General features: G+C 73.6%; 50 protein-coding genes (2 of these 50 cut by a window edge). 32 read left to right on the forward strand and 18 right to left on the reverse strand.

Going from position 1 to position 57671, the window contains the following annotated elements:
- Positions 1–1593, forward strand: the 3' portion of a protein-coding gene (locus tag PATMI_RS37995) for a hypothetical protein (protein WP_026911957.1). The gene continues 9 nt to the left of window position 1, outside the view; only the last 1593 of its 1602 coding nucleotides appear in the window; its start codon lies beyond the left edge, outside the window; it ends in the stop codon at positions 1591–1593.
- A 66-nt stretch (positions 1594–1659) separates the two neighbouring features.
- Here the strand turns inward: PATMI_RS37995 and recD2 are convergent, their stop codons facing one another.
- Positions 1660–3888 (reverse strand): SF1B family DNA helicase RecD2, encoded by a 2229-nt coding sequence (gene recD2, locus PATMI_RS31455; RefSeq protein WP_036726099.1) that lies wholly within the window; start codon positions 3886–3888, stop codon positions 1660–1662.
- 129 nt (positions 3889–4017) lie between these two features.
- Here recD2 and dapA point away from each other — a divergent pair, with 129 nt between their 5' ends.
- On the forward strand, positions 4018–4872 hold the full coding sequence (gene dapA / locus PATMI_RS0118510) for a 4-hydroxy-tetrahydrodipicolinate synthase (RefSeq protein ID WP_026911958.1): 855 nt from the start codon (positions 4018–4020) through the stop codon (positions 4870–4872).
- A gap of 245 nt (positions 4873–5117) precedes the next feature.
- The gene (locus PATMI_RS0118515; protein WP_026911959.1) at positions 5118–6803 is read left to right on the forward strand and encodes a ribonuclease J; all 1686 of its coding nucleotides are present in this window, start codon (positions 5118–5120) and stop codon (positions 6801–6803) included.
- Between the two features lie 23 nt (positions 6804–6826).
- Here the strand turns inward: PATMI_RS0118515 and PATMI_RS35025 are convergent, their stop codons facing one another.
- Together PATMI_RS35025 and PATMI_RS0118525 are read right to left on the reverse strand one after the other, a co-directional pair.
- The gene (locus PATMI_RS35025; protein WP_157260848.1) at positions 6827–8599 is read right to left on the reverse strand and encodes a sensor histidine kinase; all 1773 of its coding nucleotides are present in this window, start codon (positions 8597–8599) and stop codon (positions 6827–6829) included.
- A gap of 144 nt (positions 8600–8743) precedes the next feature.
- Positions 8744–9436 (reverse strand): response regulator transcription factor, encoded by a 693-nt coding sequence (locus tag PATMI_RS0118525; RefSeq protein WP_026911960.1) that lies wholly within the window; start codon positions 9434–9436, stop codon positions 8744–8746.
- Between the two features lie 207 nt (positions 9437–9643).
- On the opposite strand from PATMI_RS0118525, the gene PATMI_RS31465 reads away from it, so the two are divergent.
- From PATMI_RS31465 to rhaD, 13 genes are all read left to right on the forward strand, one after another.
- Positions 9644–10426, forward strand: a complete 783-nt coding sequence (locus PATMI_RS31465; RefSeq protein WP_051472013.1) for a (Fe-S)-binding protein — start codon at positions 9644–9646, stop codon at positions 10424–10426.
- On the forward strand, positions 10423–11946 hold the full coding sequence (locus PATMI_RS31470) for a lactate utilization protein B (protein WP_084270067.1): 1524 nt from the start codon (positions 10423–10425) through the stop codon (positions 11944–11946). The genes PATMI_RS31465 and PATMI_RS31470 overlap by 4 nt, the downstream gene beginning before the upstream one ends.
- Complete coding sequence (locus tag PATMI_RS0118540) at positions 11943–12620, forward strand: LutC/YkgG family protein (protein ID WP_026911961.1); 678 nt, start codon at positions 11943–11945, stop codon at positions 12618–12620. The genes PATMI_RS31470 and PATMI_RS0118540 overlap by 4 nt, the downstream gene beginning before the upstream one ends.
- Before the next feature lie 295 nt (positions 12621–12915).
- Entirely contained in the window at positions 12916–13767 is an 852-nt protein-coding gene (locus tag PATMI_RS31475; RefSeq protein WP_051472014.1) for a DeoR/GlpR family DNA-binding transcription regulator, read from the forward strand.
- Complete coding sequence (locus tag PATMI_RS0118550) at positions 13764–15287, forward strand: sugar ABC transporter ATP-binding protein (RefSeq protein WP_026911962.1); 1524 nt, start codon at positions 13764–13766, stop codon at positions 15285–15287. Before PATMI_RS31475 ends, PATMI_RS0118550 begins: the two co-directional genes overlap by 4 nt.
- Positions 15284–16387 carry an ABC transporter permease gene (locus tag PATMI_RS0118555; RefSeq protein WP_084270068.1) on the forward strand — a complete coding sequence of 368 codons (1104 nt, stop codon included), beginning with the start codon at positions 15284–15286 and terminating at the stop codon, positions 16385–16387. The genes PATMI_RS0118550 and PATMI_RS0118555 overlap by 4 nt, the downstream gene beginning before the upstream one ends.
- Entirely contained in the window at positions 16384–17502 is a 1119-nt protein-coding gene (locus PATMI_RS31480; protein ID WP_084270069.1) for an ABC transporter permease, read from the forward strand. The genes PATMI_RS0118555 and PATMI_RS31480 overlap by 4 nt, the downstream gene beginning before the upstream one ends.
- On the forward strand, positions 17495–18580 hold the full coding sequence (gene rhaS, locus PATMI_RS0118565) for a rhamnose ABC transporter substrate-binding protein (protein WP_211241750.1): 1086 nt from the start codon (positions 17495–17497) through the stop codon (positions 18578–18580). Before PATMI_RS31480 ends, rhaS begins: the two co-directional genes overlap by 8 nt.
- 149 nt (positions 18581–18729) lie before the next feature.
- Positions 18730–20307 carry an L-fucose/L-arabinose isomerase family protein gene (locus PATMI_RS31485; RefSeq protein WP_084270070.1) on the forward strand — a complete coding sequence of 526 codons (1578 nt, stop codon included), beginning with the start codon at positions 18730–18732 and terminating at the stop codon, positions 20305–20307.
- A complete protein-coding gene (locus tag PATMI_RS0118575) occupies positions 20307–20627 on the forward strand; it encodes an L-rhamnose mutarotase (RefSeq protein WP_026911965.1) in 321 nt (106 codons plus the stop codon). The genes PATMI_RS31485 and PATMI_RS0118575 overlap by 1 nt, the downstream gene beginning before the upstream one ends.
- A complete protein-coding gene (locus PATMI_RS0118580; RefSeq protein ID WP_026911966.1) occupies positions 20620–22104 on the forward strand; it encodes a rhamnulokinase in 1485 nt (494 codons plus the stop codon). The genes PATMI_RS0118575 and PATMI_RS0118580 overlap by 8 nt, the downstream gene beginning before the upstream one ends.
- Positions 22105–22133: 29 nt before the next feature.
- Positions 22134–23360 carry an apurinic/apyrimidinic endonuclease family protein gene (locus tag PATMI_RS0118585; protein ID WP_051472015.1) on the forward strand — a complete coding sequence of 409 codons (1227 nt, stop codon included), beginning with the start codon at positions 22134–22136 and terminating at the stop codon, positions 23358–23360.
- Between the two features lie 124 nt (positions 23361–23484).
- Complete coding sequence (rhaD, locus tag PATMI_RS0118590; protein ID WP_051472016.1) at positions 23485–25602, forward strand: bifunctional rhamnulose-1-phosphate aldolase/short-chain dehydrogenase; 2118 nt, start codon at positions 23485–23487, stop codon at positions 25600–25602.
- 36 nt (positions 25603–25638) lie between these two features.
- Here rhaD and PATMI_RS37660 read toward each other — a convergent pair whose 3' ends face one another.
- The 3 genes from PATMI_RS37660 to PATMI_RS0118605 form a co-directional block, all read right to left on the reverse strand.
- Complete coding sequence (locus PATMI_RS37660; RefSeq protein WP_084270071.1) at positions 25639–25926, reverse strand: hypothetical protein; 288 nt, start codon at positions 25924–25926, stop codon at positions 25639–25641.
- A 146-nt stretch (positions 25927–26072) separates the two neighbouring features.
- On the reverse strand, positions 26073–26603 hold the full coding sequence (locus PATMI_RS0118600; protein WP_036726103.1) for an SRPBCC domain-containing protein: 531 nt from the start codon (positions 26601–26603) through the stop codon (positions 26073–26075).
- Positions 26600–26902: an ArsR/SmtB family transcription factor gene (locus tag PATMI_RS0118605; RefSeq protein ID WP_026911970.1), complete on the reverse strand. Its 303-nt coding sequence runs from the start codon at positions 26900–26902 to the stop codon at positions 26600–26602. Before PATMI_RS0118605 ends, PATMI_RS0118600 begins: the two co-directional genes overlap by 4 nt.
- A gap of 136 nt (positions 26903–27038) precedes the next feature.
- Between PATMI_RS0118605 and PATMI_RS31495 the strand changes: the two genes are divergently transcribed.
- From PATMI_RS31495 to PATMI_RS0118635, 6 genes are all read left to right on the forward strand, one after another.
- A complete protein-coding gene (locus PATMI_RS31495) occupies positions 27039–30035 on the forward strand; it encodes a DNA translocase FtsK (protein ID WP_036726106.1) in 2997 nt (998 codons plus the stop codon).
- Between the two features lie 104 nt (positions 30036–30139).
- On the forward strand, positions 30140–30946 hold the full coding sequence (locus PATMI_RS35030; protein ID WP_026911971.1) for a helix-turn-helix domain-containing protein: 807 nt from the start codon (positions 30140–30142) through the stop codon (positions 30944–30946).
- On the forward strand, positions 30943–32253 hold the full coding sequence (locus PATMI_RS0118620; protein WP_026911972.1) for a competence/damage-inducible protein A: 1311 nt from the start codon (positions 30943–30945) through the stop codon (positions 32251–32253). Before PATMI_RS35030 ends, PATMI_RS0118620 begins: the two co-directional genes overlap by 4 nt.
- Positions 32254–32436: 183 nt before the next feature.
- Complete coding sequence (recA, locus tag PATMI_RS0118625) at positions 32437–33558, forward strand: recombinase RecA (protein WP_051472017.1); 1122 nt, start codon at positions 32437–32439, stop codon at positions 33556–33558.
- Positions 33559–33617: 59 nt separating this feature from the next.
- Positions 33618–34739, forward strand: coding sequence for a regulatory protein RecX (locus PATMI_RS35035; protein ID WP_157260849.1), 1122 nt, complete (start codon positions 33618–33620; stop codon positions 34737–34739).
- A gap of 26 nt (positions 34740–34765) precedes the next feature.
- Entirely contained in the window at positions 34766–36226 is a 1461-nt protein-coding gene (locus PATMI_RS0118635; RefSeq protein ID WP_026911974.1) for a MiaB/RimO family radical SAM methylthiotransferase, read from the forward strand.
- Here the strand turns inward: PATMI_RS0118635 and PATMI_RS0118640 are convergent.
- Both PATMI_RS0118640 and PATMI_RS31510 read right to left on the reverse strand, forming a co-directional pair.
- Positions 36216–37007: an SDR family NAD(P)-dependent oxidoreductase gene (locus tag PATMI_RS0118640; RefSeq protein ID WP_026911975.1), complete on the reverse strand. Its 792-nt coding sequence runs from the start codon at positions 37005–37007 to the stop codon at positions 36216–36218. The two genes, PATMI_RS0118635 and PATMI_RS0118640, sit on opposite strands and share 11 nt — an antisense overlap.
- A gap of 35 nt (positions 37008–37042) precedes the next feature.
- A complete protein-coding gene (locus PATMI_RS31510) occupies positions 37043–38209 on the reverse strand; it encodes an FIST signal transduction protein (RefSeq protein ID WP_051472019.1) in 1167 nt (388 codons plus the stop codon).
- A gap of 21 nt (positions 38210–38230) precedes the next feature.
- On the opposite strand from PATMI_RS31510, the gene miaA reads away from it, so the two are divergent.
- Positions 38231–39145 (forward strand): tRNA (adenosine(37)-N6)-dimethylallyltransferase MiaA, encoded by a 915-nt coding sequence (gene miaA, locus PATMI_RS0118650; RefSeq protein ID WP_157260850.1) that lies wholly within the window; start codon positions 38231–38233, stop codon positions 39143–39145.
- An 84-nt stretch (positions 39146–39229) separates the two neighbouring features.
- Positions 39230–40135 carry a diaminopimelate epimerase gene (gene dapF / locus PATMI_RS0118655; protein ID WP_026911977.1) on the forward strand — a complete coding sequence of 302 codons (906 nt, stop codon included), beginning with the start codon at positions 39230–39232 and terminating at the stop codon, positions 40133–40135.
- Between the two features lie 96 nt (positions 40136–40231).
- Here the strand turns inward: dapF and dapD are convergent, their stop codons facing one another.
- From dapD to dapE, 4 genes are all read right to left on the reverse strand, one after another.
- Positions 40232–41245: a 2,3,4,5-tetrahydropyridine-2,6-dicarboxylate N-succinyltransferase gene (gene dapD, locus PATMI_RS0118660; protein WP_026911978.1), complete on the reverse strand. Its 1014-nt coding sequence runs from the start codon at positions 41243–41245 to the stop codon at positions 40232–40234.
- A 45-nt stretch (positions 41246–41290) separates the two neighbouring features.
- The gene (locus tag PATMI_RS0118665; protein WP_026911979.1) at positions 41291–42121 is read right to left on the reverse strand and encodes a helix-turn-helix domain-containing protein; all 831 of its coding nucleotides are present in this window, start codon (positions 42119–42121) and stop codon (positions 41291–41293) included.
- Between the two features lie 243 nt (positions 42122–42364).
- On the reverse strand, positions 42365–43660 hold the full coding sequence (locus tag PATMI_RS31515; RefSeq protein ID WP_051472020.1) for a pyridoxal phosphate-dependent aminotransferase: 1296 nt from the start codon (positions 43658–43660) through the stop codon (positions 42365–42367).
- 67 nt (positions 43661–43727) lie between these two features.
- Positions 43728–44813, reverse strand: a complete 1086-nt coding sequence (gene dapE / locus PATMI_RS0118675; RefSeq protein ID WP_026911980.1) for a succinyl-diaminopimelate desuccinylase — start codon at positions 44811–44813, stop codon at positions 43728–43730.
- Positions 44814–45006: 193 nt separating this feature from the next.
- On the opposite strand from dapE, the gene hflX reads away from it, so the two are divergent.
- The 7 genes from hflX to PATMI_RS38005 all read left to right on the forward strand — a co-directional run bounded on the left by hflX (position 45007) and on the right by PATMI_RS38005 (position 51708).
- A complete protein-coding gene (gene hflX, locus PATMI_RS31520; protein WP_051472021.1) occupies positions 45007–46359 on the forward strand; it encodes a GTPase HflX in 1353 nt (450 codons plus the stop codon).
- Positions 46356–46823: a dUTP diphosphatase gene (gene dut, locus PATMI_RS31525; RefSeq protein ID WP_036726108.1), complete on the forward strand. Its 468-nt coding sequence runs from the start codon at positions 46356–46358 to the stop codon at positions 46821–46823. The genes hflX and dut overlap by 4 nt, the downstream gene beginning before the upstream one ends.
- A gap of 198 nt (positions 46824–47021) precedes the next feature.
- Entirely contained in the window at positions 47022–48125 is a 1104-nt protein-coding gene (locus tag PATMI_RS0118690) for an ABC transporter ATP-binding protein (RefSeq protein WP_026911981.1), read from the forward strand.
- A 32-nt stretch (positions 48126–48157) separates the two neighbouring features.
- Positions 48158–48820 (forward strand): ABC transporter permease, encoded by a 663-nt coding sequence (locus tag PATMI_RS0118695; protein ID WP_026911982.1) that lies wholly within the window; start codon positions 48158–48160, stop codon positions 48818–48820.
- A complete protein-coding gene (locus tag PATMI_RS31530; protein WP_036726109.1) occupies positions 48817–49578 on the forward strand; it encodes an ABC transporter permease in 762 nt (253 codons plus the stop codon). Before PATMI_RS0118695 ends, PATMI_RS31530 begins: the two co-directional genes overlap by 4 nt.
- 75 nt (positions 49579–49653) lie before the next feature.
- Complete coding sequence (locus PATMI_RS38000) at positions 49654–50613, forward strand: glycine betaine ABC transporter substrate-binding protein (RefSeq protein WP_051472022.1); 960 nt, start codon at positions 49654–49656, stop codon at positions 50611–50613.
- A 141-nt stretch (positions 50614–50754) separates the two neighbouring features.
- Positions 50755–51708 (forward strand): glycine betaine ABC transporter substrate-binding protein, encoded by a 954-nt coding sequence (locus PATMI_RS38005; RefSeq protein WP_051472023.1) that lies wholly within the window; start codon positions 50755–50757, stop codon positions 51706–51708.
- 49 nt (positions 51709–51757) lie between these two features.
- Here PATMI_RS38005 and PATMI_RS31550 read toward each other — a convergent pair whose 3' ends face one another.
- Genes PATMI_RS31550 through PATMI_RS31560 form a run of 4 tightly spaced genes read right to left on the reverse strand, consistent with a single transcriptional unit; the run spans position 51758 to position 55743 of the window.
- Entirely contained in the window at positions 51758–52480 is a 723-nt protein-coding gene (locus PATMI_RS31550) for a type 1 glutamine amidotransferase (RefSeq protein WP_245604196.1), read from the reverse strand.
- Positions 52473–53279, reverse strand: coding sequence for a class I SAM-dependent methyltransferase (locus tag PATMI_RS35050; protein WP_026911983.1), 807 nt, complete (start codon positions 53277–53279; stop codon positions 52473–52475). The genes PATMI_RS31550 and PATMI_RS35050 overlap by 8 nt, the downstream gene beginning before the upstream one ends.
- Entirely contained in the window at positions 53276–54712 is a 1437-nt protein-coding gene (locus tag PATMI_RS0118735; protein ID WP_245604197.1) for a MurT ligase domain-containing protein, read from the reverse strand. The genes PATMI_RS35050 and PATMI_RS0118735 overlap by 4 nt, the downstream gene beginning before the upstream one ends.
- A complete protein-coding gene (locus tag PATMI_RS31560) occupies positions 54709–55743 on the reverse strand; it encodes a diacylglycerol/lipid kinase family protein (protein WP_051472024.1) in 1035 nt (344 codons plus the stop codon). The genes PATMI_RS0118735 and PATMI_RS31560 overlap by 4 nt, the downstream gene beginning before the upstream one ends.
- 114 nt (positions 55744–55857) lie before the next feature.
- On the opposite strand from PATMI_RS31560, the gene PATMI_RS37665 reads away from it, so the two are divergent.
- Positions 55858–56613: a peptidylprolyl isomerase gene (locus PATMI_RS37665; protein WP_051472025.1), complete on the forward strand. Its 756-nt coding sequence runs from the start codon at positions 55858–55860 to the stop codon at positions 56611–56613.
- A gap of 24 nt (positions 56614–56637) precedes the next feature.
- On the opposite strand, the gene PATMI_RS35060 is transcribed toward PATMI_RS37665, so the two are convergent.
- Together PATMI_RS35060 and PATMI_RS0118755 are read right to left on the reverse strand one after the other, a co-directional pair.
- The gene (locus PATMI_RS35060; protein WP_051472026.1) at positions 56638–57207 is read right to left on the reverse strand and encodes a GNAT family N-acetyltransferase; all 570 of its coding nucleotides are present in this window, start codon (positions 57205–57207) and stop codon (positions 56638–56640) included.
- A gap of 109 nt (positions 57208–57316) precedes the next feature.
- Positions 57317–57671, reverse strand: the 3' portion of a protein-coding gene (locus PATMI_RS0118755) for a hypothetical protein (RefSeq protein WP_026911985.1). The gene runs 302 nt beyond the window's last position; 355 of the gene's 657 nt are visible here — the last part of the coding sequence; the start codon falls outside the window, past its right edge; it ends in the stop codon at positions 57317–57319.

Here is a 57671-nt window from a genome sequence, read left to right on the forward strand (position 1 = left end):
ATCCCGTTCTCCTGCGGACTCACCGTGTCCGTCCTCCACCGGTCGGCGTGCGTCACCGGTCTCGCCCCGACGCCCGACGCGCCCCGCGTCCGGCGTCGCCTGTTCGCCGCCACCGCCGTCACCGTCGCCGTCTTCGGCACCGGTGCCCTGGCCTTCTCGAGCGACGCCCACGCCGCGGACCTCGCGCCCGGCCCGATCTCATCCGCCCCGGCCCCGACGCCCGGCGGCGGCGCCCCGGCTCCCGCCGCCCCCAGCCGCGGGTACACCGTCGGGATCTCCGGCTTCGACGGCCTCGGCGGCGGCGTGCAGCTGTCGGGCAACAGCGACCGCATCGCGATCACCGGCTTCGTCGGCGCCGGTGCCGGCGGCTCGTTCACCGCCGGTCAGGGCGACGTCCCGTCCGCCTCCTCGGTCGGCCTCCGCGGACGCCTGTCGGTGTCGGGCCCGCCCGGCAGCCCGTTCTCGGGCTCCCTGCAGGCCGACTCGAACACCGCCGGCCAGACGACCCTGGGCGGCGCGGTCAACGCGACGATCCCCGGGACGACCGTCGGCGGGCAGTTCAGCGGCGGCGTCACCTACGACCGCAACACCGGGACGATCACCGGCCGCGACGCCGAGGGCATCCGCAACAGCTTCGGCTCCGAGGCCTCGGCGTCGGTCGCCGGCACGCTGGTGATCCCGACGAAGGACATCAACGCCGCGCTCTCGTCGTACGGGCAGGCGCAGATCGACGCGGCGAACGCCCAGCAGGCGGGCTGGGCCCAGCTCGGCTCGTGGATCGGCGACGCCGCCCGGTCCGCCCGCGACGCGTTCGTCGGGGCGATCTCGTCCTACGGCAAGTCCCAGGTCGACGCCGCCGAGGCCCAGAACGCCGCGGTCCGCTCCCTGCTCGGTCTGCCGACCGAGCCGGCACCGGCGACCCCCGCGCCGGACCCGGCGCCTGCGCCCGCGCCGGACCCGGCTCCGACTCCGGCGAAGCCCGTGGACGCGCCGGACCCGACGCCGTCCGTCGATGCACCGGACCCGAGCCCGTCGGTCGACGCGGCGGACCCGACGCCGTCCGTGGACGCGCCGGACCCGACGCCGTCGGTCGATGCGCCGGACCCGACGCCGTCCGTGGACGCACCGGACCCGAGCCCGTCGGTCGACGCGCCCGACCCGGCACCGTCGGTCGACGCACCGGACCCGACGCCGTCCGTGGACGCGCCCGACCCGGCACCGTCCGTGGACGCACCGGACCCGAGCCCGTCGGTCGACGCACCGGACCCGACGCCGTCCGTCGATGCGCCGGACCCGACGCCGTCCGTGGACGCACCGGACCCGAGCCCGTCGGTCGACGCACCCGACCCGACCCCCTCGGTCGACGCACCCGACCCGACCCCCTCGGTCGACAGCTCTGATCCCGGGCCGTCCGATGTCGGTTCGTCCGATGTCGGTGCCTCGGACGTCGGCTCGTCGGACGTCGGGTCCTCGGACGTCGGCTCCTCCGACATCGGTTCGTCGGACGTCGGTTCCTCCGACGTCGGCGGTGGCGGCGACTTCAGCGGCGGGGGCGGCGACTTCGGCGGTGGCGGGGCGGACGCGTCGTTCTGACCGTCGCACCGTGAGCGCCGCGCGTCGTCGGGTGGGCCCCGTGCCGCCCGACGACGCCGACGTCGCTCAGCCCACCGCGTCGCCCAGCGCCTCGCGGATGCGGGCCGGCAGCGCCGTGTAGCGCGTCGCCCCGTCGACCCGGCCCAGGGCCTGACGGACCGCGGCACGGTCGCCCACCATCACGCAGGCCTTCTCCGCCCGGGTGACCGCGGTGTAGAGGAGGTTCCGGGTGAGCATGTGGCGGTGCTCCGTGAGCACCGGCACGACCGCGACCGGGATGCTCGAGCCCTGCGCCTTGTGCACCGTGCAGGCGTAGGCGAGCTCCCACGTGTCGAGCCGGACGAGCGGCAGCCGGATCGTGCGGCCGTCGTCCATCTGCAGCAGCGCGTCGTCGCCGTCGACGCGGACGAGCATCCCGAGCTCGCCGTTCATGACCTCGGCCTCGTGGTCGTTGCGGGTCTGCATCACGCGGTCGCCCTCGCGCAGGGCGCTGCCCTTCGCCTGCCGGCCACCCGGGTTGAGGATCTCCCGCATCCGGGCGTTCAGGGCCTCGACGCCACACGCGCCCCGGCGCTGGGGCGCCAGCACCTGCACGCCGCCGACGGCCGGGACGTCGTAGTGCGTCGGGAGCCGCGCGGTCGCCAGCGAGACGATCTCGTCGGCCGCCGCCAGGGCGTCGGACCGGTCGATGAAGAAGAAGTCGCGGACGTCGTCCGGTCCCGGCTGCGTGATCGGCGGCTGCCCGTGGTTCATCGCGTGGGCGGAGCGGACGATCAGCGAGCGCTCCGCCTGGCGGAAGATCCGGGTCAGGCGCACCGCCGGGACGATCTGCGACTCGAGCAGGTCCTGCAGCACGCGCCCGGGGCCGACCGGCGCGAGCTGGTCGACGTCCCCGACCAGCAGCACGTGGGTCTGCGGCCCGACGGCCCGCAGCAGCGCGACGGCGAGGTCCAGCGGCAGCATCGACGCCTCGTCGACGACGAGCATCCCGCCGTCGGGGATCGGGTCGTCCTCGTCGTGTTGGAAGCCGTCGCCGGGGACGAAGCCGAGCAGCCTGTGGATCGTCGTCGCCTGGGCGCCCGTGGCCTCCGACAGCCGCCGCGCCGCCTTGCCCGTCGGCGCGCAGAGCAGGACGGAGCGACCGGCGTCCTTCAGCACGCGGACCAGCGCCCGCATCGTCTGCGTCTTGCCGGTGCCGGGACCGCCGGTGAGGATCGAGAGCCGGTGCGCGCACGCGAGGCGCACGGCCTCCCACTGCTCGGGCGACGGCAGCGGATCGGAGCCCGCCGCGCCGCCCTCGGCGACCGCCGGGTCCGTCGTCGGCGGGTCGTCCTCCACGTCGACGTCGATCGTCGGCACGTCCGTCGTCATCCGCGCGACGATCTCGGCCAGCAGCGTCTCGGCCTCGTCGAGCTCGAGCGTCGCGACGCGGCCGTCGCGGTCGACGACGGCGTGGTCGGCGATCAGGCCCTCCAGGGCCTCGGCGACCGCCGGAGCGAGCGCGTCGACCTGCGACCACGGGGCGTCGCGGCCGGCCAGCAGGCGCGTGGTGCGGGAGATCGCCTCGTCGTGGGGGAGGTGGCAGTGCCCGTCGTCCTCGGCGCGCGCGAGGGCGTGGACCAGCGCGGCGCGGCGCCGCTCGGCGCTGCCGGGGTCCTCGCCCAGCGCGATCGCGATCGCGTCGGCGGTGGGGAAGCCGATCCCGGAGCGCGACGTCAGCCGGTACGGATCGGACTTCAGGAGGCCGACGTCCGGCTCGTCCCCGAGCGCACGGATGACGCGGCCGATCGTCGCGGCGTCGAGGCCGTGGCGCTCCAGGAGCAGGCGGACCGCGCGCGGTCCGGCCTCGACCCGCCACGCCTCGACCGCCTCCGCGAGCTTCTCGCCCGTGAGGCCCTTGACCCGGCGCAGGACGTCGCGCGGCTCGCGGTCCAGGCGCTCGAGGAGCTCCTCGCCGAAGCGCTCGATCAGGAGCCCGGCCGCCTTCGGTCCGACGCCCGGGACCCGCTGGAGCACCCGCGAGACGGCCTCGTCCTCCGTCGGCGCCACGCTCTGCAGCGCCCGCACCTGGAACCGCTCGCCGTGCTTGGGGTGCTGCGTCCGGCGCCCGCTGGCCCGGACGACGTCGCCCTCGTCCAGATGGCCGACGGGGCCGACGACGACCTCGTGGCCCCCCGGGACCGCGTCGGCCCCGGACGGCACCGCGTCGAGCACCGCGAACTGCCCGTCGTCGCTGCGGAAGCGGACGTTCACGACCTCGAGCTCGAGGATCTCCTCGTCAGGGCCGCCGGGCACGCTGGCACGGTATCGGTCCGGTCGGCCCGGACCGCGTCCGCGCACCCCCGGCACGGTTCCGTCACCGTCCCGGCACGTCCGTGCCCCGCCGCACCGCAGCGAACCCCCCGCTCTGGGAGGATTCCAGGGGTGTCCGCCCTCGGGACGATCATCACCGCCGTCGTCACGCCCTTCCGCGACGACTTCTCCGTCGACGAGGACGCCTTCGTCGCGCTGCTCCAGCACCTCGCGGACAACGGGTCCGACGGATTCGTCGTCGCCGGCACCACGGGCGAGGGTTCGACCCTCTCGGTCGAGGAGCACCTGGCGCTCGTCGAGCTGGCGATCCGCGAGAAGCCGGCCGGCACGTCGATCATCGCCAACGCGGGCGGCAACGACACCCGCGAGTCGATCCACCTGACCGAGCGCGCCACGGAGCTCGGCGCGGACGGCACGCTGAACGTCGTCGGCTACTACAACCGCCCGAACCGCCGGGGCATCGTCGCGCACTACCGCGCCGTCGCCGCGGCCACGGACAAGCCGATCGTCCTCTACAACATCCCGTCGCGGTCGACGCTCGACCTCGACAACGAGCTCCTCGCCGAGCTCGCGCAGATCGAGCACGTCGACGCCGTCAAGCAGGCGAACAACGCGAACCTCGCGCTCGTCGACGGCCTGACGCTCTACGCGGGCAACGACGACGTCCTCGCCCGGACCCTCGACCTCGGCGGCGCCGGCGGCATCTGCGTCGTCTCGCACCTCACCGGTCCGCTGCTGCGCGAGATGGTCGACGCCACGCCCGAGCGGCGCGCCGAGATCGACGCCCGCCTCCAGCCGCTCTACCGGGTGCTCGGCGTCACCACGAACCCGATCCCGATCAAGGCCGCCCTCGACCTCGTCGGCCGGCCGGTCGGCGGGCTGCGGCTGCCGATGATCGAGGCCGACGACGCCGAGCGCGCGCAGATCCGCGCGGTGCTGGCCGACCTCGGCCTGCTGCCCGCGTAGTGGCCCCTATCGGACGCCGGGGCCACACCTCCAGGACCATCGTCCGGCGCACGCTCGCCGGCCGCTTCCCCGTCCCGCATCGCCGGGACCCCGCCGATCGTCGTCCGCGCTGCGCACGCGCCCGGACGACCGCGGGCGTCGAGCTCCGGGCGCTCCGCTTATCCGAGTGCTCCCGCCCACGGCGGGGCCTCTGACACGCGCACGGCACACGGTCGTGGCGCACCGACGGAAGAGGAACACCACATATGACCGGAAACCGACCGGCACAGAAGACGCTCCGCATCCTGCCCCTCGGCGGGCTGGGCGAGATCGGCAAGAACATGACCGTCGTCGAGTACGACGGCAAGATCGTCGTCATCGACGTCGGCGTGCGCTTCCCGACGGCGGAGCAGGTCGGCATCGACCTCGTGCTCCCGGACTTCAGCTACCTGAAGGACCGCGCCGCCGACATCGAGGCGATCGTCATCACCCACGGCCACGAGGACCACATCGGCGCGCTGCCGTTCGTCCTCAAGCAGCTCGGCGGCGCCCGCCACGCACCGAAGATCCTCGGCCTGCCGCTCACGATGGCGATGGCCAAGAGCAAGCTCGAGGAGCACCGCCTGCGCGAGGTCCCGCTGACCACGGTCAAGCCGGGCCAGACCGTCAAGGTCGGCACGTTCGAGCTCGAGTTCATCCACACCACGCACTCGATCCCGGACACCGCCGCGGTCGGCGTCAACACGCCGCTCGGCACGCTGCTGTTCACGGCGGACTACAAGTTCGACCAGACCCCGGTCGACGGCGGTCCCGCGGACTTCCTGCGCTTCTCGCGCTACGGCAGCGAGGGCCTCCTCATGCTGCTCGGCGACTCCACGAACGTCGACCGGCCCGGCTGGTCCCCGTCGGAGTCGCTCGTCGGCCCCGCGCTCGAGGCCGCCTTCGCGCCCTTGCGCGGCCGCATCATCGTCACGTCCTTCGCCTCGAACCTGCACCGCGTGCAGCAGGTCATCGACGCCGCGGTGAAGCTCAACCGCAAGGTCTGCCTGCTCGGCCGGTCGATGAAGAAGAACACGAACATCGCGCGGACCCTGGGCATCCTCCAGATCCCGGACGGCGTCCTCGTGCAGCCGCGCGACCTCGAGCACCTCCCGGACCACCGCGTCCTCGTGATGTCGACCGGCTCCCAGGGCGAGCCGCTCGCCGCGCTGCGCCGCATGGCGTTCCGCGACCACCCGCAGATCCGGATCCACGAGGGCGACACCGTCGTCTTCTCGGCCACCCCGATCCCGGGCAACGAGCGCGCCGTCAACGAGACGATCGACAAGCTCTACCAGGCCGGCGCGAACGTCATCACGCACAAGGACGCGCCGATCCACGCCTCCGGCCACGGCTACCAGGAGGAGATGAAGATGATGCTCAACCTGACGAAGCCGAAGTACGTCATGCCGATGCACGGCGACTACCAGCGCCTGCGCCTGCACAAGAAGATCGCCGTCTCGGTCGGCGTGAAGGACGACAACGTCTTCTGCGCCGAGAACGGCCTGCCGGTCGAGATCGACCAGCGCGGCGCCCGCTTCGGCAAGCCGATCAACTCGGGCGTGATGTACGTCGACGGCACCGACATCGGCGCCACCGCCGACGCCGCGCTGCGCGACCGCCGGTCGCTGTCCGCCGACGGCCTGTTCGTCGTCGTCGCGACGATCGGCGACGACGACGGCAAGACCGTCGCCGAGGCCGAGCTGCTGTTCCGCGGCGTGCCGTTCAAGCACGACGAGCAGTTCATGACCGCCGTCCGCGAGCAGGTCGACGCCTCCGTCGAGCGCGCCGCGGCCGACAAGATCCACGACCTGGACGAGATCCAGCGGATCCTCCACGACGACGTCGCCCAGCTCGTCTGGGAGAAGCTGAAGCGCCGCCCGGTCGTGATGCCGGTCGTCGTCGCGGTCTAGCGGCTCCGGCCGGCCGGGCGCCGTCAGCGGCGCTCGTCGGGATCGTCCAGGCGGCTCGCGCCGTCCGGACGTTCGTCCTGCCCGGCGTCCGCGGGTCCGGCGTCGGCGTCCGGGGCACCCTCGCCGTCGGCCTCGTCGCCGGCCGGGGGGGCGTCCGGATCCTCCCGGACGTCGTCGTCGGTGTCCGCCTCGTGCGCGGCGGGGTCGACCATCACCGTCGTCGGGCGACCGGCGGCCCGCAGCCGCGAGCGGATGCGCCGCACGACACGGCGGGACGCGCTGTCCTCCTCCGAGCCCCCGGCCCAGAGGGTGCCGCCCGCCTCGTCGGCGAGCGTGCCCGTCGGCTCGACCGTCGCGCGCACGGCCATCGTCACGACGAACCGGGCGCCGAGGCCCGTCGCCTCGTCGGTGGCCTCCACCCGGACGTCACCGCCGTGGCGCTGCGCGGCCGCCCGGACGATCGCCAGGCCGATGCCGGTCGAGCCGGCGCCCTCGCCACCGCGTCGGACGAAGCGGTCGAAGATCCGCGCCCGCAGCTCCACGGGGATCCCCGGACCGTCGTCCTCGACCACGAGCTCGCCGTGGGTGCCCGTCGCCCGCAGGCGCACGCGGATCTCGGTGCCGGACGGGGTGTGGCGCAGCGCGTTGCCGACGAGGTTGGCGACCATGCGGACCAGCTCGTCGCGGATGCCGTCCAGCGTCACGGGATCGAGGTCGAGGGCGACCTCGTGGTCGCCGATCTGCGGCTCGAGCTCGTCGACCGCCTCGAGGATCGCGCGGTCGAGGTCGACGTCGGCGCGCTCGGTCTCGCGGCTCGCGTCCATGCGCGCGAGCAGCAGCAGGTCGGCGACGAGCCGCCGCATCCGCCGGGACGACCGCAGCGCCGACTCCGCGGCCTCCTGGTCGTCGCCGGTCGTCGTGAGCGCCAGGAGCTCGAGGTTCGCCTGCACGGACGTCAGCGGCGTGCGGAGCTCGTGCGAGGCGTCGGCGATGAACTCGCGCTGCCGCTGCAGCGTGGCGTCGACCGTCGCCTGGGAGGCGGCCAGCTCGTCGAGCATGTCCTGGAGCGTGCCGCTGAGCTCCGCGATCTCGTCGTGGACCTTGGACGGCGGCATCTTCGCGTCGAGGTCCCGCGTCCGGGCGATGTGGCGCGCGGTGTGGGTCATCCGTCGGACCGGGCGCATCGCCCGCGCCCCGAGGGCGAGCCCGGCGATCAGGGCGAGGAAGGTCCCGCCGACGACGCCGAGCGCCAACGCGGACCACACGCGGCGGGTCGTGCGCTCGACGGCGTCGTACGACCGGCCCACCCGTACGATGAGGTCCGCCGTGACCGGGATCTGGGTCCGGACGGTCCCGACCGTCGGCATGGTCCCGAAGGATCCCGGCGCCGACGTGCCCACCACGGCCGGGCGCTCGACCTCCACGGCCTTCTGGTTGCCGTTCGCGTCCACCACGGGGGTGCGGATCCGTCGCGTCTCGATCCGGAGGTCGTCGATCCGCTGTGGGTCCGCGTCCGGGCTTCCGAGGTTCACGGTGCTCCCGTAGCCGATCGGTGCGATCTGCCGTGTGCTCCCCGTGCGATTGTCGACCTGCCAGACCTTGAGCGCAGTGGTCGCCTCGACGCCGATCGCCGACAGCGCGTCGACGTTGACGACCGGACGACCGCCACCGGTCTGCGTCACCTTCAGCCGTCGCTGGAACAGGTCGAACCGCGCCGCGGACTGCGTCTCGAAGTCACTGGCGATGCGCTTCGTCGTGAACGTCCCGACCGCCATGGCGAAGACGAGCAGGATCACGCCCGTCAGCGTTGCCGAGACCACGGCGAGCCGCCAGCGGATGGGCAGGCGGTCGAGCCCGCGCAGGAGCCGGACGCGCCTGGGGTCCGAGGGGCGCTCGGAGTCGTCGAAGGTGTTCAGCGGAGTGTGTGGTCCGCGGACCGGTCAGCGCCCGACGCGGAGGACGTAGCCCGCGCCGCGGATGGTGTGGACGAGGCGGTCCTCGCCACCTTCCTCGAGCTTGCGACGCACGTTGGAGATGAAGACCTCGATCGTGTTCGTCGACGCGAGCGGGTCGTAGCCCCAGACCTCCTCCAGGAGACGCTGACGCGGGACGACGAGCTTCTCGTTGCGCATCAGGTACTCGAGGAGCTCGAACTCGCGCTGCGTCAGCTCGATGTGGCGCTCGCCGCGGAAGACCTCGTGCGTGGCGGGGTTCAGGGTGAGGTCGGCGCACACGAGGGCGGCCTCGCCGCGCGGGGGGCGACGGCGCAGCAGCGCGCGGATGCGGGCGAGGAGCTCGTCGCGCTCGAACGGCTTGACGAGGTAGTCGTCGGCGCCGGAGTCGAGACCCTCGACGCGGTGCTCGACGGCGTCGCGCGCGGTGAGGATCAGGATCGGCACGTCGTCGGACTCGCGGAGGTGCCCGGCGACCGAGATGCCGTCCATGTCCGGCAGCCCGAGGTCGAGGATGACGAGGTCCGGCATGAACGTCCGGGCCTCGGCGAGCGCGCTCTGCCCGTCGCGGGCGGTGCGGGTCTCGTAGTCCTCGAGCCGCAGCGTCCTGCCGAGGACCCCGGCGATCTCCTCGTCGTCCTCGACGATCAGCACCCGGGCCGTGCGCCCCGTTGAATCCATGGAGCGATCGTAGCCGCACGGCCTTTATGTTCGATCAACGGGTGCTGCCCGGAGCCTGGGGACGATCGGTCCCGCGCGGCCGTCCCGGCGTCGGCCGCCGGGGCCGCGGCGGGACGGGCGCTGCGGCCCTCGGTCGTCCGTCCGTCGATCCAACCGCAATCGCACACAAACCCCCGTGAACGATCGCGGCAGGCTACGCTGCTCCGCATGGGGACGCGGGCATCGCTCTTGATCACCTGCCTGGTCGACACCATGTACCCGGGCGTCGGTCGCGCGAGCGTGGCCGTCCTCGAGCGGGTGGGCGTGACGCTCGACGTGCCGATGGAGCAGACCTGCTGCGGGCAGATGCACCAGAACGGCGGCCACCCCGACGACGCGACGCGCCTGATGCGCCGCACGATCGACGCGTTCCGGGACGCCGAGGTCGTCGTCTCGCCGTCGCCGTCGTGCGCCGCGCAGGTCGTGGAGCACTACCCGCACCTGGCCGAGCGGTCCGGCGACGCGGGGCTCCTGCGCGAGGCCCGGGCGCTCGCCGCCCGCACGCGCGACCTGTCCACGTACCTCGTCGAGGACCTCGGGGTCGAGGACGTCGGGGCGCCCGCCTTCCCGCACAGCGTCACGTACCACCCGACGTGCCACGGGCTGCGGCTGCTCGGGATCGGCGACCGTCCGCAGCGGATGCTCCGGAACGTGCCGGGGATCGAGCTCCGCGAGCTGCCGCAGGCGACGTCGTGCTGCGGGTTCGGCGGGACGTTCGCGGTCACGAACGCCGACGTCTCCACCGCGATGATGGACGACAAGCTGAAGCACGTCCGGCAGACCGGGGCCGAGGTCCTGGCCGCGGCGGACTCCTCGTGCCTCATGCACCTGGGCGGCGGACTGTCGCGCCAGCGTGCGCCGGTCCGCCCGTTGCACTACGCCGAGATCCTCGCGGGCGTCCCGGCCTCGGACGGCCGGCTCCCGAAGGCGCTGCGGGCGGGCGCCCGATGAGCGAGCGCTGGCCCGAGCACCCGCTCGACTTCCCGAAGGCCGCGGCCACCACGCTGCAGGACGCGCAGCTGCGGGCGAACCTCGGCCACGCCACGACCGCGATCCGCGCCAAGCGGAGCGCGGTCGTCGAGGAGGTCGACGACTGGGAGGACCTGCGCGACGAGGGCGCGGCGGCCCGCGACCGCGCACTGCGCCGGCTCGACGAGCGGCTCGAGGAGCTCGAGCGGAACGTCGTGGCGGCCGGCGGCGTCGTCCACTGGGCGCCCGACAAGGCCGCGGCCCAGCGGATCGTCGTCGACCTCGTGCGCGCCACCGGCAGCGACGAGGTCATCAAGGTCAAGTCGCTCCTCACCGACGAGCTCGAGCTGAACCCCGCGCTGGAGGACGCCGGGATCCGCTCCCAGGAGACCGACCTGGCGGAACTCATCGTCCAGCTCGGCGGCGACCGGCAGAGCCACATCCTCGTCCCCGCGATCCACCGCAACCGACGCGAGATCCGCGACATCTTCCGCGAGCACCTGCCCGGCGCGGCCGAGGTGTCCGACGACCCGGCCGCGCTCGCCGAGGCCGCCCGCCGGCACCTCCGCGAGCAGTTCCTCCGCGTGCCCGTCGCGATCTCCGGCGCCAACGGGGCCGTCGCCGAGACCGGTACCGTCGCGATCGTCGAGTCCGAGGGCAACGGCCGGATGTGCCTGACGCTCCCGAGGACGCTCATCACGGTCATGGGCATCGAGAAGGTGCTGGAGACCTGGGAGGACCTGGGGACGATCCTCCGCCTGCTGCCGCGCTCGTCGACCGGCGAGCGGATGAACCCGTACACCTCGCTCTGGACCGGGACGACGCCCGACGACGGGCCGGAGGAGTTCCACCTCGTGCTCGTGGACGCGGGGCGGACCAACGCGCTCGCGGATCCCGTCGGGCGCGACGCACTGCGCTGCATCCGCTGCTCCGCGTGCCTGAACGTCTGTCCGGTCTACGAGCGGACCGGGGGGCAGGCGTACGAGTCGATCTACCCCGGCCCGATCGGCGCGATCCTGACGCCGCAGCTCCAGGGACTCGACACCGCGCCGACGCTCCCGTGGGCCTCGAGCCTCTGCGGCGCCTGCTACGAGGTCTGCCCCGTCAAGATCGACATCCCGAAGATCCTCGTGCACCTGCGCGGACGGGTGACCGCGGAGACGAACGCGTCCGGGAAGGGGCACGGAGCGGGCGCCGAGCGCCTCGCGATGCGCAGCGTCGCGCGCGTCATGGACAGCCGCCGCGCCTACGAGGCCGCGCAGCGGGCCGGCCGCCTCGGTCTCGCGCTGCTGGACAACGGTCGCGGGAGGCGCGGGAAGCTCCCCGGACTGCAGGGCTGGACGGCCTCCCGCGACCTCCCCGACCCCGAGCCGTCGTTCCGCTCGTGGTGGCGGGACCGCGAGGCGGGGGACACGGCACCGACGGACCCCGACGGCCCCGCCGTCGAGGTCGTCCAGCACCCCGCCGGAACAGCGTCGCCCGAGGGGCGGGAGCGCCCGTGAGCGGTCGCGACGAGGTCCTCGCGCGCGTGCGCGCGGCACTGCGGACGGCGGAGCGTGCCGCGGAGGCACGAGATCCGGAGCACGACCCCGAGCCTCCCGCACCCGCGCGGCGCCCGCGCGCATCCGTGGACCCGGCCGACCTCCTCGAGCGGTTCGCGGAGCGCGTGGCCGACTACCGCGCGACGGTCCTGCGGACGGATCCCGTCGGTGTCAGCACGGCGGTGGCATCCGCGCTCGTCGACCTCGACCCGGGCACCGTCGCCGCGCCGCCTGGGCTCCCCGCGGACTGGCGCCCCGGCGGCGCGCTGGACGGCTCGGCGCTCACCACCGCGGAGCTGCCGGCGGTCGAGGCGGTCGTCACCGCCTGCCGCGCGGCGATCGCCGAGACCGGCACCATCGTGCTGGACCACGCCGACGACCAGGGACCCCGGCGCCTCACGCTCGTCCCCGACCGCCACGTCTGCGTCGTCCGCTCCGGGCAGCTGGTCGACGACGTCGACGACGCGTTCCTCGTCCTCCGCCCGGCGCCGCCCGGGGGCGCGCCGGCGCCACCGCTGACGTTCGTGTCCGGCCCGTCCGCGACCAGCGACATCGAGCTCCAGCGGGTCGAGGGCGTCCACGGCCCGCGCACGCTCGTCGTGGTGCTCGTGGACGAGACCGGCTCGCCCGGGTAGGACCGCCGGCGGTCGCCCGGATAGGTCCGCCGGCGGTCGCCCGGACCGGGCCGACGGCCGGGTCCGCCGTGGTCGTTCGCGCGCGGACGTGGTCGTCCGTCCGATCACGAGGGCACGCTGACATCGTCCACCGCGATCGGTGGACGGTCTGCGGATCGGGAGGAAACGCCGTCCCTCACTGGGATCGCGGTCGAACGCAGCAGGTTCTTCACTGTGCGTCTTGACACAGTCTTACCGATCTGTTCTGATCGTTTCTGCGCGAACCCGCGCACTTGCAGGAGAAGGGACCGCCTAGATGTCGAAAAACAACCGCAAAGCACCGGACGACCGACTTCGACTCGCCGAGGGCCGCCGCGAGGCGATCCTCGAGCTCCTGCAGGCCCAGCGCGCGGTGACCGTCGCCGAGCTCGAGGAGCGCTTCGGCATCTCGCCGATGACCGCGCGGCGCGACCTCGCCGAGCTCGAGCGCCAGGGCTCCGCCCGCCGGACCCACGGCGGCGCCGTCCTGCCGAGCACGAGCTCTCACGAGGACTCGTTCTCCGCCCGCATGGCGACCGCCACCGCCGCCAAGCGCGCCCTGGCCGTCGCCGCCGCCGCGACCGTGGAGGACGGCGAGGCGCTGTTCCTCGACTCGTCGACCACCGCGTACCACCTCGCCGAGGTCCTGATCCGCGACGACCGCCCCGTCACGGTCGTGACGAACTCGCTGCCGATCATCGATCTCGTGTCGTCCAACGGCCGCGAGGCGATCGAGCTGATCGCCGCCGGCGGCCAGCTGCGGCGCATCTCGCGCTCATTCGTCGGGCCGGTCGCCGTCGAGGCGCTCCGCCGGCACTGGACCGACCGCGCGTTCCTGTCCGTGAAGGGCATCGCACCGGACGGCACGCTCACCGACGCCGACCCGCTCGAGGCCGAGGTCAAGCGCGTGATGATCGCGCAGGCCGAGCAGGCCACCCTCCTGGTCGACGGCGGCAAGCTCGACCGCCGGGGGCTCTCGGTCATCGGCCCGGTCTCCGCCTGCTCCGACGTCCTCGTCGCCGGACTGGCCGCCGACTCCGACCTACTGAACGCGATCGACGTCCCCGGCGTCGCCGTCCGCCGCCTCGACGAGGGCGACGAGCCGAGCCCGGAGGAGGCGACGGCATGAGCGCCGTCGCGACGACGCCGCTCGTCGCCCTGGACGGCGCGAGCCGCTCGTTCGGTGCCGTCCACGCGCTCCGGGGCGCGTCGCTCGCGCTCCGGGCCGGCGAGGTCCGCGCGCTGATGGGGGAGAACGGCGCCGGCAAGTCGACGCTCGTGAAGATCCTCACCGGCGTCGACCGCCCCAACAGCGGCACCGTCCTCGTCGACGGCGAGCCCGTCGTCTTCCACTCCACCGCCGACAGCCGCGACGCCGGCGTCGCGGTGATCCTCCAGGAGCCGACGCTCTTCCCCGACCTCTCGGTCGCCGAGAACGTCGTCATGGGCCGGCACCCGCGCCGCTCCTTCGGGCGCATCGACCGCCCGGCGATGAAGAAGTCGGTCCAGGACCTCCTCGACCGCCTCGGCGTCGACCTCGATCCCGACCGCCCCGTGCAGGGCCTGTCGATCGCGGACCAGCAGATCGTCGAGATCGCCAAGGCGATGAGCTTCGACGCGCGCGTCCTCATCATGGACGAGCCGACCGCCGCGCTCTCGGGCCGCGAGGTCGAGCGTCTCTTCGGCGTCGTCCGTGCACTCCAGGCCCGCGGCGCCGCCGTCCTCTTCATCAGCCACCGGCTGGAGGAGGTCTACGAGATCGCCACGGTCGTGACCGTCATGCGCGACGGCGAGGTCGTCCACGACGGCCCGCTGTCGGAGCTGCCGGAGGACGAGCTCGTCCGCCGGATGGTCGGCCGGGACGTCAACCAGCTCTTCCCGAAGACCGAGGCCGAGATCGGCGACGTCGTGCTCGACGTGCGCGGGCTCTCCCGCGAGGGCGTCTTCTACGACGTCGACCTGCAGGTGAAGGCCGGCGAGATCGTCGCGCTGGCCGGGCTCGTCGGCGCCGGCCGGTCCGAGGTCGTCCAGGCGATCTTCGGCGTCGACCAGGCCACCGAGGGCTCCGTGTCGATGAACGGCACGGACCTGCCGCTCGGCAAGCCGACCGCCGCGGTCGCCGCCGGCATGGCGCTCGTCCCCGAGGACCGCCGGCAGCAGGGCCTCGTGATGGACATGTCGATCGGGCAGAACGCCACGCTCGCCCGCCTGGGCGAGATGCGCAGCCGCGGCCTGCTGTCGCCGAAGCGCGAGCGCGCCGAGGCCTCGCAGTGGGGCGAGCGGCTGCAGCTGAAGTACGGCCGGCTCTCCGACCCCGTCGGCACGCTGTCGGGCGGCAACCAGCAGAAGGTCGTGCTCGCCAAGTGGCTGAGCACGAAGCCGCGCCTGCTGATCATCGACGAGCCCACCCGCGGCATCGACGTCGGCACCAAGGCCGAGGTCCACCGGATCATCAACGACCTCGCGTCGGAGGGCCTCGCCGTCCTCATGGTCTCCAGCGAGCTGCCCGAGGTGCTCGGGATGGCCGACCGCGTCCTCGTGGTGTTCGAGGGCCGCGTGACGGCCGAGCTGTCGCGGGCCGAGGCCGACGAGGAGCGCGTCGTCCGCGCCGCCACCGGCCGCGCGCCGGTCACCGAGGAGATCGCATGAGCACCCCCGTGTCCGCCCCTCCCGGGCCGAGCGCGCCCCAGGGTCCCGCCGCCGTCGCCGAGGCGGAGGCCGAGCGCGTCTCCACGGGCCGGCGCGTCGTCGACCGCCTGATCCGCGCCCGCGAGCTCGGCCTGGTCGTCGTCCTGCTCGCGATCGTCGGGATCACCGGCGCGATCGAGCCGAACTTCTTCGACCTCGACAGCATCAAGGAGACCGTCCTCAACGTCGCGATCATCGCCGTGATGACCGCGGGCATGACGCTCGTGATCGTCACGCGGAACATCGACCTCTCCGTTGGGTCGATCCTCGGGCTGACCGCGTTCCTCTGCGGCGACCTCCTGACGAAACACCCCGGGATGCCGTGGATCGTCGCGGTGCTCGTCGCCGTCGCCATCGGGGCGGCCTGCGGCCTGCTGAACGGCGTGCTCGTGACCTGGGGCCGCGTCCCGGCCCTCGTCGTGACGCTCGGCACGATGTACGCCCTGCGCGGCGTCGCGTTCCTCGTCACCGACGGACGCCAGATCAACGCCGAGGACCTGCCCGACTCGTTCCTGAACGTCGGCTCGGGCACGCTGCTCGGGATCCCGACGCTGATCGTCGTCGCGGTCGTCGTGATCCTGCTCTTCTGGTTCGTCACCCGCGACTACGCGTGGGGCCGCCAGCTCTACGCGATCGGGTCCAGCGGGCGCTCCGGGGGCCAGGCGGCGAAGCTCGCCGGCCTGAAGAGCGACCGCCGCGTCACGCAGGCGTTCGTGATCTCCGGCGCGCTGGCCGGCCTGGGCGGCGCGATGTTCGCGGCCCGCTACGGGACCGTCGACGCGACCGCGGGCGACGGCTACGAGCTCCGCGTCATCGGTGCGGCCGTCGTCGGCGGCGTCGCGATCGCCGGCGGCTCGGGCTCCGTGCTCGGCGCGGCGATCGGCGCGGTGCTGCTCGGCACGATCCAGACCGCCCTGATCGTCCTGAAGATCGACGACTTCTGGCAGCAGGCCATCGTCGGCCTCCTGATCATCGTCGCGATCGCGCTGGACCGCCTGATCGCGAACCAGAGCGAGGCGCTGCTCCGGCAACGCTCCGCCCGACGGAGGACCTCCGCATGAGCACCGTGGCCACCACGCCGACGGGCTCCGCGCCCGACCGGACGCCCGGCGTCGTCCGCACCGAGGACTCGCTCCTGAAGAAGGTCCTCGGTCGCTGGGAGACCCTGATCCTCGTCCTGATCGCGGTCGTCTTCGCGATCGGCTCCGGGATCTCGTCCGAGTTCCTCACCGGCGAGTCGCTGACCACCGGGTCCAGCGACTTCACCGAGTACGCGATCCTCGCGCTCCCGCTGACGCTGATCATCGCCACGGGCGAGATCGACCTCTCGGTCGCCTCGGTCCTGGCGCTCAGCTCGGCGCTCATGGGCTACCTGTGGAACCAGGGCCTGCCGATGGAGGCGATCCTCCCGATCTGCATCGTGGCCGGCGCGGTCTGCGGCCTGATCAACGGCTGGCTCGTCACGGGCCTCGGGCTCCCGAGCCTCGCGGTGACGATCGGCACGATGGCCCTGTTCCGCGGCCTGGCGTTCGTGATCCTCGGGGACGAGTCGGTCACCGACTTCCCGACGGACTACACCGACTGGGCGTTCGGGAACTTCGGCGGCACCGTCGTCCCGAACACGATCGTCCTGTTCCTGGTGCTCGCGGCGATCTTCGCGGTCGTCCTGCACCGCACGCCGTTCGGCCGCTCGATCTTCGCGATCGGCGCCAACAAGGAGGCCGCGCGGTTCAGCGGACTGCGCGTGAACCGGACGCAGCTCAAGCTCTTCGTCCTCAGCGGCGCCATCGCGGCGCTGGCGGGGATCCTCCTGACGCTGCGCAACTCGACGGCCGCCGGCAACGTCGGCACCGGCTTCGAGCTGACCGCCATCGCGGCGGTCGTCCTCGGGGGCGTCTCGATCTTCGGCGGCTCCGGCACGATCGGCGGGGTCATCCTCGCCCTGATCCTGCTCGGCGGCATCCAGAAGGCGCTGAACCTCGACCCGGACATCAGCACGTACTGGGTCAACATCGTCTTCGGCATCTTGCTCATCGGCTCCGTCCTGGGGCCGAACCTCGCAGCGCGCTTCCGTGAGGCGCGCCGCACCAGAAACCGCGGTGCTCGGCCCTTCCGGCCCGGCCGACCCGCGGCAGCTCCCTCCGGGCCGGAAGGAGAGGGGAACACCGATGCGTGATTCACGCTTCATGCGCATGCTGGGCCTGCTGTTCGCAGTGGTCCTGGGCGCGGCGCTCATCACGGGCTGCGGCTCGACCAAGGACGACTCCGACTCGAGCGGTGGCGGCGGCAGCGCCGCCTCGGCCGACGCCGGGAAGGCCGACACGTCGGCCGCGATCAAGAAGGGGCTGAAGGTCGTCGTGATGCCCAAGCAGCTCGGCAACCCCTACGAGGAGCTCGAGGACAAGGGCACCGTCGCGGCCATCGAGGAGACCGGCGGCAGCGCCAAGATCCAGGGCCCGACCGACGCCGGCGCCTCGTCGCAGGTCTCGCTCCTGCGCTCGATCACGCAGCAGAAGCCGGACGCGATCGTCCTGGCCGCCAACGACCCCAACGCGATCGCGCCGGTCCTCAAGCAGGCCATGCAGCGCGGCGTGAAGGTCGTGACGCAGGACTCCGACGCCGCGAAGGACGCGCGCCAGATCTTCATCAACCAGGCGACGACGCAGTCGATCGGCGTGCAGCTCGCCAAGCAGGCGAAGTCGACCGCCGGCACCGGCGAGATCGCGGTCCTCTCGGCGACGGCCAACGCGCCGAACCAGAACGCCTGGATCAAGATCATGAAGGCGGAGCTCCAGAAGCCCGAGTACCAGGGCCTGAAGCTCGTCAAGGTCGCGTACGGCGACGACGACGACCAGAAGTCGTTCCAGCAGGCGCAGGGCCTCCTGAGCGCCTACCCGAACCTCAAGTCGATCATCTCGCCCACGACCGTCGGCATCGCCGCGGCCGCCCGCTACGTGTCCGGCTCGAAGTACAAGGGCAAGGTCGCGATCACGGGCCTCGGCACGCCGAACCAGATGCGCAAGTTCGTCAAGGACGGCACGGTCTCCGAGTTCGCGCTCTGGAACCCGGAGGACGTCGGGTACCTCGGCGGCTACGCCGCGGCGGCGCTCGCCTCGGGCCAGATCTCCGGCAAGCAGGGCGAATCCTTCAAGGCGGGCAAGCTCGGCACGAAGACGATCGGCGCGGACGGCGAGATCGTTCTCGGCCCGCCGACCACGTTCACCAAGGACAACATCGACAAGTTCGACTTCTAGGAGCCGAACCCGGTCCCGGCCTCCCCGGCTCCGCCGCACGGCACGCGCCGCGCGACGGACCCCCGGGGGCCGGGCCGACCCCTCGCGTCGGCGGGGCGGATATCGCCCGCCCCGCCGCACCGCGGCACCACACCGAGCACCAGGACCGCATGAGCACCACCTCCCACACCCCGAGCACCGCCCCCGCCGACACCGATGCACGCCCGTCCGCACGCGCGACCGGCCGCATCGGCGTCTTCGGCATCGGCCTCGAGGCGTACTGGGACCAGTTCGAGGGTCTCGAGGACCGCTGCAGGGGCTACCAGGCCGACGTCGAGCGGCAGGTGGCCGCGCTGGGTGGGGCTGTCGTCTCGGCCGGCCTCGTCGACACGCCGCAGAAGGCCCGCGTCGCCGGCGACCTGTTCGCCCGCGAGCAGGTCGACCTCATCCTCTGCCACGTCGTCACCTACGCGACGTCGGCGACGGTGCTCGCGGCCGTGCAGGCCGCGAAGGTTCCCGTCGTCCTGCTCGGCCTGCAGCCGACCCGGACCCTGGACTACGAGCACGTCGACACGGGGGAGTGGCTCGCCAACTGCGCCGCCTGCTCCGTCCCCGAGATCGCCGGGGCGTTCACGCGCTCCGGGATCCCGTACGACACCGTCGCGGGCACGATCCAGGACGACGAGCGCGCCTGGTCGCGGATCGGGGCCTGGGTCCGCGCCGCCGGCGTCGCCCGGTCGCTCAAGCGCGCGCGCATCGGCTTCATGGGGCACGCCTACGCGGGCATGCTCGACATGTACTCGGACTTCACGATGTTCCACGGCCAGGTCGGCGCGCACGTCGAGGTCCTGGAGATCGACGACCTGCAGGTCCGCACCGACGCCGCGACCGCCGAGCAGGTCGCCGCGAAGACCGCCGAGATCCGCGAGCACTTCGCGTTCGCGGACCCGTCGGACGACCCGATCGCCGGGCCGATCACCGACGACCAGCTCGCGTGGTCCGCCCGCGTGGCCGTCGGCCTCGACGCGCTGGCGGAGGACTTCGAGCTCGACGCGCTGACCTACTACTACCGCGGCCTGGACGACAACCCGCAGGAGCGCCTCGGCGCCGGCGTGATCGTCGGGAACTCGCTGCTCACCGCCCGGGGCATCCCGACGGCGGGCGAGGCCGACATCAAGACGAACCTCGCACAGCTGATCCTCGACCGGCTCGGCGCCGGCGGGTCCTACACCGAGTACTACGGGCTCGACATGGACGAGGACTTCGTCCTCATGGGCCACGACGGTCCGGGCCACATCGCCATCGCGCAGGAGCAGCCGGTCCTGCGGTCGCTGAACGTCTTCCACGGCAAGCGCGGCGGCGGGCTCTCCGTCGAGCTGCAGGTCCGCCACGGTGACGTGACGATCCTCGGCTGCACGCAGACCGCCGACGGCCGCCTGAAGCTCATCGCCGCCGAGGGCGCGTCGATCCCGGGACCGACGTTCCGGATCGGCAACACGAACTCGCGCCTGCGCTTCGACCTCGACCCCGTCTCGTTCCTCGAGGCCTGGTCCGCCGAGGGCCCGACCCACCACGTCGCGCTCGGCGTCGGCCACCGGATCCAGGACATCGAGGCGGTCGCGCGCCTCCTGGACCTCGAGCTCGTGGTCGTCGGCCGGGACGCCGCGGCCCGGGGGTCGCGCCTCGGCGCCTCGTCGAACGACCGCTTCGTCGCCCACCGTCCTGACGTCCGGGGCGGCGGTCGCTGATGGAGCGCGTCTGCTTCCTGCTCCAGGTCAAGCCGGAGCGGCTCGAGGAGTACCAGGCGCGCCACGCTGCGGTGTGGCCCGAGATGCTCGACGCGCTCACCGCTTCGGGCTACCGCAACTACTCGCTCTTCCTGCGCCCCGACGGCCTGCTCGTCGGCTACCTCGAGTGCGACGACTTCGCGTCGATCGAGGCCGCGATGCAGGCCACCGACGTCAACGCCCGGTGGCAGGCCGAGATGGCGGAGTTCATGACGCTGCCGGAGGGCGCACGACCGGACACCGGGCTCTTGCGGCTCGACGAGGTGTTCCACCTTGCCTAGCGCGCACGTCTACGGCGCGATCGACTTCGGCGCCTCCAGCGGCCGCGTCCTCGCCGGGCGGTTCGACGGCGAGCGCGTGAGCCTGACCGAGGCCGCCCGGTTCCCGAACCGCCCGGTCGACCTGCCCGACGGCCGGCACTGGGACCTCCTCGGGCTCTACGCCCAGGCGGTCGAGGGGCTGCGGGCCATCGCGGCCGACGGACCACTCGTCGGCGTCGGCGTCGACACCTGGGCCGTCGACTACGGCCTGCTGGACGCCGAGGGCCGCCTGCTCGGCCTGCCGTTCCACTACCGGGACCACCGCACCGACGGCGCGACGGAGCGGAGCTTCGCCCGGGTCTCCCGCGCGGACCAGTACGCGGTCGCCGGCATCCAGACGATGCCGATCAACACCGTCTTCCAGCTCGAGGCCGAGCGCGGCTCCGCGGCGATCGGTGCCGCGGACCGGATCGCGCTGATCCCGGACCTGCTCGCGCACTGGCTCGGCGGCGACCTCGTCAACGAGACCACCAACGCGTCGTCGACCGGACTGCTCGACGCGCGCACCGGGACGTGGTCCGACGACCTGATCGACCGGCTCGGGCTGCCCGCGGACCTCTTCGGCCCCACGGTCGAGGCCGGCACGACCATCGGCCGCCTGCGCCCGGCGCTCGGCCTCGGCGACGCCGCGGTCCACGCGGTCGGCTCGCACGACACGGCCTCGGCCTTCGCCGCCGCTCCGGTCACCGGCGACGACGCGGCGATCCTGTCGAGCGGCACGTGGTCGCTCCTCGGACTCGAGCTCGACGCGCCCGTCCTCACCGACGCCGCACGCGACGCGAACCTCACGAACGAGCGCGGCGTCGACGGCACGATCCGCCTCCTGAAGAACGTCATGGGCCTCTGGCTCGAGCAGGAGCTCTCCCGCGCGTGGGGCATCCACGCCGCGGAGCTCCAGCACCTGGCGGGGGAGGCCGACCCCGACGTCGCCGTCCTCGACATCGACGACCCCGCGTTCCTCGCGCCCGACGACCTGCCGGCACTGATCGCCGAGCACTGCCGCCGCAGCGACCAGGCGCCGCCGTCGACGAAGGGGGAGACCGTCCGCACGATCCTCGTCTCGCTGGCCTGCCGGTACCGCTGGGTGCTCGAGCAGCTCGAGGCGGTCTCCGGCCGCACGATCCGCACGATCCACGTGGTCGGCGGCGGCGTGCGCAACGAGCTCCTCTGCCGCCTCACCGCCGACGTCACCGGGCGCACCGTCCTGACCGGCCCGGTCGAGGGCACCGGCATGGGCAACGTGCTCGTGCAGCTCCGCGCCGCCGGCGAGGTCGGCTCGCTCGCAGAGCTGCGCGCCGTCGCCGCCGCGTCCGCCGCGCCCCGCGCGTACGAGCCCGCCGGCGACCGCGCCGCGGCCGACGACCTGTACCGCCGCTTCCTCCGGGTCGCGGACCTCGCCCCGCCCGCCCGGGCCGCGACACCCACCCCTTCCGCATGACCCCCGAGAACCGAGGACCGAAGAGCCCCATGAGCACCGACTACGAGCACCTCGCCGCGAAGCTGACCGACCAGGGGGTCGACGTCGCGGCCGTCCGTGCGCGCCTGTCCGAGCTCGTCGTCGAGGTCCCGTCGTGGGGCTTCGGGGACTCCGGCACGCGCTTCGCGACGTTCCTCCAGGACGGTCGCCCGCGCACCGTGCTCGAGCGCCTCGACGACGCCGCCGAGGTCCAGCGGCTCTCCGGCGCGTCGTCCCGCGTGGCGCTCCACATCCCGTGGGACGCCGTCGACGACTACGCGCAGCTCGGCCGCGAGATCACCGACCGCGGCCTGACCGTCGGCACGATCAACCCGAACCTGTTCCAGGACGTCGACTACAAGCTCGGCTCGATCACGAACCCCGACGCCGGGATCCGCCGCAAGGCGACCGACCACCTGCTCGAGTGCGGGCAGATCGCCCACGCGACCGGCTCCGACGCGCTGTCGCTGTGGTTCGCCGACGGGACGAACTACGTCGGCCAGGACGATCTGCTCGCCCGCCGTCACCGCATGCGCGAGGCGCTGCAGGAGCTGCACGCCGCCACCGGGTCCATTGATGGGGATCCCGCCCACCCCGCGCTCGCCCTGCTCGTCGAGTACAAGCTCTACGAACCGGCGTTCTACGCGACCGACCTCGCCGACTGGGGCTCCGCCGCCCTGCTCTGCCGCGAGATCGGCGAGCGCGCGCAGGTCCTCGTCGACCTCGGCCACCACGCCCACGGCGTGAACATCGAGCAGATCGTCGCGATCCTCGCGAGCTACGGCCTGCTCGGCGGCTTCCACACCAACGACCGGCGCTACGGCGACGACGACCTCATCACCGGGTCCGTCAACCCGTTCGCGCTGTTCTCGATCTTCACCGAGCTGACGGCCCTGCCGCAGCTGCCCCGCATCTCGATCGACCAGGGCCACAACGTCGAGACGAAGGTCGAGGCGATCCTGCGGTCCGTCCTGAACATCCAGGACAGCTACGCGAAGGCGCTCCTGGTCGATCGCGCCGCGCTCGCGGAGGCCCAGGCCGCCGGCGACGTCAACCGCGCGCACGGCCTGCTGACCGACGCATTCGCCACCGACGTCCGCCCGCTGACCGCGAGCGTGCGCGAGGCGAAGGGTGCAGCCGCGGATCCCGTCGCGGCCCTGCGTTCGGGCGGCTACCCCCAGAGGATCGTCGACGCGCGCGGCAGGGCCGCCGGCGTCGCGGGGGGATGGGGCCGATGAGCGCCGCAGCCGCGGCGGGGCCGCGTCGGCCCCGTCCCCTGGATCTCGCGCCGCCCACCCCGATGAGCGCCCGCACCACCACTTCCGTCACCACGACCTGCCCCGCGCAGCACGAGGACCACCGATGAGCACCACCACCCCGCACCTCGTCTCCCTGGCCGAGGACCTCTGGCCGGCGGACGCCGCCGAGGTCCCGACCGACCCGCTCGGGCAGGTCGTGCTCGCCTCGCACCTCCTCGGCGCGAACCGCGCGGTCGCGAACATCGGCGGCGGCAACACGTCCGCGAAGGGCACCGCGACGGACCACACCGGCCGCGAGGTCCGCGCCATGTGGATCAAGGGGTCGGGCTCCGATCTGGCGACGATGACCGAGGCGAACTTCACCGGCCTGAAGCTCGACGACCTGCTGCCGCTCATGGACCGCCCGGAGATGCCCGACGAGGAGATGGTGGCCTACGTCGGGCGCTCGATGCTCGACCCGGCGATGCCCCGCGGCTCGATCGAGACGCTGCTGCACGCGTTCATCCCCGCCGACCACGTCCACCACACGCACCCCGACGGCATCAACGTCATCGCGGGCGCGAAGAACGGCGAGGCCTTGATCGCGGAGTGCTTCGGCGACCGCGCGATCTGGGTCCCGTACATCCGCCCGGGCTTCACGCTCGCCAAGCAGATCGGCGAGGCCGTCCGCGACCACCCGGCCGCCGAGCTCGTCGTCCTGGGCAAGCACGGCCTCGTGGTCTGGGGCGACACGGCGGAGGACACCTACCGCCGGACGATCTCGATCATCAACGAGGGCGCGGCCTTCATGAACGAGAAGGCCGCCGGGGCCGTGCGCTTCGGCGGCGTCGCCCCCGAGGCCTCGGCGCTCGACGACGCCGGCCGTCAGGCCGTCCTCGACGTCGTCCTGCCGTCGCTGCGCGGCGCGGTCTCCAGCGAGCGGTCGAAGGTGCTGCTCGTCGACCGGTCGGCCCCGGCGCTCGAGTTCGTCACGAGCGTCCGCGCCCCCGAGCTCGTGACGGTCGGTGCTGCGTGCCCTGACCACCTGGTCCACACGAAGATGCTGCCGATGTGGGTGCCGTTCGACCCGTCGACGGAGGACGCGTCGGTGCTGAAGGAGCGCGTCGTCGAACGCGCGGCCGCCTACCGCGAGCAGTACGCCGCCTACCACGCGGCGAACGCCGAGAACCCGGACGTCCGCATGCCGGGCACCGAGGCCGGAGCCGTCCCGATCTCCGACCCCGACCCGCGCGTCGTCCTGATCCAGCACGTCGGGCTCGTCGGCGTCGCCCCGACCCCGAAGGGCGCGTCGCTGTCGCGCGACCTCTACCACCGGGCGATCGAGGTGATGGCCGGCGCCGACGCCGTCGACGAGTTCGTCTCGCTGACCGCCGACGAGAGCTTCGCCGTCGAGTACTGGCCGCTCGAGCTCTACAAGCTCTCGCTGGCCCCGGCGCCCGGCGAGCTGCAGGGCAAGGTCGCGTTCGTGACCGGCGCGGGCGGCGGCATCGGCCGCGCGATCTCGGCCGAGCTGTCCGCCGCGGGCGCGGTGATCGCCGGCTTCGACCTCGACGCCGACGGTGCGTCCGAGGCCGCCGGCCCGCTCGGGATCGGCATCGGCGGCGACGTGACGTCCGAGCAGTCGGTCGCCGACGCGTACCTCGAGGCCGTCCGGGCGTTCGGCGGCGTCGACATCCTCGTCAGCAACGCCGGGATCGCGTCGAGCTCCGCGATCGAGGACACGACGCTCGAGGAGTGGGAGCGCAACCACCGCATCCTCGGCACCGGCTACTTCCTCGTGTCGAAGGAGGCGTTCCGGATCATGCGCGAGCAGGGGACGGGCGGCTCGATCGTCTTCATCTCCTCGAAGAACGCCCTGGTCGCCGGGAAGAACGCCTCGGCGTACTCGACGGCGAAGGCCGCCGAGCTGCACCTCGCCCGCTGCCTCGCCGAGGAGGGCGGCGCCGACGGGATCCGCGTCAACACGGTCAACCCGGACGCCGTCCTGCGCGGCTCGAAGATCTGGCAGGGCAACTGGCGCGAGGAGCGGGCCGCGAACTACGGCCTGGACCCCGCGGAGCTCGAGGAGCACTACCGCCAGCGCAACACGCTGAAGGTCCTGATCCTCCCGGAGGACATCGCCCAGTCGACGCTGCACTTCGCCTCCGAGGCGCGGTCGGGCAAGTCGACGGGCAACATCCTGAACGTCGACGGTGGGGTGCCGGCGGCCTACACGCGGTAGGACGTAGGCGGCAGCGCGCGAGTCGCGCGGCGGGGATCAGCCGCCGCCTCCTCCGCCGTCGCCTCCGCCACCGCCGTCGCCGCCACCCCAGCCTCCGCCGTCGCCGCCGCCGCCCCAGCCGCCGTCACCGCCGTGGTGGTGGTGGCCACCGCCGTCGCCCGTTCCGCCGACGAACCCGGAGCCGCTGGACCACCCGTCGCCGCGGCGTCGGCGGTTCGCCCCCGGTCCAGACGTCCTCCAGACGAAGCCGACCAGGAACACCATCAGGGCGATCGCGACGACGATGCCGATGAGACCGTCGGAGGACGCGAGCGGCGGGACCATGCCGAGCATGGTCCCAGGCGCCACGGGCAGTGTCGACGTTCCGGGGCGGTTCTCCGGGGGACGCCGCGGTCCTCGCACGCTCGTCCGGCGCCCGATTCGCGCCCGACCGGACGACGCCGACGCGGCGCTGGGACGCCCCGTCGGGCTCAGCCCTGTCGCGCCCGGTGCGCCGCGATGAACGCGCGACCCGGCGCAGGGTCGACCCCGAGGGCCGCCGCGTACCGCTCGTGGTCGGCCTCCCACGTCGCGTGTGCCTCCTCCTCCGACCGCGGCTCGCCGTCGAGCAGCGGGCCGAGGCGCGACACGTACGCGTGCCAGCCCGTCGCCGTCTGCGCGATCGGGGTGCCCTCGCCGAAGACGTGCGTGAAGACGAGCCGGCAGCCGCCCTCGACGACGGTCAGCTCGAACGCATAGCGCTCCCCGGCGAACGTCCACTCCAGGCGCTCCGGGGCATCGGCCACGAGGACCTCGCCGGACATCCCGAAGGCCTCGAGCGTCTCGCCGGCGGCCGGCGTCCACTCTGCGGCCGCCGGGAACCACTGCCCGAGTTCCGCGGGGACGCTGACCGCCCGCCACACGCGCTCGATCGGGTGGGGGAGCGTGCGCTCGAAGCGCAGCGCCGGCCGGCCGTCGATGGTCTCCAGGGTGCCGTCGGGCTCGACGGATCCGTCGCTCATGGGTGCTCCTCCAGGTGTCGTTCGAGGGCGTCGAGGCGATTCGACCAGTACACGCGGTACGGCGCGATCCATTGGTCGACCTCGACGAGGGGGTCCGGGCGCAGGGAGTAGAGCCGCCGCCGGCCGTCGGTCCGCACGTTGACGAGGCCGGCCTCGCGCAGGACCCGCAGGTGCTTGGACACACCCGGCTGGCTCAGGTCGAGGCGCTCGACGAGGTCGCCGGCGGGTCGCTCGCCGTCGCGGAGCAGGTCGAGGATCCGCCGGCGGTGAGGCTCGGCCAGGGCGGCGTAGGCGCTCATGCGGTCCATATTGCCACACGGTTATGCGTTGCGGCGAGGTGTTCTGCGGTCGGACGCGCGTTTTTCCCGCAACGTGCGGCCGTCCGGCCCACCGGGGGAGGATCGCCGGGGCCCGGGGCGAACCACGTGGGTGAGCATGAGCAGCCGTCCTCGCACCCCTGCCCGCAACGCGTCCGGCGCGAAGCCGCCCTCCCGTCCGCGGGCGGGGGCCAAGGGCGCACCGAAGAAGCCCGCCCCGCGCGGCGGCCAGACCGGTCGCGGCAAGGCGGTCGGGCAACGGACCGCCGCCGGGGCGCCCGCGCAGCGCGGGCCGCTCTCGCAGCGCCAGTTCGACCAGATCGGCCTGTCGCTCCTGGCGCTGGCGGTCTTCCTCGTCTTCCTGATGTACCTGGGCTCCTGGGGCGGCGCGATCGGCGACGGCCTCGTCGGTGGCCTGCGCAGCCTCTTCGGGCAGGTCGCGTACCTGACCCCGCCGATCGTGGCCGCGACCGGCATCCTCCTGATCCTCCGACCGCTGCTGCCCGCACTGCGCCCGTTCCGCTTCGGCGGCGTGCTCCTCGTCCTCGCGATCGAGCTGCTCCTCGCGTCGGGCACGTTCGGGCTCGGCGGCGGCGCCGGGCGCGGCGAGCTGTGGAGCGCCGACGTCGTCCGACCGCGCGGCGGCCTCGTCGGGGACGCCATGTACTGGGGCATCTCGAGCCTCCTGGGTGCCATCGGCGCGCACGTGGTCGCGGTGACGATGGCGCTGGCCGGCGCCCTGCTCCTGACGGGCGCGTCCGTCGCGTCGATCGTCGCCCGCACGGGGGAGGGCCTGCGGCAGACGACGACGGCCTTCCGCCGCGTCGACGACGAGCGGTGGGACGCAGGGCGCGACGACGACGTCCTCGAGATCCCGGTCCGCCCGCGTCGGCGCGCCGAGGCCGACGGTCGCGGGAAGGACGACGGCACGCCGCGTCCGACGCCCCCGAAGAAGGCGAAGCAGGCGACCGGCGAGGGGCCGGCACCCGTCGGCCTGCCCGGGGCCGACGAGGACGCCGCACCCGAGTTCCCGCCGCTGCCTCCCCGTCGCGGTCGGGCCGCGCCGCCGGACTCCGACGGCGACATCGCGGCCTCCCGCGGCGAGCAGGTCCAGGCGTCCCGTGGCGAGGACGTGCGGGCCTCCCGCGGGCCGCGCCGCCCCGACGCCGCCGGTCCCGAGCTGGACGGCGCCCTGCGCTACCCCGACCTCTTCGGCGAGGAGGGCGAGGTGCGGCTCGACCTCGGCACGCCCACGGGCGACGCCACGGCGGACACGCAGGACCTCGACGACGAGCCGACGGTCGTCGTCCCGCCGCGGGCCGGCCCCCGGCGCTCCGCCGCGGGCGGCACCCCGCGGCACCTCCGCGTCGCCGACGAGCGGTCGGACGCCCAGGAGGACGAGGTCCCGCACGTCGTCCCGGCCCCGCGCACGGAGGAGTCCGACGGCACCGACGCGGACGACGACGCCCCCGTGGCGCCCCGCCCGACGCTCGCCGAGCTGCGGTCCCGCCAGCCGATGGCGGGCGAGCTCGACGCGCCCGAGGAGGGCTACGTCCTCCCCGACCCCGAGCTCCTGAAGGTCTCCACCAGCGACCAGCTGCGCCCCGACACCGCCGGCCAGGCGGAGACCGCGCACGCCCTGATCGAGGCGCTCGCCCACTTCAAGGTCGAGGCGAAGGTCATCGGCACGATCGCCGGCCCGCACATCACCCGCTACGAGCTGAAGCTCGCGCCCGGCATCAAGATGTCGAAGGTCGCCCAGCTGAAGGACGACCTCGCCTACGCGCTGGCCGCCACGGACATCCGCATCCTCGCGCCGGTCCCGGGGAAGACCGCCGTCGGCGTCGAGGTCCCGAACGCGCGGCGCCGCATCGTCCACCTCGGCGACGTCTACGGCGACCCGCCTGAGGACGCGTCCCCGCTCACGGTCTGGCTCGGCAAGGACGTCTCCGGAGCCCCGATCTACGCCGACCTGGCGAAGATGCCGCACATGCTCGTCGCGGGCACCACCGGCGCCGGCAAGTCGGGCTGCGTCAACGCGATGCTCTCGTCGATCCTGTTGCACGCCACCCCGGACGACGTGCGTCTGGTCCTCGTCGACCCCAAGCAGGTCGAGCTGAACCACTACGAGGCGATCCCGCACCTGCTGACGCCGGTCATCACGAGCCCGAAGATGGCGGCCAACGCGCTCCAGAACCTCGTGCGCGAGATGGAGTGGCGCTACGGGATCATGAGCGTCAAGAAGACCCGCTCGCTGATCGAGCTGAACAAGGTCCGGGTCGACGACGGCGACGAGCCGCTGCCGTACATCCTGTGCGTCATCGACGAGCTCGCCGACCTCATGATGGTCGCACCGGCCGACGTGGAGGACGCGATCATCCGCATCGCGCAGAAGGCCCGTGCCGTCGGCATCCACCTCGTGCTGGCGACGCAGTCCCCGCGCGTGGACGTCATCACCGGGATGATCAAGGCGAACGTGCCGTCCCGGATCGCGTTCTCCGTGTCGTCGCAGACCGACTCGCGCGTCATCCTCGACCAGAACGGTGCCGAGTCGCTGCTCGGCCGCGGCGACATGCTCTTCAACCCGGTCGGGTCGTCGAAGCTCACCCGCATCCAGGGCGCGTACATCGACGAGGCCGAGATCGCCGCGCTGACCGAGCACTGGGCGAAGCAGGGCGAACCCGAGATCCGGGAGGACCTCCTCCAGGCCGTGGAGGACGAGGCCCCCGAGGAGGCCGCCGAGGAGGACCCCAACGACGCGGACGCCGATCCGCTGCTCGCCGACGCCGTCGAGATGGTCGTCGAGATGGGCGCCGCGTCGACGTCGGGCCTCCAGCGCCGGCTGCGCGTCGGGTACACCCGCGCCGGTCGCCTCGTGGACATGATGGAGCGCCGAGGGATCATCTCCGGGTTCGAGGGCAGCAAGTCCCGACAGGTGCTCGTCCAGCCCATGGACCTGCCGCGCGTCCTCGCACAGATCCGGGGCAAGGCGGCCGGCGCCGGGGCCGACGCGGGGGCGGGCGGGGATCCCATCCCTCCCCACGCGCCGCCGGCGGGCGACACCTCCGACGACCGGACCGGCGACCACGCCGTGCTGGGTTCCGGGGGCGAGTGACCCCCGTCGCGCACCCCCGGGACGGGGCGTCCGCCGCCGCCCCGCGGTCGCCGTCCGTCCCCCCGCGCCGCCCGTCCGCGCGCGGCCGATAGCCTTCCCGGTCAATGCCAGAGATCGGCGTCACCCTGCGCGAGGCCCGCATGCGCGCCGGCATCGACATCGCGGAGGTCGAATCGCGGACCAAGATCCGCGCCAAGTACCTCCGTGCCCTCGAGAACGAGGAGTGGAGCCTGCTCCCGGGCACGACGTTCGTGAAGAGCTTCCTGCGCACCTACGCGGAGGCCCTGGGACTCGACGCCAAGCTGCTCGTCGAGGAGTACAAGTTCCGCCACGAGCCCTACGAGGTCGGCGGCGCGCAGAACGGCGGGACCCAGCGCGGGCGACGCGGTGGCGGCCGGCGAGCCGGTGGCGGCGGGGCGTTCGGTCCGCAGAAGCGCACCAACCTGATCCCGATCCTCGTCCTCCTGATCGTCGTCGCCGGCGCGATCTACGCGGTCCTCGAGCTCAGCAAGAACGAGAAGGAGCCGACGCCGCCCGCCGCCACGACCACGGCCGAGCGTCAGCCGCAGCGCGCGTCCGACCAGGCCGCGGCCGACCGGGCGGAGGCCCGCCGGAAGAAGCGCCTGGTCCGCCTGCGGATCCAGGCGCCCTCCACCGAGTCGGCGTCGGTCTGCGTCAAGGACGCGTCAGGCAGGACGGTCCTGAACGAGCCGGAGCTCGCCGCGCGCCGGCGGACGAAGGTCGTCAACTCGCGCGAGTTCCTGCTCGTGACGACGGCCGGGGCGCGCGTGTTCGACGGGTCCAGGCGCCTGCGGGTCCCGGCCGACAGCCGCAACGTGATCTCGTACAGGATCGTCAAGCGCAAGGTCACCCGGCTGACCGGGTCGCGGAAGCCGAGCTGCTCGTCGTGAGCCTCCCTCGCGCAGCGGTGATCGTCACCGGCACCGAGGTCCTCGGCGGCTGGGTCTCCGACGCCAACGGCCCGTGGCTCGCCCAGCGGCTCGGTGCGCTCGGCGTGCAGCACGTGTCGACGACGGTCGTGGGCGACCGCCCGGAGGACCTCCGCGCCGCGCTCGAGCACACCCGGGACCAGGGCCTCGAGCTCGTCGTCACCTCCGGCGGCCTCGGGCCGACGGAGGACGACCTCACCGCGCAGGTCGTCGGCGAGTTCGCGGCGCGGCCGATCGCGCTGGACCCCGAGCTCGAGGGCCGGATCTGGAAGATCATCGAGCCGATGTCCCGGCGCTGGAAGGGCATCAGCCAGGACGCCGTCCGCGAGGCGAACCGCAAGCAGGCGCTCGTCCCCGAGGGTGCGGAGATCCTGGAGCCCGTCGGCACGGCGCCCGGGCTCGTCGTCCCGCCGACCGACGACGACCCCGACCGCCCGCCGACGCCGACCGTCGTGGTGCTGCCCGGACCGCCGCCGGAGCTCCAGCCGATGTGGGCGACGGCCGAGGGGTCCCCGGGGCTGCGGGCCGCGATCGCCGGCGCCACCGAGCTGCACGAGTCGACGCTGCGGCTGTTCGGGATCCCGGAGTCCGAGCTCGCGCGCACCCTGCGGGACGCCCGGGAGTCCGGGATCGCGGTCGACGACTTCGAGATCACCACCTGCATGCGCCGCGGCGAGCTCGAGGTCGTGAGCCGCTGGTCGCCGGAGCAGGAGGCCGCCGGCCTCGCCTTCGAGGCGTTCGTCGCCGACCGGCACGGCGACGTGCTGTTCTCGCCCGACGGCCGGACCGTCGACGAGCTGGTCCTCGACGGCCTCCGCGACCGCGGCTGGACGGTCTCGACCGCCGAGTCGTGCACCGGCGGGCTCCTCGCGGGTCGCCTGACGGGCTGGGCGGGCTCCTCCGACGTCGTCGAGGGCGGGATCGTCTCGTACTCGAACGCCGTGAAGGTCGCGGCCCTCGGCGTGGACCCGGCGCTCCTGGAGGCCCACGGCGCGGTGTCGGCCGAGGTCGCCGCGGCGATGGCCGCGGGCGCCCGCGAGCGCCTGGGGACGGACGTCGCGATCTCGACGACCGGCATCGCCGGACCGGGGGGCGGGACCGAGCAGAAGCCGGTCGGCACCGTCTTCGTCGCCGTGTCGTCCGGCGGCGGGACGCTCACCCGGCACCTGAAGCTGCCCGGCGACCGCGGCCGCGTGCGCGACATGACGACGACCGCGGCGCTGCACATGACGCGGCGCCTGCTGGCCGGCGAGTCCGACCCGGCGTAGCGGGCGGGCGGGCGACGGGCCCGGGCCGCCCCTCGTGGGAACACGCGTTCGTTCCGTGCCCGTCCTGGCGGTGTTTCGGCACGATCCGGCCCTGTTCCCGCCATACGAACATGCGTACGGTTCGGTTCCGTCCGCACCCCAGCGGACAATGGTTTTCCGCTATCGACGTTGAGGTGTAAGGACATGGCCGCCAAGGAGACAGAGGCGACGGCGAAGGCCCGTGACGCCGCGCTGCAGGGAGCCCTGCAGCAGATCGAACGGCAGTACGGCAAGGGCACCGTGATGCGCATGGGCGAGGAGGGCGCGCACTCCCGGGTCGACGTCGTGCCGACCGGCGCGCTGTCCCTCGACATCGCGCTCGGCGTCGGCGGCGTGCCCCGTGGCCGCGTGATCGAGATCTTCGGCCCGGAGTCCTCCGGCAAGACGACGCTCGTCTACCACATCCTCGCGGAGGCCCAGAAGAAGGGCGGCGTCTGCGCGTTCATCGACGTCGAGCACGCGATGGACCCGATCTACGCCCAGAAGATCGGCCTCGACATCGACGAGCTGCTCGTGTCGCAGCCCGACTACGGCGAGCAGGCGCTCGAGATCGCGGACATGCTCGTCCGCTCCGGCGCCGTCGACGTCGTGGCGCTCGACTCCGTGGCGGCGCTGACGCCCCGGGCCGAGCTCGAGGGCCAGATGGGCGACCAGACGGTCGGCCTGCAGGCGCGGATGATGAGCCAGGCGATGCGCAAGCTCACCGGCAACCTGAACCGCACCAACACGCTCTGCATCTTCACGAACCAGATCCGCGAGAAGGTCGGCGTGATGTTCGGCTCGCCGGAGACCCAGCCGGGTGGTCGCGCGCTGAAGTTCTACAGCTCGCAGCGCCTCGACATCCGTCGCATCGAGACGATCAAGGACGGCACCGACGCGGTCGCCAACCGCGTGCGCGTCAAGGTCGTCAAGAACAAGGTCGCGCCGCCGTTCAAGCAGGCCGAGTTCGACATCGAGTTCGGCAAGGGCATCTCCACCTCGGGCTGCCTGATCGATCTGGGCATCGAGCACGGGGTCGTGCAGAAGTCGGGCTCGTTCTTCTCGTTCGACGGCGAGCGCCTGGCGCAGGGCCGCACGAACGCAAAGGCGCACCTCGACGCGAACGTCGAGATCGCGAAGGAGATCGAGCGCCGCATCTACGAGAAGCTCGGTCTCGCCGCCCCGGGTGCCGAGCCGCCGTCCGCCGCCGGCATCAAGGCCGCCGCCACCGCCGAGGCCGCCGCCAAGGCGAAGCAGGCCGAGGAGCCCGCCGCCGCCATCGCGTGACGGCCGGCGTCGACCGGTCCTGCGGGCCCATGGCCGCGGGAACCGGCCGACGCGGGACGATGACCTCCGACCACCACGACCCCGGCGGGCGGGGCACGGACGAGCCGCTCGAGGACCTCTTCGCGGAGGTCGACGGCGCCGACCTGTCGGTCGACGACGCGGCGCTCCCCGACCTCACGAGGGACACGGGCGACCGCACCCCCGCGGCCGTCGACGACCCCGACGCTCCCGGCGACGCCTCCGCGCTCCCCGACCTGGCCACCGGCCGTCAGGGGTCGCTCGAGGACCTCGGCGGGGACTGGGAGGCCCCTGTGCCGCCGCCCGTCGCCGACACCGGCGACGACTGGGCCCCGGTCGTCCCGGCCGCGGCGGCGAGCCGGGGCGACCGCCTGGCGGACCGCGCCGAACGGCGCACGCCTAGGAGCTCCCGGGCCGACGCAGGAGCAGCCGGGGCGGTCGCGCTTGCCGTCGCGGCCGCCGCGGCCGCGGCGAACCGGATCGATCCCGGGGCGACCGCGGGGACGGGCCCGTCGGCGGACGGCGCGGCACCCCGACCGGAGGACGCGACGTCCGACGCCCACGGCCGCCCGGCCGGCGGGGGCCCCGACGACCTGGCCGGCGCCCCGCCGCTCGAGCCGTCCTCGCTCTTCTCGTCCGAGGATCCGGCGGACGGCAAGCCGAAGCGCCTGCTGACGGCCGAGGAGCGCCTGCAGCACGCGATCACGCTCGCCTACCGGCACCTGTCCAAGCGCGACCGGACGATCGCCGAGGTCCGCGGGCACCTGGAGAAGAAGTCGATCGACGCCACGTCGGTGCAGGGCGCGATCGCGGAGCTCGTCGAGGTCGGCTACCTCGACGACGCCCGGTACGCCGAGCGGTTCGTGGAGGACAAGCGGCGGCTCGAGGGCTGGGGATCGCTGCGGATCGAGCAGGGCCTGCGGAAGACCGGGATCGACGCCGCGCTGATCGACGCCGCGCTCGCCGACGACCCGCTGAAGGACGACGAGGACGTGCTCGCGGTGGAGGCCCTCGAGCAGCGGCTCCGGGGCGCGGCACCCGACGGCGACCGCGGGCGGCAGAAGGCGCTGCGGATGCTCGCGACGAAGGGCTACGCGCTCGAGACCGCCTACGCCGCCGTCCGGACGTACGAGCGGCGGTGCGCCGAGCGGGCGGAGCCCTGAACCCGCGCTACCCTCCGTGGTCTTCCATGAGCACCCTCACGAGCACCAAGCGGTACCACGTCACGACGTTCGGGTGCCAGATGAACGAGCACGACTCCGAGCGCATGAAGGGCATGCTCGAGTCCCTCGGGTACGACGAGGCCCCGGTCGCCGACGAGGCCGACCTCATCCTCTTCAACACCTGCTCGATCCGGGAGTCCGCCGATTCGCGGTTCGTCGCCCACCTGGGGCACGCGAAGCGGATGAAGCGCGAGCGTCCCGAGGTCGTGATCGGCGTCGGCGGATGCTGGGCGCAGTCGGTCAAGGACGAGGTCTTCGCGCGCTTCCCGTTCGTCGACGTCGCGTTCGGACCCGGCCAGATCAACCGGCTCGCCGAGTTCCTGACCTCCGACTCGCTGACCGCCCAGGGGTACTTCGAGTTCGAGGGTTTCCCGGCGCACCTGCCGACCAAGCGCGACCGCGACTTCCAGGCGTGGGTCCAGATCGCCGTCGGCTGCAACCTGAAGTGCTCCTACTGCATCGTGCCGTCGACCCGTGGGCGGGAGTCCTCGCGGCCGTTCGAGCAGCTGGTGTCCGAGGTCGAGCGTCTCGCCGCCGACGGCGTCCGCGAGGTCACGCTGCTCGGCCAGAACGTCAACGCCTACGGCCGCGACCTCCGCACGACGGACCCGCTGCCCGAGGCGCTGGTCCCGTTCCACGAGGCCGCCAAGCGCCCGACGGGCCGCATCGCCGCCCTGGACGCCGCCGTGCCGGCCGACGGGGAGCTCGCCGCCAGCCGCCCGCGGCCCCGGACGTTCGCCGAGCTGCTGACCGCGGTCGCGGCCGTCCCCGGCATCGAGCGCGTGCGCTACACCTCGCCGCACCCGAAGGACATCCGCGAGGACGTCGTCGCGGTGCACGCCACGCTGCCCGAGGTCTGCCAGCACATCCACCTGCCACTGCAGTCGGGGTCGACGTCGATCCTCAAGCGCATGCGCCGCACGTACGATCAGCAGCGCTTCCTCGACCGCGTGGCGATGATCCGCGAGCAGTGCCCGGACATCGCGCTCTCCACCGACATCATCGTCGGGTTCCCGGGGGAGACGGAGCAGGACTTCCAGGACACCCTCGACGTCGTCGAACAGGTCGGCTTCGACAGCGCCTTCACGTTCGTGTTCTCGGCGCGACGCGGCACCGAGGCCGCCGAGATGACCGAGGGCCTCGTCCCGCACCCCGTGAAGGTCGAGCGCATGGAGCGCCTGGTCGAGGCCGTGCAACGGGGCGCGCGGGAGCGGACGCGCCGCTTCGTCGGCCGGACGCTCGACGTCCTCATCGAGGGTCCGTCGCGCACCGACCCCGACCGGCTGCGCGGCCGCACGAGCCACAACAAGGTCGTGAACTTCACCGGCTTCGGCGATCCCGGCACGACGGTGCCGGTCGAGATCACCGGGGCGACCTCGCAGACCCTGTCCGGCGAGATGTCGCTCCTGTCGGCCCTCAACGCTTGACGCGCTGCGCCTCGGCCATCTCCGCGCCGACGCGCCCACCCTCGATCTTCGCGGCGACCTTCGCCGGCAGCCCCGGGAACATGCCGTTGAGGACGCCCGACGCCTTGACGCCGATCGGGGCGACGTCGATCTCGCCGCGGTCGCGCTCGATCGCGCGGACCACCCCGGCGGCGACCTGCTCGGGCGAGCTGGTGCCGACGCCGGCGGGGAGCGTCACGCCGGTGTCGGCGAACATCCCGGCGTCGCGGACGAAGCCGGGGAACACGGCGCTCACGCCGATGCCGTGCGGCGCGAGCTCCGGCCGCAGGCCCTGGGCGAAGCCGCGCAGTCCGAGCTTCGTCGCGGCGTAGAGGCTGGCGTCCGCCGTCGGCACCTTCGCCGACATCGAGCTGACGTAGACGTGGTGGCCGCTGCCCCGGCGCCGCATCGCGGGCAACAGCAGCCGCGTCAGGGCGATCGGCGCGCGCAGGTTGACCTGGAGCGCGCGGTCGAGGTCGGCGAGCTCGTAGCCCTCCAGCGGTCCGCTGGCCGGCAGCGCGGCGTTGTGGACGACAGCGTCGACCGTGCCGTGGTCGTCGGCGAGCCGCTGGACGTCCTCGGCGAGCGAGAGGTCCGCGGCGACGGCGAGGGCCCCCAGCTCGGCGGCCAGCGGCTCGAGGACCGCGGTCCGGCGCCCGGTCAGGACGAGCGACGCCCCGCGGGCGTGGAGCGCCCGCGCGATCGCGGCGCCGAGGCCGCCGGTGGCGCCGGTGAGGAGGACCGTCGAGCCGCTGAGGTGCATGCGCGGACCCTAGATGATCGATTCCGACGATCCGGTCAGGCGAGGAAGACCGCGACGGTGGCGGTGAACCCGTGCACGAACGGGCGGCCGCCGACCGGCCCGATCTCCCCGGCCGAGATCATCCCCACGAGCGGCAGGGGGCCGATCTCGCGCTGGATGGCGTCGGCGTCGTGGTGGTCGTGACCGAACATCTCGCGGCCCCGGCCGTTGCACGTGAACGCGAGCGCCCCGGCGATGCTCCCGCCACCGACCGCCGCGCGGCGCAGCGCCAGGGCGTCCTCGAGGTCGCGGGTCGCGGTCGTCGGGTCGCGGACATGGAGCCGCGCGACCTGCCCGACCGACACCGGCGCCCCGACGACGACCGCTCCGGTCTCCGGGTCGGCGCCCGCGAGCCCGCGGACGATGAAGTCTCCGGTGCCGTACTCCGGCTGGCCGGGCTGTACGACGAGACCGAGCAGCAGCCCGTGCTGGATCTGCTCGCGGTCGTCGTCGCCGAGCGCCTCGACGGTGTCGCGCAGCACGTCGATGGCCGGCCGGCCCGCCAGCTGGTGGATCACCGCGCCCTCGCCGGCGGTCACGGTCAGCTCGGGGCCGATCGGCCGGGCGCCCTGCGAGACGAGCGGGAGCACCTCGATGCCCTCGAAGCGGACGCCGACGGCCGCGGCGGAGCTCGAGCCCGACCCGCGCAGCAGCGGCCGTCCGTCGGGCGGGACGAGCGACGGCACGCCGCCGATCACGGGCACGCCCGGCAGGTGCTCCTCGAACGCCTGCAGCGTGGCCTCGAGCGGCAGCTTCGACGCGTCGGCGAGGAGCACCATCGCCGACGTCACGCCGATCTCCACGGCCGGCAGCCCGCTGAGCGCGATCCCCTCGTCGACCTCCGTCGCGTGGAGCTCGAAGACCTCCGCCCGCCCGTCGCCCAGGGCGATCGCCCAGACCGCGACGCCGTCGCCCTGCTCGTGCTCCTGCCCGCCCGCCAGGAGCCCGCCCGCGGTGGTGCCGACCACGTCCCCGGGCGCCAGGATCTCGTGCACGACCCGCAGCGCCTCGGACGTCTCGGTCACGAGATCGCCGGCGACGAAGACGATCGCCAGGTCGCACGCGGCACCGTCCAGGCCGGCCAGGGCGTCGTGGGCGGCGTCGGCGGCCGCCGCGCCGGCAGCGGGCGCGGGGGAGAAGCCGGATCCGACGACGACGGGCATCGAGCCACCATACTCACGGCGGTGGCCCGCCCCTCCGTCATCGCGCTCTTCGGCCCGACCGCCGTGGGGAAGACCGCCGTGGCCGTCGCCGTGGGCCGCGCGCTCCGCGCCGCGGGGCACGATCCGGTCGCGATCTCGGCCGACGCGATGCAGGTCTACCGCGGGATCGAGACGCTCACCGGCGCCCGCGACGCCCTCGACCAGCACGAGCTCGAGCATCGCCTCGTCGCGGTGCTCCCGGTCGACGAGACGTGCTCCGCGGGACGCTTCGCGGAGCTGGCGCACGCCGAGATCGACGCGGCCCTGGAGGCCGGCCGGACGCCGGTGGTCGTCGGGGGGACCGGCCTGTACCTGCGCGCGGCGCTCACCGCGCTCCGGATGCGGCCGCCGGCGCCCCCCGAGGTCCGGGAGCGGCTCGAGCGGGACCTCGACCAGGACGGTCCGGAGGCGCTGCACGCTCGCCTGGCCGCCGTCGCGCCGTGGGCGGCCGCGGGCATCGCTCCGCGTGACCGCTCGCGACTGGTGCGCACGCTCGAGCTGCACGAGATCGGTGAGCTCCGGCCGCCCGAGGGTCCGAGCGCCCTGTGGACCGACGAGACGCGCCACCCGACCCGCCTGGTGGGTCTCGTGCGGGACCGCGACGAGCTCCGCACCCGCATCGACCTGCGCATCGACGCGATGCTCGCCGCCGGAGCCGCCGACGAGGTCCGCGCGGCCGACGCGGCGGGGGCCTCGGCCACCGCGCGCAAGGCCCACGGCTTCGAGCCGCTCCTGGAGGACGACGAGGACCGGATGCGCCGGGACACGCGGCGGTACGTCAAGCGCCAGCTGACGTGGATGCGCAAGCTCCCGGGCGTCGAGGTGCTCGACCTGACCGCCGATCCGGACATCGACGCGGTCGCGTCGCGCATCGTGGCGCCGTTGGTGACCGGATGACGCGCTCCCCGCGCGCCACGTCGTCGCGCCCGGCGGTCCCTGCGCCACGGGTGGTCGCCGGGGCCCGTCCCTAGACTCCCGCCGATGCGGTTCGAGAAGTGGCAGGCCCTCGGCAACGACTACCTCGTGGTGGAGCGCGACCTGCTGCCGGTGCCGCTGAGCACCGCGCGCGCCCGCCTGCTCTGCGACCCGCACCTCGGGCCCGGCGCCGACGGCGTGCTCGAGCTGTCGCCGCCGACGGAGCCCGGCACCGTCGCCGCGCTGCGCATCTTCAACCCGGACGGCTCCGAGGCCGAGCTGTCGGGCAACGGCGCGCGCGAGGCGATCATGTACCTCCGCCGTCGCGGCTGGACCGACCGCGACCAGTTCTCGATCACCACGGTCGCGGGCGAGATCCGCCCCACGATCCTCTCCGAGACCACGTGCCGGGTCGACATGGGCCGCGCCCGCACGCGCAGCGACGACCACACGGGCGCCGAGGACGGTCGCGGCACGCTCGACGCCGCCGAGTCGCTGCACCCGTCGGGTGCGGACGGCCCGCCGCGGCGCTGGACCTACCAGCACGTGAAGATCGGCAACCCGCAGTGCTCGATCCGCGTCGCCGACCTCGAGACCATCGAGGCGCTCGACCTGCCGGCGATCGGGCCGGCGATCGAGCACCACCCGCTGTTCCCGCAGCGCACGAACGTCTCCTGGTTCGTCGAGCTCGAGCCCGGCGTGATCCGCGCCCGGATCTTCGAGCGCGGCGTGGGGGAGACGATGTCCTCGGGCACCGGGGCGTCCGGCGCCGCGGTCGCCTACGTCCTCGACGGCGGCGGCAGCGGTGCGGGCGACGCCGACCACGAGTCGGTCGTGGTGCGGCTCGACGGCGGCGAGCTGACCGTCGACGTCGCCGACGACCTCCACGTCGACCTCACCGGATGGGCCGTCCCGGTCTACGCGGCGGAGGCGTCCGACGAGCTCGTGACCGCCCTGCGCGACCTGGACTGACGAGACGGTCGACACCGGCCGGGTCCGCGCCCCGGGAGCGGGTCCCTCGCGGTCGCGGGGCACTCCCCGGGGATGCGTCCCGCCCTCGGCGTGACGTCAGTCGTTGGCGTGCAGCTGGGCGTTGAGGCTGCCCCAGGACCCCGAGCGCTCGAGCGCCACGACGGCGCCGGTCTGCGAGTCTCGACGGAACAGCAGGCCGTCCTTGCCCGACAGCTCCTTGGCCTTGACCGTGGCGCCGTCGGGGAGCCCCACGACGGTGCCACCCGTGATGTAGAGCCCGGCCTCGACGACGCAGCCGTCGCCGAGGGAGATGCCGATGCCGGCGTTGGCGCCCAGGAGGCAGCCCTCGCCGATCGAGATGACCTCGGTGCCGCCGCCCGAGAGCGTGCCCATGATCGAGGCGCCGCCGCCGACGTCGCTGCCGTCCCCGACGACGACGCCGCCGGAGATCCGGCCCTCGACCATCGACGCGCCGAGCGTGCCGGCGTTGAAGTTCACGAAGCCCTCGTGCATCACCGTGGTGCCCTCGGCGAGGTGGGCGCCGAGGCGCACGCGGTCGGCGTCGCCGATGCGGACGCCGCTGGGGACGACGTAGTCCGTCATCCGCGGGAACTTGTCGATCGACGTGACGGCGACGGGGCGGCCCTCGGCCCGCAGGCGCAGCCGGGTGTCCTCGAAGCCCTCCACGGCGCACGGGCCCTGCGAGGTCCAGACGACGTTCGTCAGCAGGCCGAACATGCCGTCGAGCGACAGCCCGTGCGGGCGCACCAGCCGGTGCGACAGCAGGTGCAGCCGCAGGTAGACGTCGGCCGCGTCGACCGGTGCGGTGGAGAGGTCCTCGATGACGGTGGCGACGGCGATCGTCCGCGTTGCACGGGCGGCGTCCGAGCCGATCGAGGCGGCGAGCCCACCGCTGCCGGCGGTCGTCGCGCGGGCGAACGAGACCTCGCTCGTGCCGGTGGCCCCGGCGTGCCCGGTCGCGGCGATCGCCTCGGCGTCGAGACCGAGGACGGGCTTCGGGAAGAAGACGTCGAGCGTCCTCCCGTCGACCTCGGAGATCGTCGCCAGGCCCAGGCCGAAGGCCCCGTCGTGCTGCTGCTGATCGGTCACCCGGCGGAGCCTACGAGATCGGTCCGGCCCGACGCCGCTCGCCGATCAGGCGACGTCGCCGCGATCGGGCGGGTCCGGGATCGGCCGCCGGAGCGACTCCGGGATCGGCCGGTCGCCCGCCGCGGCGGCACGGCGCGCCCGCGGACGAACCCGGCGCTCCTCGGGCCCGAGGACCTCGAGCTGCAGTCCGGCGAGCCCGGACCGTCCGCTCGTGAACGCGCGTCGCACGGGATAGCCGGCGTCCGGCGTGTCGATCCGCAACGTCAGGGAGCTCCCGGTCACGCCCGCGATCCGCGCGAGCAGGTCGATGGACACGCGCGCCCGCTCGCGCTCGATCCGCGAGATCCACGCCTGCTGCACCCCGAGCGCCGCGGCCGCCTCGTGCTGACGCATCCCGCGGTCGAGCCGCCAGGTCACGAGCATCAGGGACGCCGCCCGGGCGAGCATCCGGTCCGGTCGTTCGTGGTCGAACCCCACCAGCGGATCCCTCCGCGGTCGTGGCGGCAGCGCGGACACGTCCCACGCCTCCCACCCGCCGGGCACCAGGTCGTCCTCCACGACCTCCCCCTCATCGTCGGACGCCCGTGGACCACCGTCGCAGGTGGGGCTGCCGTCGTTGATCGCGGGACAGCCGTGGTCGACCGGGGAGCCGTCGTCGACGCCCGGGCAGTCGTCGTCCGAGGCGGGGCCACGGCACCCCACGGCGACCTCGCCGTCGGTAGCGGCGTCGCCGTCGATCGAGGCCCCACCGTCGGAGGCGGGGTCTCTGCCGGTAGCGGCGTCGTCGTCCGAAGCCGCGTCGTCGTCGGAAGCCGCGTCGTCGTCGGAAGTGGGGCGGTCGTCGTTCCGGAACACCATGACCTGCTTGTGCGTCATTCCTGAGTCTCGCGATCGCGAGTTCCAGGAATAGTTGCTGGGGAAGGACACGGCTCGGCCGCCGTCACGAAATCGGCACGGATCGCGTGGTGATCCGCAACCACTCCATGCCGCTCGTGCGACCGCGGCGCCACTCGGACACGCCCTGCCCGCCGGCCGGGTGCCGATCGTCCGGATCGGGTCGGCGCGCGGCGAGGGTTTGGCGACGTCGGATGCCGACAGGCGCCGATAGTCCGGACCGGTTCAGCGTGCGGCGAGCGCCTGCAGGCGTCGGGCGGCCTCGGCGCAGTCGACCATCGTGGGGACCAGGGCGACGCGGACGTAGCCCTCGCCCGCCGGCCCGAAGAACGCACCCGGGGCGGCGACCACGCCGGCGTGGAGAAGGGCCGCGGCGTAGGCGGCACTTCCCGGGCCGGCCGTCCCGCCGGGCGGCTTGCGGTCCGTGAGGATCTCGAGGAGGTGCGCGGTCGGGGGCGCTGCCAGGGCCTCGCGGGCCCACGGGGCTGACGCCCAGTCCTCGGGGAGGGCGAGCCAGCGGAAGAAGGACGCGGGGCCGCCGGCGTTCTGCAGGCCCAGGGCGTCGAGGCCCGGCTGGAGGACGGCGAGCTTCTCGCGGTAGCGCTCCCGGACGGCGTCGACGTGGGCCTCGTCGCCCCAGGCCGCCACCGCGGCGTGCTGGACGAACCGCTGCGGGGCGACACCGACGCTGGGGCGGAAGGCCTTCAGGGCCGCGATCAGGTCCGCGTCGCCCGCCACGAAGCCCGAGCGGTACCCGGGCATCGAGGAGCGCTTCGAGAGGGTGTTCACCGTCAGCACGCCGGTGAGGTCGTCGCCGTCGGTCCCGACCTGGAGCGCGGAGTCCGGGGCGTCGCCCGTGAACCACAGCTCGCTGTAGGCCTCGTCGCTGGCCAGGACGACGCCGTGCTCGCGGCACCGGTCGGCCGCGGCGCGGTACCAGTCCCGGGACGCGACGGCCGCCGTCGGGTTGTTCGGGTAGTTGACCCAGAGGAGCGCCAGACGGGACCACTGGTCGGAGGTGATCGCCTCGAGGTCGGGGAGGAAGCCCGCGTCGGCGCGGAGCGGCAGCTCGAGGACGTCCGCGCCGGCGAACCGGGCACCACGCTCGTACACCGGGTAGGCCGGCTGGGGCACCCCGACGAGGTCGCGACCGCCGGGCACGTCGACCAGCACCTGGGCGAGGGTGAAGACGAGCTCCTTCGAGCCGAGCGTCGGCAGGACGTGGCGGTCCGGGTCGAGCGTCACGCCGTAGCGGCCGGCGATCCACGTCGCGACCGCGGTCCGCAGCTCCGGGATGCCGACGGACTGCGGGTAGGCCGACACGGTCTCCGCCCCGACCGCCTCGATCATCGCCCGGCGGATGAGCTCCGGGGTCGGCTCGCGGGGCTCGCCCGCACCGAGGTCGACGAGGGGCCGTTCGGGGTGCAGGCGCGCGGCCGCGTTGCGGGCCTCCGTCAGGCGCTGGAACGGGTAGGTGCCGGTCCGGCGCAGGAGCGGGTTGCGCGAGTAGGGGGCGGACATCGTCGCCAAACCTACGCGCACCGGCGCACGGCGGCGTGTCCGCCGCGCCGCCGCCGGTCGTCCGCCGTCACGCTCCCGTGCGCACCAGCGTCGCGAGCGTCTCGTAGCTCGCCTGGAGCGCCTCGGTGGAGACCTGCTCGTCGCGCTTGTGCGCGTACTTCGGGTCGCCAGGGCCGAAGTTGACCGCGGGGACCCCCGCGAGCCCGAACTCTGCGACCGGCGTCCACGCCTGCTTCGGGGTGACCTCGCCGCCCGTGCCGGCGATCAGGGCCTGCGCGAGGGGACCGTCGACCGCGACGGCGCCCGACGGGGCGTGACCCACGATCGAGAGGGAGGAGTGCGGGACGTCGCACCACCCCCGGAGCCGGGCCTCCGCGGCGTCCGGGTCCATGCCCGGCGGGTAGCGGTAGTTGACGTGGGCGTCGACCCGGTCGGGGACGACGTTGTCGGCGACGCCGCCGGCGACGCGGGTCACCGACACGCACTCCGCGTACTCCAGGCCGCTGAACTCGTGCCGCCGGATCGGCACCTGCGCCAGGCGGGCGATCCCCTCGGCGGCGCGGTGGATGGCGTTGTGGCCGAGCCAGGGGCGGGCGCTGTGGGCGGCCTCGCCGTGGAACGTCCACGTGGCGTTGAGGTTCCCCAGGCAGCCGCCCTGCACCGCACCGGACGTCGGCTCCATCACGACCGCGAGGTCGGCGGTCTTCAGCTCGGGCCTCCGGGCCAGGAGCGGCGTCAGGGTGGTGTCGACGAACGGCAGCTCCTCGCGCCCGAAGAGCACCACGCCCAGGTCGCACGCGCGGTCGGGCTCGGCGTGCACGCCGTCGCGCAGGAGCTCCAGCATCACCGCGCAGGCGCCCTTCATGTCGCACGACCCGAGGCCGTGGACGATCCCGTCCTCGATCCGCCCCGGCCGGTTGCCCTGCTCGGGGACGGTGTCGAGGTGGCCCGCCAGGAGGATCAGCGGACGGTCGCCCCGCAGCGTGGTGCCGGCCAGCAGGCAGGTGTCGTGCGCGTCGACCGTCGCGACGCCCGCCTCGAAGAGGAGCGCCTGGGCCATGGCGATCGCCGGCTCCTCGTGGCGGGACTCCGACGGGCAGTCGACCAGCTGCAGCGTGAGGTCGGCGAGGCGGTCGTCGAGGCGCGGGGACACGGGCCGACGATACCGCCGGTCGGGCCCACTGCCGGTCGCGGGCGCCCGTCGCCCTGCGACCGGCCGCACCACCTCCCGGCTCCTCCGTGGCCGCGCCGGCGGAACGGCGGCGGACACGAACCCGGCGCGTCGGGGCGACCGGCCGAGGACGACGGGCCAACCCCCGTACCGGCGGGGCGTACCATGGGGTCCAGTGCCTTCCAGCGACGACGCCCAGCACACGCACGTTCCCGGGGGGTTCGAGACCACCCACGCCTCGGACTTCGACCAGCAGCGCAAGGCGGCGGACCAGCGGGCCGTGATCGTCGGGGCCCTCGAGGCGGGCGACGACCTGAGCGAGCTGCGGGAGCTCCTGCGCACCGCCGGGGTCGAGGTCGTGGGGCAGCTCGTCCAGCACCTCGACCAGCCGCATCCGAACACGTACGTCGGCGAGGGCAAGCTCAAGGAGCTCAAGGCGCTCTGCAAGGAGCTCGGCGCGACCATGGTCGTCACCGACGACGAGCTCTCCCCGCGACAGGAGCGCAACATCGAGGGCGCGCTCGAGATGCCGGTCCTGGACCGCACGGCGCTGATCCTCGACATCTTCGCGGTCCACGCCAACTCGTCGGAGGGCAAGCTCCAGGTCGAGCTCGCCCAGCTGCAGTACAACCTGGCCCGCATGCGGGGTCTGTGGACCCACCTCGACCGCCTCGGCGTCGGCGGCGTCGGCACCCGCGGACCGGGCGAGACGCAGATCGAGACGGACCGCCGGCTGGCCCGCGAGCGGATCACGAAGCTGCGCCGGCGGCTGGAGGACGTCAAGGGCACCCGCCGCGTCATGCGCGCCGAGCGCGCGCGGTCGTCGCACATCCCGAACGTCGCCCTCGCCGGCTACACGAACGCCGGCAAGTCGACGGTGCTCAACGCGCTGACGGGCGCCACGGTGGGCGTCCAGGACCGGCTGTTCCACACCCTGGACCCGACGACCCGCGAGCTGCGCTGGAACGGCCGCACGTACCTGATGACCGACACCGTCGGGTTCATCCGCAAGCTCCCCCACCACCTCGTCGAGGCGTTCGGCGCCACGCTCGAGGAGACCGTGATCGCCGACCTCGTGCTCCACGTCGTCGACGCCAGCGCCCCGGACGACCAGATGGCGGCGGTCATGACGGCCGTCGACGACGTGCTGAAGGACATCGGCGCGACCGAGAACGTCCACGTCCTGGTGCTCAACAAGATCGACCTGATCGACGAGGACCGGCGCGAGGCGCTGTGGGCGCGGTTCCCCGACGCGGTGCAGATCGCCGCCGGCGCGGGGGAGGGCATCGGCACCCTCGCGGCGCGGATCGAGGACGAGTTCGAGGCGACCCTCCAGCCGGTCGAGCTGCTGCTCCCGTACGCGGAGGGACGCATGCTGGACGAGCTGCACCGCCTGGCCGGCGACCTCGAGCAGGAGCACCGCGCCGACGGCGTGCTCGTCCGGGCGCGGGTGCCGCGGGCGCTCGCCGGGCGGTACGACCGGTTCCGCCTGCAGCCGGCCGCGCCCGGGCCGGAGCAGGACGGGTGAGCGGGGCCCCGGGGCCCGCGTGCGACGCCGTCCCGCCCCTCGCGGTCCGTCGCCTCCGGTCCGACGCGGTCCTGCCGGTGCGCCAGCACCCGGGCGACGCCGGGCTGGACCTCTGCTGCGCGGAGCCGGTGACGCTCGCACCGGGCGAGCGCGCCATGGTCCCGACCGGGCTGGCGGTGGCGATCCCCGAGGGCTTCGCGGGCATCGTCGCTCCGCGCTCCGGCCTCGCGGCCCGGCACGGCCTGACGCTCGTCAACACCCCGGGCGTCGTCGACGCGGGCTACCGCGGCGAGCTGAAGGTCCTGCTCCTGAACACCGACCGCACGGCGACGTTCGAGGCGGCGGCGGGCGAGCGGATCGCCCAGCTGCTCGTGATGCCCGTCGCGCTCCCGGCGGTCGTGGAGGTCGACGACCTCGGCGACTCCGCGCGCGGAGCCGGCGGGTTCGGGTCGACCGGGCGCTGACGCTCCGGCGTCGGCCGGGACTCCGCGGCGGGCCCGGCCGACCGGTCGCCGCGCATCGAGCCGTCAAACCCTGTTGTCTGATCGACAATGCGACATTGACCGGCGACCGTGTCATCCTCTCCGGATGGGGGTACGCCGCTCCAATGGGCACCCGGGCCTGGCTCCGCCGGCCGACACCACAGGACAGGAGACCGGCACGTGATCCGGTTTGACGCGGTAACCAAGCGCTACCCGGACGGCACGGTCGCCGTCGACTCCCTGGAGCTGACCGCGGCCTCCGGCCAGATCACGGTCCTCGTCGGGCCATCCGGCTGCGGCAAGACCACGAGCCTCCGGATGATCAACCGGATGATCGAGCCGACCTCCGGCACGATCTGGCTGGACGACACCGACACCGCCTCGATGGCGACCCACGAGCTGCGGCGTCAGATCGGCTACGTCATCCAACACGCCGGGCTGTTCCCGCACCGGACGATCGTCGACAACATCGCGACCGTGCCGTTCCTGCTGGGGACCGACAAGAAGGAGGCCCGGAAGACGGCGCTGGAGCTCCTCGAGCGCGTCGGCCTGCCGCCCCACTTCGCCAAGCGGTACCCGGCCCAGCTCTCCGGCGGACAGCAACAGCGCGTGGGCGTGGCCCGGGCACTCGCCGCGGACCCGCCCGTGATGCTGATGGACGAGCCCTTCAGCGCGGTGGACCCCGTCGTCCGCGAGCAGCTGCAGGACGAGTTCCTGCGCCTGCAGCAGGAGCTCGGCAAGACGATCGTGTTCGTGACGCACGACATCGACGAGGCGATCAAGCTCGGTGACCAGGTTGCGGTGCTGCGGGTCGGCGGGCATCTCGCCCAGCTCGCCTCCCCGGTCGAGCTCCTCAGCCGGCCGATCGACGCGTTCGTCGCCGGCTTCGTCGGGCGGGACCGCGGCTACCGCGCGCTCGGCTTCACCACCGCGGGGACCCTGTCGACCCGCGGCGAGCCGACCGTCACCCTCGGCGCGGCCATCCCGAAGGGGACCGACACCGACACCTGGCTGCTGGTCGTGGACGCGCAGCAGGCCCCGCAGGGCTGGCTCGACCTCGGCGCGGACTTCACCGGCCACGAGACCGTCTCCGACGAGCTGCTCTACCGCGGCGGCACCCTGGCCACCCAGGGCGGCACCCTGCGGGCCGCGCTCGACGCCTGCCTGTCCTCACCGTCGGGCCGGGGCGTCGTGGTCGACGACGGCGGCGCGCTCATCGGCTCGGTGACGGCGCGCGAGGTGCTCGAGCTGATCGAGGCGCGCGAGACGGAGCGTCAGCCGTGACCGTCCTGGCCGACAGCACGAGCTCGTCGCCGCTGCACTTCGCCCAGTACTTCCTCGACCACAGCAGCGAGGACCTCCGCCTGCTCTGGTCCCACACGTGGCTGTCGGTGGTGCCGGTGGTGATCGGGCTGCTGATCGCCCTGCCGCTCGGGTGGACCGCCCGCCGCTACCGGTGGACGTACCCGCCGATCATCTCGATCACCGGCCTGCTGTACACGATCCCGTCGATCGCGCTGTTCGTGATGGTCCCCCCGCTCCTGGGGCTGGACACCCTCGACCCGCTCCAGGTGCCGATAGCCCTGACCGTCTACTCGGTCGCGCTGCTCGTCCGGGTCGTGGCCGACGGCCTCGCCTCGGTCCCGGAGGACACCGTCCAGGCCGCCACCGCCCTCGGCTTCCGGCCCGTCGAGCGGTTCTTCAAGGTCGAGCTGCCGATCGCGGTCCCGGTGATCGCGGCCGGCCTGCGCGTGGCGGTGGTGTCGAACGTCAGCATCGTCGCGGTCGCGGGCACCATCGGCCTCTCGAACCTGGGCCAGCTCTTCACCCAGGGGTTCCAGCTCTCCACGCCCGACGCGTACTACCCGCCGATCGTGCTGGGCATCGTGCTCTGCGTGCTGCTCGCGGTCGTGCTCGACCTCGCGGTCGTCGGGCTCAACCGGTTGCTGACGCCCTGGCGAAGGGCGGTGCCGTCGTGATCGCCGACGTCGTCACCTGGCTGACGGACTCGTCGCACTGGACCGACACGAAGTTCGACACGGGCATCTGGACCCAGCTCCTGGCCCATCTGAAGTTCGTCGGGATCGCCCTGGCGATCGCGCTGCTGATCGCCCTGCCGCTCGGCCTGTTCATCGGCCACACGCGGCGGTGGGGCTGGCTCGTCGCCGGCGCCAACGCGCTGCGTGCCCTGCCGACGGTCGGCGTCCTCGTGCTGCTGACCGTGATCATCTCGCCGCACTTCCAGGGGCGCACCGACACCGGCTTCCTGATCCCGACCGAGATCGTCCTCGTCCTCCTCGCGGTCCCGCCGATCCTGTCGAACACGTACGCCGGCGTGCAGAACGTCGAACCGGGGATCCGGGACGCGGCGTTCGGGATGGGGATGACCGGCCCGCAGGTGCTCCTCCGGGTCGAGTTCCCGATCAGCCTGCCGCTGATCTTCTCCGGCGTCCGCAGCGCCACCCTGCAGCTGATCGCCACGGCGACGGTCGCCTCCTACCTGCCCCTGGGCGGTCTGGGCCGCTTTATCTACGACGGCCTGGCCCAGCAGGACTACCCGCAGATGATCGGCGGAGGCGTGCTCGTCGCGGCACTGGCGCTCCTCACCGACCTCGTCCTGGCGACGATCCAGCGGTACGTCGTGTCCCGCGGCATCACCCGGCGCTTCTCGTCCAAGCAGGCCGTCCCGGACTCGCGGATCGCCGCGGTCCACGAGACGGACGGCGCGCACGCCTGATCCGGCGCGGCGCCGCGGACCCACGGCCGCCGCGCCACCCACCTTCCACCCAGCACCCCACCACAAGGAACAGACATGACCTCCAGGATCCTGGCCTCCGGCGCCGCCGCCGCCGTCCTCGCCCTAGGCGTCACCGCCTGCGGCTCCGACAGCTCGGACGACACCACCACGGGCGGCTCGTCGTCGGCCGGTGGCGCGACCATCGCCAGCAAGTTCATCTTCGGCGGCGCCGCCGAGTTCAAGACCCGGGGAGACGGCCTCGACGGCCTGAAGCGGAACTACGGCGTCGAGTTCGGCAAGTTCCGGGTCACCGACACCGGCGGGCCGGTCACCGTCAACGCGCTGAAGAACGGTCAGGTCGACGCCGCCAACGTCTTCAGCACCGATCCGGCGATCAAGGCGAACGGCTTCGTGATCCTCGCGGACCCGAAGAGCAACTTCGCGGCGCAGAACGTCGTCCCGATCATCACGAAGAGCAAGGCGAGCGACGGCGTCAAGACGACGCTGGACGGCATCTCCGCCAAGCTGACCACCGCCGGCCTGAGCGACCTGGTCTCCAAGGTGCAGGTCGACAAGGAGGATCCCGACGCCGTCGCCAAGGGCTGGCTGTCCCAGAACGGGCTGTCCAGCGCCGGCACCGCCGCGAAGGGCGTCAAGCTGACCGTCGGGTCGGCGAACTTCCCCGAGAACGTCGTCCTGGCCGAGATCTACGCCGAGGCGCTGAAGGCCCAGGGCGCGTCGATCAAGACGAAGCTCAACATCGGCAGCCGCGAGAAGTACTACCCGGCGCTCAAGAGCGGCTCGCTCGACCTCTTCCCGGAGTACAGCGGCACGATCCTGACGTACCTCGACAAGAAGGCCACCGCGTCCAAGCCGGACGACGTCTACACGGCGCTGCAGGCCGCGCTGCCGTCGAACCTGACCGCGCTGAACAAGTCCGACGCCCAGGACAGCGACACCGTGGTGGTCACGAAGGCCACCGCCGACAAGTTCGGCCTGAAGACGATCGCCGACCTGGCCAAGCCCGCCGAGTGATCCGCGGGTGCCGGAGCGCCCCGGGGCGCTCCGGCACCTCCTGCCCGAGGCGGACGCCCCGCGTCTGTCCATCCGTCGATGCCGACGGGTCCCCGTCGACGTCTAGGCTTCCCGGAGTCCCAACGACTCGATGGAGCACCAATGAACATCAGGATCCTGGCGACCGGCGCGGCGACCGCGGCACTCGCCCTCGGCGTCGCCGCCTGCGGCTCGGACAGCTCGGACGACGGCGGCGGCTCGACCTCGGGCGGCGGCGCGACGATCGCGAGCAAGCTCATCATGGGCGGTCCACCCGAGTTCAAGACGCGGACCGACGGCCTTCCCGGCCTGAAGAGGAACTACGGCGTCGAGTTCGGCAAGTACACGGTCACCGACACCGGTGGCCCGGTCACGGTCAACGCGCTGAAGAACGGCCAGATCGAGGCCGCGGACCTCTTCACCACCGATCCGTCGATCGCGGCCAACACGTTCGTCATCCTCGCCGACCCGAAGAACAACTTCGCGGCCCAGGACGTCCTGCCGATCATCAACAAGTCGAAGGTCACCGACGGCGTCAAGTCGACCCTGAACGGCATCTCGGCCAAGCTGACCACCACGGGCCTCGGGGAGCTGGTCTCCCGGGTCCAGGTCGACAAGCAGAGCCCCGGCGCCGTCGCCAAGGGGTGGCTGTCCGAGAACGGCCTGGACGCGACGGGCACCGCGGCGAAGGGCAGCACGCTGACCGTCGGGTCGGCGAACTTCCCCGAGAACGTCGTCCTCGCCGAGATCTACGCCACGGCGCTGAAGGCCCAGGGCGCGACGATCAGGACGAAGCTCAACATCGGCAGCCGCGAGAAGTACTACCCGGCGCTCAAGAGCGGCTCCCTCGACCTCTTCCCCGAGTACAGCGGCACGATCCTCACCTACCTCGACAAGGACACGACGGCGACGACGTCCGACGAGGTCTTCAAGGCGCTCGAGGCCGCGCTGCCGTCGAACCTCGTCGCCCTCGACAAGTCGGCCGCCCAGGACAGCGACGCGATCGTCGTCACCAAGGCCACGGCCGACAAGTACGGCCTGAAGACGATCGCGGACCTGGCCAAGCCCGCCGAGTAGGCCCCCGGCGGTGGGCCGCCGCGGGCTGCGGCGGTCCGCCGGGATCCGGTCAGACCCCGGCGGCGCGCCGCGCGCCGGCGTGCGCGGCGTCCTCGAAGCGGTCGTCCAGCGGCTCGAGCTCGTCCGCGCGCACGCCGAGCGCGGACGCGATCAGCTCGTCCGCGAACCACGCGTTCTTCGGCAGCAGCGGACCGTGCAGGTACGTGCCGACGACGTTGCCGCTCCGTGCCCCTTCGAAGCCGGAGACGCCGGTGTTGCCGTGGCCGGACAGCACGCGGCCGAGCGGCTCCTGCCCGGCGGCCAGGATCGTCCGTCCGCCGTGGTTCTCGAACCCCGCCAGGGTCCGGCCGTCGACCTCGATCGCGACGTTGCCGATCAGCCGGCCCTCGCCGCGCTCCGTGTGGAGGTCCAGCAGCCCGACCCCGGGGAGCGTGACCCCGGGCTCGAGCGCGTAGTGGTGGCCGAGCAGCTGGTAGCCGCCGCAGACCGCGAGCACGGCGCCGCCGCGCGCGGCGTGGGCGTGGACGGCGTCGCGCTTGACGGTCGTGAGGTCGACGGCGCAGAGCTGCTGGTCGCGGTCCTGCCCGCCCCCGAGGTACAGCAGGTCGTGCGCGTCGGGGTCGAGCTCGTCGCCGATCGTCGAGCGGGTCAGCTCGAAGCCGATCCCCCGCCACGCGCAACGGCGCTCGAGCATCAACAGGTTGCCGCGGTCGGCGTAGATGTTCAGGAGGTCGGGGTAGAGCGCGGCGATCCGCATCGTCTGCTCAGACACCGAACATCACCACCCGGCTGCCGACGTGCTCCTCGGTCGCGACGACCTCGCGCGTGGGCAGGACCCGCAGGCCGACCGCGCGGCCCTCGTCCTCGAGCCCGTCGACGTCCAGGACGTCCAGCACGGTGCGGTCGCTCGTCACGCGGCGGTCGCCCGCGGGGGTCACGACCTCGCGCACGCGGTCCAGGACGATCCGCCCGTCGGCGACGTCGACGCCGACCGGGCGGCTGGCGTAGACCGTGCCGCCGTGGTCCTTCATGTCGGGGGCGAGGTGCGCGGCCTCGTCGGCGCCGAACGGCTCGACGTCCTCCACGATCGCGATCGCCGCGACGCCGCCCGGGGTCAGGTGGTCGCGGATGCCCTGCAGGAGCGCCGCCCGCCCGGCCGCGCCGTCGAGCAGCTGGACGGTCTGCATGGGGGCGACGATCAGGGCGAAGCGCTCGCCGAGCCGGAGCTCCCGGGCGTCGCTGACCGCCGCGGCCGCCGGCAGCGAGCGCAGGGCGGCGCGGCGACGGAGCTCGGCGCAGAAGGCGGCGTCGACGTCGACCCCGAGGACCGCGCGGCCCCGGGAGGCGAGGTCGAGCGACACCCGTCCGGTGCCGCTGCCCAGGTCGAGCACCCGCGACGGCGACGGCGTCCCGGGCGGGATCAGCTCGTCCGCCAACGTGCGCCACAGGCGGAGGTCCGCCCGGTAGCCGCCGCACTCGAGGTCGTGCCAGCGGACGTGGTCGAGTTCGCGGTCCGCGGCCTCGGCGAGGGCGTCCGCCGCGTCGTGCGTGGTGTCGGGACGGCCGCTCACGCGAACGACCCCTTCGCGGCGCCGCGCCGGACGAGCTCCTCGCGCAGCTCGAGCATCGCGGTGTAGGTCGGGATCGCGTGGATCGGCACGGCGTGGTCCTGCGGGGCGGCCGCGAGCGCGTGGTCGAGCGCGGCGGAGATCCCGTCGGTGACGACGGCGATCCGGTCGGGCGCGACGCCGGCGTACTTCCAGCGCACCGCCATCTCCGCGGCCCGGGTGCCGGCGCAGGTCACGTGGCGGACCCGGCTCGCGATGGCCTCGAGGTCGGCGTCCCACACCCACGAGACGTCGCGGCCGTCGGCGATGCGGTCGTTGAGCACCGCGAGCAGGTCGAGCTCGTCCTCCGCCAGCGCGAGGGTCCGGGCGACCTCGTTGGCGCCGGCCGGGTTCTTCACGAGCAGGAGCTGGAGCTCGCGCTCGCCGATCCGGACGGTCTCCGCGCGGCCGAACGCCGCGGCGGTCGAGGTCAGGCCGGCGGCGATCGTCGCGGCGGGCACGCCGAGCGCGTGGGTCAGGGCCGCGGCGCCGAGGGCGTTGTAGACGTTGTAGAGGCCCGGCAGGTGGACGTCGACGGTCACCGTGCCGTCGGGCAGGCGCAGGTCGATCGTCGAGCCCCGCGTCCCGTGCAGCACGACCCGATCGGCGGTGACCTGGGGCTCCGGGCGCCGGTGCCCGCAGCTCGGGCACGCGTAGTGGCCGAGGTGCCCGACGAACGACGCCGTGTAGACGTAGGAGGCGCCGCAGATCCGGCAGGTCGTGGCGTCGGACGCGTGGTCCGCGGTGTCGCGCGCGACCGCGACGTCCTGCACCCCGAAGTAGAGGACGTCGGCGCGGTCGATGCCGAGATCGGCGACCGCCGGGTCGTCGGCTCCCAGGACCAGCCGGAAGCCGGGCTCGCCGCTCGCGGTCGTCGTCGCGGCGTCGTCGGCCACGATCTGGTGCCAGCGGTCCGCGATCGCCTCCAGCTCGCCGTAGCGGTCCAGCTGGTCGCGGAAGAGGTTCGCGAGCAGCACCACCCGCGGGCGCAGCGCCCGGACGAGGCCGTCGAGCCAGAACTCGTCGACCTCGAACAGCCCGAGCGCGCCGGTCGGCCGTCCGCGCCGCCAGGAGCCCAGCAGCGACGCGGCGATCCCGCCGGCCATGTTCGCGCCCTGCCGGTTGTGCACGAGCGTCGTCCCGTGGGCCTCCAGGATCGACGCGACGAGCGCGGCCGTCGTCGTCTTCCCGTTCGTGGCGCTGAGGACGACGGACCCCTCGTCGAGGCGGTCGGACATGCGCGCGATCGCGTCGGGCCGCATGCGGGTCAGCACCTTGCCCGGGAGGCTCGTGCCGCCCTTCCCGGCGAGGCGGGCCATGCGCCCGGCGAGGCGGGCCGTGGCGACGGCGGCGGGCAGCGGCACGCCGGTGCGTGCCTGGACGGCGGGCGCGCTCACGCGGCGACCCCCGACGGCCGGTCGACCCCGGACCGGAGGCCCCCGGCCGCCGGCACCAGCAGCCGCAGGGACGCCGGACGGGTCGAGATCGTCAGCGGCAGCACGCCGATCGGGTCGCCGTCGGCGTAGGCCACCAGCGGACCGTCGGCCTCGACGCGGATCGTGCGGGCGGTCGAGAGCTCGACGTACCGGGTCCCGACGTGGCTGCCGCGGAAGACGCGGGGGAGGAAGCGGAGGATGCGCAGCCGGTCGCGCCAGCCGCAGCGGTCCGGCCGGCCGCGGTGGGGGACCGCGACGACGTCGAGGACGCCGTCGCCGAGCGAGGCGTGGGGCGCCATGTGCATCCCCCCACCGTAGGCACCCGAGTTCGCGACCGCGAGCAGGAGCACCGTCGAGGCCCGCTCGGCGCCGTCGGCCACGATGCGCAGCGGCACCGGGCGCAGTCCGGCCAGCGCGCCGACCGCGCCGACGACGTAGACGAGGCCACCGAGCGCCGGCGGGGCGGCGTTGGCGATCCGGTTGGCCTCGGCGTCGAAGCCGATCGAGACGATCGACAGGAAGGTCCGGTCGACCCCGTCGGAGCCGCGGGCGACGCCGGTGTCCAGCAGCGCCTCGACCCCGCAGGCGAGCGTCTCGGTCGCGGCCTCCTGATCGGTCGGCAGCCCGAGGAACCGGGCGAAGTCGTTGCCGCGGCCGGCGGGGAGCAGCCCGACGACCGCGTCGTCGCGGAGGACGGCCTCGCCGGCCAGGATCCGCAGCATCCCGTCACCACCGACGGCGACCGCGACGTCGCCGCGGTCGAACGCGCGCCGGGCCTCCTGCGCGGCGTGCTCGGCGTCGAGCGTCTCGACGGTCCGCACGCGCATCCCGCGGGCCGTCAGCCGGGAGGCGGCCTCGGCCGCGGTGCGCCGCCCGCGACCGCCGCCGGCCGCCGGGTTGACCACGAGCGTGATCCGGCGGGCACGCGGATCGGTCGTCCGCGCGACGGGCGCTGACGCTCCCGGTGCGACGTCGTGGGTCCGTGAGGGCACCCGCGAAGTATCGCGGGCCCTCCGGACCTCCGTCGCGACCCGCGCCTCCGCGCGCGGACGGCACCCCGTCCGACCTGCGCGTCGGCCCCGCGGGACCCGGTCTATGCTGCCGCCGTGGCCTTCTCGTCCTCCCGCTCCCGATCGACGACGACCCGGCGGCTGACCGCGCTGCTCGCGACCGGGGCGCTCGCGACCGGTCTCGCCGCCTGCGGCGACGACGACTCCGGGTCGAGCACCGCCTCGACGGCGGCCGACGCCCCGACCACCGCGACGAGCCCCTCCACCACGACGCCTGCCACCACGACGGCCGAGGAGGCGTCCTGCACCTCGGTCTCCGAGCCGGAGCCGCGCACCGACGAGCCGGACCTCCCGAAGCCGAAGCCGGCGAAGCTCACCGGCTCGTGGACGGTCACGATGACCACGAACTGCGGGTCGTTCTCGATCGCGCTGGACACGAAGCGCCAGCCGAAGACCGCGGCGTCGTTCAAGTCGCTCGTCGTCGCGAAGTTCTTCGACGGCCTCACCTTCCACCGGATCTCGCCGAACTTCGTGATCCAGGGCGGAGACCCGTCCGGCGACGGCACCGGCGGTCCCGGGTACTCCGTGCGCGAGACCCCGCCGGCCGACGCGGCCTACACGAGGGGCGTCGTGGCGATGGCGAAGACCGGCACCGAGCCCGACGGCACGAGCGGCAGCCAGTTCTACGTCGTCACCGCCGAGGACAGCGGTCTGCCGCCGCAGTACGCGATCGTCGGCAAGGTCGTGAAGGGGATGGACACCGTCGACCGCATCGCGGCGGAGGGCACCGGCCAGGACGGCCCGCCCTCCCAGCCGGTCGTGATCTCGAAGGCCGTGGCCTCCGGGGGCTGAGCCGCGAGCCGTCCCGGCGACCGGTCAGGGACGGCGGGCCGTGCGCGTCGAGCGGGGGATCCGCTCGGCGTGGTCCCAGCGCAGCTCGTAGAGCTGGCGGTCCCCGTCGTCCTGCACCACGCGCAGCCCGGCGTTCCGCAGCACCTGGTGGCTCGTCGGGTTGACGAGGTCGGTGTCCGCACGGATCCCGCGGACGTCGTTGCGGGCGCGGAGCCACGGGACGAGGGCCCGCAGCATCTCCGTCGCGAACCCGTTGCCCCGGCAGGCCGGGGCGATCCCGAAGGTGATCATCGCGACGCGGTCGCGGTCCGGCGGCTCGAGGAACGTCAGGTCGCCCACGACGACGTCCTGCGACGCCAGGATGATCTGGTACTGCGTCCAGGGGTCCTCCGCGAGCACCGGCACGACGCCCACGGACGCGCGCTGGCGCTCCTGGACCATCGCCGCCGACACGAGGCTCTCGTCGAGCGGGTAGCCGTCGGCCCAGATGCGGTCGGGGTCCTCGAGGCCCTGCATCAGCGCGTCGAAGTCGCCCGGCCCCATCGGACGGACGATGAGCCGGTCCGTCCGCAGGATCCCGTCGCGCTCGAGCACACCGCGAAGCTACACGCCCCGGAGGACGCCGGGTGGAAACCGGCGCACACGTCCGGCGTGTGCGCCGTCTGCCCCTCCGGTGCGCCGGCCGGGACGGTGTGAGCGGTCCTCAGCCGCGGCGGCGCGCCGCGCGATTGGTCGGCTGGCGCTGCTGGGCGACCTGCTCGGCGCGCTTCGCCTCGGCCTGCCGGGTGCGCTTGCGGGCGAGGGCGATCAGGACGCCGATGACGACGATCAGGACGATCACGCCGAGCGAGATGTTCGACGCCAGCGAGAGCCCGCCGAGCGGCCAGGAGATCAGCGCCGAGAGCCCGGTGCCGATCGCGACGACGCCGAGCAGCAGCAGGATGATGAGAAGCACGCCGCGGGCGCGCGCGAGGCCGCCCTGCGACGACGGCGGGACGAGCAGCCCGGAGAGCCGCAGCAGGAACAGCTGCCGGCCCGACGGACCCTCCTGGCCGAGG

This window comes from Patulibacter minatonensis DSM 18081, assembly GCF_000519325.1.
GTDB classification, from domain to species: Bacteria; Actinomycetota; Thermoleophilia; order Solirubrobacterales; family Solirubrobacteraceae; genus Patulibacter; species Patulibacter minatonensis.

Bases quoted from the DNA above. Each gene is read 5' to 3' on its own strand.
- dapF (WP_026911977.1), top strand. From the start codon at position 39,230: ATGCGGTTCGAGAAGTGGCAGGCCCTCGGCAACGACTACCTCGTGGTG.
- PATMI_RS31510 (WP_051472019.1), bottom strand. From the start codon at position 38,209: ATGCCCGTCGTCGTCGGATCCGGCTTCTCCCCCGCGCCCGCTGCCGGC.
- PATMI_RS38000 (WP_051472022.1), top strand. From the start codon at position 49,654: ATGACCTCCAGGATCCTGGCCTCCGGCGCCGCCGCCGCCGTCCTCGCC.
- rhaS (WP_211241750.1), top strand. From the start codon at position 17,495: ATGCGTGATTCACGCTTCATGCGCATGCTGGGCCTGCTGTTCGCAGTG.
- PATMI_RS35035 (WP_157260849.1), top strand. From the start codon at position 33,618: ATGACCTCCGACCACCACGACCCCGGCGGGCGGGGCACGGACGAGCCG.
- PATMI_RS38005 (WP_051472023.1), top strand. From the start codon at position 50,755: ATGAACATCAGGATCCTGGCGACCGGCGCGGCGACCGCGGCACTCGCC.
- PATMI_RS0118640 (WP_026911975.1), bottom strand. From the start codon at position 37,007: ATGCACCTCAGCGGCTCGACGGTCCTCCTCACCGGCGCCACCGGCGGC.
- PATMI_RS0118635 (WP_026911974.1), top strand. From the start codon at position 34,766: ATGAGCACCCTCACGAGCACCAAGCGGTACCACGTCACGACGTTCGGG.
- PATMI_RS0118555 (WP_084270068.1), top strand. From the start codon at position 15,284: ATGAGCACCCCCGTGTCCGCCCCTCCCGGGCCGAGCGCGCCCCAGGGT.
- PATMI_RS31475 (WP_051472014.1), top strand. From the start codon at position 12,916: ATGTCGAAAAACAACCGCAAAGCACCGGACGACCGACTTCGACTCGCC.
- PATMI_RS0118600 (WP_036726103.1), bottom strand. From the start codon at position 26,603: ATGAGCGACGGATCCGTCGAGCCCGACGGCACCCTGGAGACCATCGAC.
- PATMI_RS0118585 (WP_051472015.1), top strand. From the start codon at position 22,134: ATGAGCACCGACTACGAGCACCTCGCCGCGAAGCTGACCGACCAGGGG.
- PATMI_RS0118525 (WP_026911960.1), bottom strand. From the start codon at position 9,436: ATGGATTCAACGGGGCGCACGGCCCGGGTGCTGATCGTCGAGGACGAC.
- PATMI_RS0118515 (WP_026911959.1), top strand. From the start codon at position 5,118: ATGACCGGAAACCGACCGGCACAGAAGACGCTCCGCATCCTGCCCCTC.
- PATMI_RS0118575 (WP_026911965.1), top strand. From the start codon at position 20,307: ATGGAGCGCGTCTGCTTCCTGCTCCAGGTCAAGCCGGAGCGGCTCGAG.
- PATMI_RS31515 (WP_051472020.1), bottom strand. From the start codon at position 43,660: ATGTCCGCCCCCTACTCGCGCAACCCGCTCCTGCGCCGGACCGGCACC.
- PATMI_RS31465 (WP_051472013.1), top strand. From the start codon at position 9,644: ATGGGGACGCGGGCATCGCTCTTGATCACCTGCCTGGTCGACACCATG.
- rhaD (WP_051472016.1), top strand. From the start codon at position 23,485: ATGAGCACCACCACCCCGCACCTCGTCTCCCTGGCCGAGGACCTCTGG.
- PATMI_RS31470 (WP_084270067.1), top strand. From the start codon at position 10,423: ATGAGCGAGCGCTGGCCCGAGCACCCGCTCGACTTCCCGAAGGCCGCG.
- PATMI_RS37660 (WP_084270071.1), bottom strand. From the start codon at position 25,926: ATGGTCCCGCCGCTCGCGTCCTCCGACGGTCTCATCGGCATCGTCGTC.
- PATMI_RS31485 (WP_084270070.1), top strand. From the start codon at position 18,730: ATGAGCACCACCTCCCACACCCCGAGCACCGCCCCCGCCGACACCGAT.
- recA (WP_051472017.1), top strand. From the start codon at position 32,437: ATGGCCGCCAAGGAGACAGAGGCGACGGCGAAGGCCCGTGACGCCGCG.
- PATMI_RS0118605 (WP_026911970.1), bottom strand. From the start codon at position 26,902: ATGAGCGCCTACGCCGCCCTGGCCGAGCCTCACCGCCGGCGGATCCTC.
- PATMI_RS0118665 (WP_026911979.1), bottom strand. From the start codon at position 42,121: ATGACGCACAAGCAGGTCATGGTGTTCCGGAACGACGACCGCCCCACT.
- PATMI_RS31480 (WP_084270069.1), top strand. From the start codon at position 16,384: ATGAGCACCGTGGCCACCACGCCGACGGGCTCCGCGCCCGACCGGACG.
- PATMI_RS0118550 (WP_026911962.1), top strand. From the start codon at position 13,764: ATGAGCGCCGTCGCGACGACGCCGCTCGTCGCCCTGGACGGCGCGAGC.
- PATMI_RS35030 (WP_026911971.1), top strand. From the start codon at position 30,140: ATGCCAGAGATCGGCGTCACCCTGCGCGAGGCCCGCATGCGCGCCGGC.
- PATMI_RS31495 (WP_036726106.1), top strand. From the start codon at position 27,039: ATGAGCAGCCGTCCTCGCACCCCTGCCCGCAACGCGTCCGGCGCGAAG.